The organism is Klebsiella sp. 4_1_44FAA, from assembly GCF_000238715.1.
Taxonomy (GTDB): domain Bacteria; phylum Pseudomonadota; class Gammaproteobacteria; order Enterobacterales; family Enterobacteriaceae; genus Klebsiella; species Klebsiella pneumoniae.
In genome coordinates this window covers 111,750-160,741 of the sequence record NZ_JH414798.1, presented here as the reverse complement: position 1 = coordinate 160,741, position 48,992 = coordinate 111,750, and the positions used below count along the sequence as shown (strand labels likewise).

Here is a 48,992-nt window from a genome sequence, read left to right as displayed (position 1 = left end):
ATAGCTGAAGACCGGCGCCAAACAGCAGCGCGAACAGGGTGAGAAACTTCACCTGCGCCAGCAGGTCGAGGAGCGCCCAGGTCCAGGCATCGCTAAGGGACGCGCTTCCTGACCAGGCGGGATTGAGATAAGCGGCCTTCGGCAAGCCGAAGGCGCTGATATTGAGAAGCAGGATACCGAGGATGGCGACGCCGCGGACAAAGTCCAGCGTGACATTTCTCTCCATGCACCCTGCTCCGTTTTAGTTGTGGTGACGTACTGCGCGCAGGAATTCCTGGCGGGTATTCTGGCTGGATTTAAACAGGCCGCCGAGAGAGGTGGTGGTGGTGGCGCTGGTCGCGTCGCGAATGCCGCGCGCCTTCACGCAATAATGCACCGCGTCAATGGATACCGCCACGTTGTTGGTGCCGAGCAGCGTCTGCAGCGCGATCAGGATCTGCTGCGTCAGACGCTCCTGGACCTGCGGACGTTGGGCGAAAAACTGCACGATGCGGTTGATTTTCGACAGGCCGATCACCGAATCTTTCGGGATATAGGCTACCGTCGCTTTACCATCGATGGTAACGAAATGGTGTTCGCAGGTGCTGGTCAGGGTGATATCGCGCACGGTGACCATTTCATCGACCTTCATTTTGTTTTCAATGACGGTGATTTTCGGGAAGCGAGAATAATCCAGCCCGGAGAAGATCTCATCGACATACATTTTGGCGATGCGATGCGGGGTCTCCATCAGACTGTCATCACTCAGATCCAGATTCAGCAGTTGCATAATCTCGGTCATATGACCGGTAATCAAACGCTTGCGTGTTTCGTTATCAATTTCTTGTACTGGCGCACGCATCGGCGTCTCCAGCCCACGAGCGACCAGCGCTTCATGAACGAGGACGGCTTCTTTACTCAGTGATGACATTTATGTTTCTCCTGCAGGTGTGGCGCTCTTTGCTTTTTCTGGGGGCAAAGTTTGTATTCATTGTGCGTGAGGTGGCGCACAGAATCCAGTAGCCGTAACGATAATTATTGAAATTGGCGCTGCCTTTTATTAGGGAGCGAAGCCATGCCTCAGGCGCAACGCCAAATCCTTATCGCCGTATCCGGAATGTTCCAACCGCTGTACGCATTCATAAGCGCCGTCGCTACACCGGCATGTTGGCTATAAGTTGCATTAATGATGCAGTAAGTTCTCAAAAGGAGAAAGTGAAAGTTGCTCACCGGCTAATGAAATATCTGTATTATGAACGTTTACGCGCACATCCCTTCCGAGGAGCCTTGCATGGAACTGCTTGAAGAGCATCGCTGTTTTGACGGCCAGCAACAACGCTGGCGTCATCACTCCCCTGTCCTGAACTGCGCCATGACGTTCAGCATTTTTTTACCGCCTGAGCGCGAAACGCCGCCGCCGGTGCTGTACTGGCTGTCGGGGCTGACCTGTAACGATGAGAACTTTACCACCAAGGCGGGCGCCCAGCGCATTGCCGCCGAGCTGGGCATCGCGCTGGTGATGCCGGATACCAGCCCGCGCGGTGACGAGGCGGCCAACGTCGACGGTTACGATCTCGGACAAGGCGCCGGCTTCTACCTGAACGCCACCGAGGCGCCCTGGGCGGCGCACTACCGAATGTACGATTACCTGCGTGACGAACTGCCCGCGCTTATTCGTAGCGAGTTTAGCGTCGGCGAACGCTGCGCCGTCAGCGGCCACTCGATGGGCGGCCACGGCGCGCTCATCATGGCGCTCAAAAATCCCGGCCGCTACGCCAGCGTCTCCGCCTTCGCGCCGATAGTCAATCCCTCCCAGGTCCCGTGGGGCAAGAAAGCGTTTACCGCCTATCTCGGCGCGGATGAATCGGCATGGCACTCCTGGGACAGCTGCGCGCTGATGCAGGCCAGCCGGCCGGAGGACGCCGTGCCGACGCTTATCGATCAGGGCGACAACGATCCATTCCTTGCCGGACAGTTGCAGCCGGCGGTACTGGCGGAGGTCGCGCGGCAGAAGGCCTGGCCGTTAACGCTGCGCATCCAGCCCGGTTACGACCACAGCTATTACTTTATTGCCTCGTTTATTGAAGACCATCTGCGCTTCCATGCGCAGCATCTCTTTGGCTAAACGCCAATGCGCCGCGAAGCTGCTTCGCGGCGCATGTTCAGGCCTACAGGACGCGTTTTAGCGCCGGCAATCAGAAGCGATAATCCACCGCCATAAAGTAGCGACGGCCTTCTTCGGTATAGCTGTAGTCGTCCCGGCTCAGATCTTTATCACCCACGTTCTGCACCCCGGAGCGCAGTTTCACGTTTTTGGTCACCTGCCATGCCGCGCCAACGTCAAACAGGGTGTAGCCGCCCGGCGTTTTGCCGGTGGCGCTCACCGCGCGCTGCTGGCCGGTATAGTTGGCCGTCACGTAGAAGGACCAGTCGTCCAGCGGTTTCCAGTCGAGCGTGCCGTTGGCGGTATGGAACGGCAGCGTCTGCAGCGGTTTGTCGCCGCCATTGCTCAGATCGCGACCATCGTTGTAGGTGTCGTTCACCGTCAGCTTCCACTCATCGCCAAACGGGATCTTCACCTCCGTCTCCACCCCTTTGATGCGGGCTTTGTTGACGTTGAAATAGCGGAAGATCGGCACGCGCTTGCCGTTGACGGTTTTCCAGCCGACAAAGTTCGGGTAGCCCGGCGCTTCGCTGGCGCTGGAAGTGCGCAGAACGTCGATCATGTCGTCGACATTATTCTGGAAGGTGGTGATGCTGCCTTCGACATTTTCAAGCCAGCCCTCTTCCCCGCGGTAGTAGAGACCGAGCTCGAAGCTTTCGCTGGTTTCCGGTTTCAGATCCGGGTTACCGACGATGCTGCACGAGCCGCGGCAGGAGTTGGTGGTCCAGTCGGGGTTAAGCTGCAGCAGCGACGGGGCTTTAAACGCCGTCGCCCAGCCGCCTTTGACGGTGACGGTATCGGTGGCGTTATACACCAGATAGGCGCGCGGGCTCCAGTGATCGCCATAGGTCTGATGGTCGTCCATACGAATGCCGGTGGTCAGCGCCAGCGGCTCGATGATGCGCCATTCGTCTTCGATAAACAGGGCGTACTGGCTAGCCGACGTTGACTGGCCGCCGCTGCTCAGGTTGACCGGATCTTTCAGTTTGTCGTGGCGCCATTCGCCGCCGAAGGTCACCAGCTGGTTAATCATGCCCAGCGGCAGGACATACTTGCCGTCGATGGCATTGCTTTCCGAGGTAATAGTCCCGCTCTGCCCTGGATTTTTGTTATCCACCTTTTCGCCGTAGAACTTGAGCTCGCTGTTGCCGATATCCCAGCGGCCGTTATGGCTCAGAGAGTAGTTCTCCCGCTCAAGGCGGTTGCGGTCAAGGGAATCGGAATCGCGATCCTGACGGTCAAAGCCGTAGCCTGCGGTAAAATCGTGGTTTTCGTTCGGCGTCCAGGCGAATTCAACATTGCCATCGCGGCTGGTGAAGCCCTCGATGCGCGGCGTCTCGCCGGTGGCATTACTGGATGACTGCGGATCGTCCTTGGCGCGTTTTGCCAGGCTGCCGTAGGCCTTCATTCCAAGTACGCCGTCGATCAGCGGGCCGCTGGTGAAGAACTGGCCGTTATAGGTATCCCCGCGATCGCGGTGCTCCTGAATAGTGGTATCAGCACTCAGCGTCCCGGTCCATTTCTGGCCGATTTTTTTGGTAATAATGTTGACCACCCCACCGAGCGCATCGGAGCCGTAAAGGGAGGACATCGGGCCGCGCACCACTTCGATACGCTCAATAGCATCCACCGGGATCCAGTTAAGGTCGAAGTCATTGTGGCGGAAGACGGCGTTCCGCGAGTTAACGCGCTTGCCGTCGACCAGGATCAGGGTATAGCTGCTGCTCAGACCGCGGATGCTAACGCCCTTGCGGTTATCCCCTTCGTTGGTGAGCTGGACCCCAGGCACATCGCGCAGCACGTCTTTCAGGTTCTGAACAGGCTTGCGTTGTAAATCCTGTTGGGTGATGACGCTGATGCTCGCCGGCGCGTCTTTGACATTCTGTTCAGTGGCCGAGGCGGTCACCACCAGCGTTTCTTCATTCACATCGGCCAGAGCCGGAAACGCCAACGATACGACGGACGCAGACAATCCCGCCCGGATAAAAGGGTTTAACCTGAACATTCCAAATCTCCATGAGGTGTACAACCAAACAAACAACAAGGTGCTGCTCACACGCGCTGGCGGCTTGCCGCTCTGTCGGCGGCATGCTCGCGCTGTTTTCTCGTCGATGTGGCTGGTCGCCCGGTGTCAGTCTGTACAAGCGGCAGAGACGGGGAGTGGCTTCATCCGTAATGGGCGAAAATGATAAAGATAATGATTACGATTATCAATATAATTATGAAGAATTGTGACAAGCTGTAACCGCACAAACATAAAAAAAGCCCTCTGTTCAGAGGGCTTCCGGGTGATGACAAATCTGTCTTCGTTATTGTGCTCACATGTCTGCCGGGTGGCGGCTTCCGCCTTACCAGGCCTACGAAACATCGCAATATCAATCAGTTACGCGGTTATCTGTAGGCCCGCGCAAGCGCAGCGCAGCCGGGCAATCCCTGAAGATTGCACTTTGCCAGCAATATAAAGCCCTCTTCACAGAGGGCTTTTATCGCACAATCGCGAAGATTAACGCTTAAAGCGGTCCGGGAAGGTCATTTCGCTGTAGCGAACAAAGCGGGTGCCTTTCGCCAGCTTGTAACCAAACCAGATGACGAGGAACAGCGGAATACCGATGTAGGTCGCCGCCACGCCGCCCCAGTCAATGGTGTCCTTGAGGAACGCTTCGTAGTTCTGTCCGAGGGTGATGATCAGGCACAGCACGAAGGCGAAGATCGGCCCCAGCGGGAAGAACCCGGAACGATACGGCAGATTATTAATATCGTTACCCTGCAGGACGTAGCCGCGACGGAAACGATAGTGGCTGATCGCAATACCCAGCCAGGCGATAAAGCCCGTCATCCCGGAGGTGTTCAGCAGCCACAGGTACACCGTCTGGTTGCCAAACATGGAAGTCAGGAAGCACAGCGCCGCGATCACGGTGGTCGCGTACAGCGCGTTACGCGGCACGCCGCCACGCGACAGCTTCGAGAAAATACGCGGCGCTTTACCGTCGCAGGCCAGGGTGTACAGCATACGCGTGGAGGCGTACATCCCGGAGTTACCCGCCGACAGCACGGCAGTCAGGATAACGGCGTTCATGATTGCCGCCGCCGACAGCAAACCAGCATGCTGGAACACCAGGGTGAACGGGCTGACGGAGATATCCTTCACATCGTTGCGCAGCAGACTCGGATCGGTATACGGAATGATCAGGCTGATAATCAGGATCGCGAAGACGTAAAACAGCAGGATACGCCAGAAGACCTGGCGCACCGCGCGCGGAATGTTCTTCTCCGGATTTTCAGATTCACCGGCAGCGATGCCGATAAGCTCGGTGCCCTGGAACGAGAAGCCGACAATCATCGCCACGCCAATCATCGCCGAGAAACCGCCGGCGAACGGCGCATCCGCGATCCCCCAGTTGCTCCAGCCGGCTGGCTGCGCCCCTTTGAAGATGCCGACAATCATCATCACGCCGACGATGATAAAGATAATGACGGTGGCTACCTTTATCAGCGAGAACCAGTATTCCGCCTCGCCAAAGCCGCGCACCGAGATCCAGTTCAGCAGGAACATGATGCCGAGGAACAAGGCGCTCCAGATCCAGCCCGGAGTGTCGGGGAACCAGTAGCTCATCACCAGCTGTGAGGCCACGAGGTCAACGGCGATCGTCACCGCCCAGTTGTACCAGTAGTTCCAGCCCAGCGCGAAGCCGAAGCCTTCTTCAACATAATTCTGCCCGTAGGTGGCGAAGGAACCGGATACCGGCATAAACGCCGCCAGCTCGCCGAGGCTGGTCATCAGGAAATAGACCATCAAACCGATCAGAATATAAGACAGCAGCGCCCCGCCGGGACCTGCTTGCGAAATGGTTGCGCCAGAGGCAACAAAAAGACCCGTACCGATGGAACCGCCGATGGCGATCATGGTCAAGTGGCGCGCCTTCAGTTCACGACGTAGCGTGGGCGCTTCTGTGGTTTTAGTTTCCGAAACCATGTGATAATGCTATCCATCCAAAAAATGAGGCGCGATTGTAGCAGACGATCGGGGTTCCATCCGGTACAAATGCAAAGTTATAAGAGAGCTTCATGATCGCCCGCAAATTATTAGTAAAGCACTAACCTGCGGAATTGCCAGCGAATTCCCCCCGTAATCAGGCGATAAAACCGGGCTGCTACACCTGGCAATAGTGCAGAAAACGTTGTAATGCTTTAGAAATATGCTTCTGCCGGTGATGGATCCGCCACAGCGTGCGCGTCAGCCGGGGCAATGGCACTTTCAGCTCCGCCAGCGTGCCCGAGGCAAGCTGTTCGGCAATCACCCGCCGCGATAGACAGCTGATGCCCAGGCCATGCCTGACCGCGTGCTTGATCGCCTCTGAATTACCCAGCTCCATGCCCAGATGAAACGCCGGCAGATGCGACAGCAGAACGTAATCGACAATCTCCCGGGTGCCGGAGCCATGCTCGCGCAGGATCCACGGCGCCTCAGCCAGTTGCTGCAGGGTCACCTCCCCCGCCAGCAGCGGTGAGTTGGGCGCGGCAAACACCACCAGTTCATCCTCCAGCCACGGCTCGGCAATAATATCGGCGGCATGGCACGGCCCCTCAATCAGGCCGAAATCCACCCGCAGGTCGGCGACGGCGTTGATGACGTCCAGGCTGTTGCCGACGCTCAGCTCGACCGGCAGATCCGGGAAGTCATGACGATAGCGGGCAATAATCTCCGGCATAATATAGTTGCCGATGGTGCTGCTGGCGTAGACTCGGATCGCCCCGTTATCGCCGCGAAACAGCTGCTCGATCTCCAGGGCCCGCTCCAGCAGCGCCAGCGCACGCGGGTACAGCAGCCGTCCATGCTCATTCACCACCAGTCGTTTACCGACGCGGTCAAACAGCTGCACGCCGAGCTGCCCTTCCAGATCGGTCAGCGCGGCGCTGACCGCGGATTGCGAAAGCGCCAGCATCTGTGACGCCTGAGTGGTCGACCCACTCTTGTGGACTTCGGCGAACACTTCCAGCTGCCGCAGCGTAATATGCATAACCCACCCGTTTAGTAATCCAACCTGAATAACCTTCCTTACTATGGTGACACAAATCGAGGCGGCTGACGGAAGGAAAATCCGCTTATATCACAAAATCATCGTCTTGCCGGCGAGACCGCCCCGCTTCTGCCTAACCCGCTCTCGCCCCGTTGTAACCGGCGAAGCGGCCATTAACCACTTATTACGATTGATTATAAACATATAATCAATTTTATATTTAATCCCGCGCGTCGTAACCTTTAGGCAGACAAAGGAGAAGGTTATGACAGCACTCACTTTACCCACCAAACATCGTTCCCTGTGGCATTTTGTCCCAGGCCTGGCGCTGACCGCCGCTCTGACCGGCGCCGCCCTGTGGGCCGGTAGTTTCCCGGCCATCGCCGGCGCGGGCTTTAGCGCCCTGACCCTCGCTATCCTGTTCGGGATGGTCGTCGGCAACACGGTCTACCCGAAAATCTGGCAGCCCTGCGACGGCGGGGTGATCTTCGCCAAGCAGCATCTGCTGCGCCTGGGGATCATCCTCTACGGCTTTCGCCTGACGTTCGCCCAGATTGCCGACGTCGGCGTGAGCGGTATTTTGATTGACGTTCTGACGCTCTCCAGTACCTTTTTCATCGCCTGCTTCCTTGGCCAGAAAGTGTTTGGTCTCGATAAACACACCAGCTGGCTGATCGGCGCCGGCAGCAGCATCTGCGGCGCGGCGGCCGTGCTCGCCACCGAGCCGGTGGTCAAAGCCGAAGCCAGTAAAGTGACGGTTGCCGTCGCTACAGTGGTTATCTTCGGTACCATCGCCATCTTCCTCTACCCGGCGATGTACCCGCTGCTGGCGCACTGGTTTACCCCGGAGACCTACGGGATCTATATGGGCTCCACCATGCATGAAGTGGCGCAGGTTGTTGCCGCCGGCCATGCGGTCAGCCCGGACGCGGAGAACGCGGCGGTTATCGCCAAAATGCTGCGCGTCATGATGCTGGCTCCGTTCCTGCTGTTCCTGGCGGCGCGTGTTAAACAGCTGACCCCGGCAGGCAACGGCGAGAAAAGTAAAATTACCATTCCGTGGTTCGCCATTATGTTCATCCTGGTGGCGGTGTTTAACTCCTTCCATCTGCTGCCGAAAGCCGTGGTGGATATGCTGGTGACGCTGGATACCGTCCTGCTGGCGATGGCAATGGCCGCCCTCGGGGTCACCACCCACGTCAGCGCGCTGAAAAAAGCCGGGGCGAAACCGCTGCTGATGGCGCTGATGCTGTTCGTCTGGTTGATTGTCGGCGGCGGGGTCATTAACGTCGCTATCCACAGCCTGATGGCATAAAGCACTACATCTTTCTCCAGTTAAGCCGCTATCATTACCCACCCCCCAGCGGCTTTAACTGGAGTTTTTTTATGAAATACGTAGGAGCGCACGTGAGCGCCTCAGGTGGACTGGCCAATGCCGCCATTCGCGCCGCCGAAATCGAAGCAACCGCCTTCGCCCTCTTCACCAAGAACCAGCGCCAGTGGCGCGCCGCGCCGCTCAGCGACGAGACCATCGCCGAATTCAAAGCCGCCTGTGAAAAGTATCACTTTGGCCCGGGGCAGATCCTGCCGCACGACAGCTACCTGATTAACCTTGGCCACCCGGTGGAAGAAGCGCTGGAAAAATCCCGTGATGCTTTCATTGATGAAATGACCCGCTGCCAGCAGCTGGGACTGACGCTGCTCAACTTCCACCCCGGCAGCCATCTGCAGCAGATCCCGGAGGAGGAGTGCCTGGCGCGCATCGCCGAATCGATCAATATCGCGCTGGCGAAGACCGAAGGCGTTACTGCGGTGATCGAAAACACCGCTGGCCAGGGCAGCAACCTCGGCTTTAAGTTCGAGCACCTCGCGGCCATCATCGACGGCGTGGAAGATAAATCCCGCGTCGGCGTCTGCATCGATACCTGCCATGCTTTCGCCGCCGGCTACGACCTGCGCAGCGCCGAAGCCTGCGAAAAAACCTTCGCCGCCTTCGAACGCATCGTCGGTTTTCAGTATCTGCGCGGCATGCATCTCAACGATGCCAAGAGCGCCTTCGGCAGCCGGGTCGACCGTCACCACAGCCTGGGGGAAGGCAACATCGGCCACGATTGCTTCAGCTGGATCATGCAGGACAGCCGCTTCGACGGTATTCCGCTGATTCTGGAAACCATCAACCCGGATATCTGGGCGGAAGAGATTGCCTGGCTGCGGGCGCAGCAGATTGCCGAAGTGGCGTAAATAGAGACAAAAAAAGGGCCGAACAGTCGGCCCTTTTTTATTGCGGTAGGATTATGCCGCTTTTTCAACTTCCGCTGTTTGCGCCTCAGGGCGTTTCAGCACGGCGTAGGCAAGGCCCGCCACCAGCGTTCCGGCAACAATCGCCAGCAGGTAGCCCAGCACCGGCGTAATCGCCCCCGGGATCAGCAGAACAAACAGCCCGCCGTGCGGCGCCATCAGTTTCGCGCCGACCGCCATGGAGATAGCGCCGGTTACCGCGCCGCCGACGATACAGCACGGCAGAACGCGCATCGGGTCACGGGCGGCAAAAGGAATCGCCCCTTCCGAGATAAAGCACAGGCCAAGAACCAGCGCGGCTTTGCCCCCTTCCCGCTGCCCTTTGTCGAACTTATTGCGCGCTACCAGCGTCGCGATACCCATCGCCAGCGGTGGCACCATACCGGCCGCCATGATCGCCGCCATCGGCGCATAGGTCTGGGTACTCAGCAGGCCAACGCCAAAGGCATAGGCCGCTTTGTTTACCGGCCCGCCCATGTCGGTACACATCATCGCGCCGAGGATCGCGCCCAGCAGAACCGCGTTGGCGGTGCCCATGGTTTGCAGCCAGTGGGTCAGCCAGGCGAGGATACCGGCTACCGGTTTACCGATCAGATAGATCATTGCCAAACCCACGATCAGGCTGGAGACCAGCGGAATGATCAGGATTGGCTTCAGGGCTTCCATACTCTGCGGCAGTTTCAGCTTCGTGCTGATGGCTTTCGCCACATAACCGGCAAGGAAACCAGCGATGATCCCGCCGATAAAGCCGGAGCCGCCGCTAACCGCCAGCATACCGCCGATAAGGCCCGGGGTCAGACCCGGACGGTCGGCAATGGAGAAGGCGATAAAGCCTGCCAGTACCGGCACCATCAGCGCGAAGGCCGAGCCGCCGCCGATCTGCATCAGCGCCGCCGCCAGGGTGTCTTTCACTTCAAACGCTTTGATCCCGAAGGCAAAGGAGAGCGCGATACACAGGCCCCCGGCCACTACCATCGGCAGCATATAGGAGACGCCGGTCAGCAGGTGGCGATAGGCGCCCGCCGACTCTTTTTTCCCTTCAGCAGCCGCCTGAGGTTTGCCGGATGGCTGGTACGGTTTGGCTTCCGCCACCGCTTTATCCAGCTCCTGGGCGGTTTTCTTCAGCGCCAGACCGGTGGTGGTGCGGTACATCGGCTTGCCGGCGAATTTCGCCAGGTCCACCTCGATATCGGCAGCGACGATCACCAGATCCGCCTCGGACACCTCTTCCGGGGTGATGGCATTGCCCGCCCCAACGGAGCCGCGGGTCTCCACCTTCACCCACCAGCCGCGTTTTTTGGCTTCGGTTTCGATGGCTTCTGCCGCCATAAAGGTGTGGGCGACGCCGGTCGGACAGGCGGTGACAGCGACAATGCGTTTCTGCCCCTGAGCGGCGGCCGGAACGGCTACCGCCGCAGGCGCAACGTAGGGCTTAGCGTGGTCTTTCGCTTCTCCCAGGAACAGCTCCGGATGGGCGACAGCACGGTTAATATCGCCCAGGTAAACGTTTTTACCATTCAGCGCGCTATCGGCCGGCAGCGCGGTTCCCAGCACGATGGCCAGTTCGGCGTCATTCGGGTTATCAATCAGCTCAAGGTGCGCTTTCGGCGCCGCGGCACCCAGCAGGGTTTTCGCCATGTAGGCGCGCGCCTGTCCGAGTCCGGCATCAATAATCAGCAGCGTTTTCATTATGCCTCTCCTGCTGTCAATTAAAGGGTTGTAAGTCGACGCGCGCCATCATCGCGGCCAACTGGGTACGGTCGGTAATTCCTACATTGCTCTGGCTGACGGCCAGGGCAGCGACGGCGGTCGCCAGGCGCAGGGTATGCTCGCTGGATTCACGCATCAGCAGGCCGTAAATCAGGCCGCCGACCATCGAATCGCCGGCGCCAACGGTGCTGACCACTTCCACTGAAGGTGGTTTAGCAATCCACTCCCCAGAGGCGTTGACCCACAGCGCGCCCTCTTCGCCCAGGGAGATCACCACGTGGGCGATACCCTGCTCGCGCAGCGCATGGGCGGCGTCGATAACATCTTTCATCTCCGGCAGCTTGCGGCCAGCCCAGATTTCCAGTTCGCGACGGTTCGGTTTCACCAGCCACGGCGCCGCTTTTAGTCCGGCAACCAACGCTTCGCGGCTGCTGTCGAAAATGATGCATGGGCACTGACTGCGCAGACGGGTCATCCAGTCGGTGAAGGCTTCCGGGCTAACGCCGGACGGCAGGCTGCCGCTGACGCAGACCATATCGAACTGCCCGAGCCAGCTCAGGGAGTCGTTGACAAAGCGTTCCCAGTCGCCCGGGGTGACTTCAAAGCCGGAGAAGTTGAAATCGGTCACTTCGCCATCTTTTTCCGTCAGCTTAACGTTGATACGGGTCCGGCCCTGCACCACCTGGAAACGGTTGGCGATCCCCAGCTCGCTGAACAGCTGCTGAAAGCCGTCCTGGTTGTCTTTACCCAGGAAGCCGCCGACGGTGACGTCAATGCCGAGATCTTTCAGCACTTTCGCCACATTAATGCCTTTCCCGGCGGCGTGCAGGCCGGTGGTGCGCACCAGGTTCACTTCGCCGCGTTCAATCTCCGGGGTGAATCCCACCAGGTCGTATGCCGGATTTAACGTAATCGTTGCTACACGTCTGCTCATTTATGCGCCCTCCCCAAGGCCTGCGGCGATCGCTTCGCCAATCGCATCCAGCGCTTGTTGCGCATCCTCACCCTGCGCGGTAAAACGCAGACGGTGACCTTTTTTCACACCCAGCGCCACAACCTTCATCAGGCTGCGACCGTTAGCCGGCTTGCCGGAACCGTCGAGATTGGTGACGGTGATGTCGCTGGAAAATTGTTTAATGGTGTTGACCAGCATGGTGCCCGGACGGGCATGCAGGCCGTGTTCATTGCGCACCACGAATTCGGCGCTCAGCACATCTTCGGCAATGGCGTCGTCGCTGGTCAGCAGCGCCAGCACGGTGGCGGCATCGGCTTTCAGCAAATGTTCAGCTTTCTTGTCCAGCAGCAGCTTGCTCAGACGGTTCAGCACTGCGGTCGGCTGCTCGTCGGCCATCGCCACCGTGACCAGCAGGGAAACCGGCTGCTCGTCGCGGGTAAAGGCGTTAGCCGCGCGGCTGACCGCCACGGCGCTGCGCAAATTGCCTTCCGCACTGTCGTTCAGCCAGACGCCCTGACCGAGGTTCAGCGGCGTATCGTTAATGACGTGGCTAACGAAGGCGGCATCGACAGCGCCAACTTCTTTCAGACGCGCCGCGTTCAGCGCCTGCAGGGTCAGCAGATCGCTGGCCGCGACGTCGAGACTGAGGGTCTCGTTATCCAGCTTCAGCGCTTCGCTCTGCTTCTCTCCCATCAGCAGCGCACGCAGCTCTTCCGCGGTGGTGGCGGACTGCAGCTGCGCGGCGACCGCGTCATCGCTCAGCACGTGGGTCAGCTGACGCAGCAGGCCGAGGTGTTCATCTGAGCTGGCGGCAATCCCGATCGCCACATAGGCGGTCTGCCCTTCACCCCAGGTGACGCCCTGCGGGAACTGAAACACCTGAACGCCGGTCTTCAGCACCTGGTCACGCGTATCCGTCGTGCCGTGCGGGATCGCGATCCCGTTGCCGAGGAAGGTCGAGGTCTGCTGCTCGCGAGCCAGCATGCCGTTCACGTAGCCATCGGCCACGTTGCCGGCGCTGACCAGCGCGGCGGCGACCTGCCGGATGGCCTCTTCTTTATTACCGGCCTGCTGGCCGGGATGAATATCCTGCACAGATAACTGGAACATGGTTCTCCTCTCCTGCTGAATTGAATCGTTTCAGCTAACTTGAGAAAAAAGGCGCCATCTGACGGGGAACGGATTGCCGAATGACGCTGAAACGTTTCAAGAATTTTGTACCTTTCTTGCTCAACGCGCAAGGTACGTCAGCGACTTGATTGCAGAACTTAGAGGTACTGCACACTTTTGCTGAAGCCTTAGCTGTCGACCGCCTCGAACGTCAGCTTTTTGCTGAACCCTATATTTTGAAACGCCTTTTTAATTATTCGTGCCATACTACTGTTTATTTTTAGCCAGCAGGCGTAAACTCCGCGCCGTCTCCTGAAACTACAGAAAACCAAACCCATGGAAAACCGTAGCGCCGCTCTCCCCCGACGCGGGTTCGATGTCACCTCTTCCGCCTTCTTAATCGTCGCCTTTCTGACGGGTATTGCCGGGGCGCTGCAAACCCCGACCCTGAGCCTGTTTCTGACCAACGAAGTGCACGTCCGCCCGGCGATGGTCGGTTTCTTTTTTACCGGCAGCGCGGTTATTGGCATTCTGGTCAGTCAGTTCCTCGCCGGCCGCTCCGACCGTCAGGGCGATCGCAAGCAGCTGATTGTCGTCTGCTGTCTGCTGGGGGTGCTGGCCTGCGTACTCTTTGCCTGGAACCGCAACTATTTCATTTTGCTGTTCATCGGCGTTTTTCTCAGCAGCTTTGGATCGACCGCCAACCCGCAGATGTTTGCCCTCGCGCGGGAGCATGCCGACAGGACCGGCCGCGAAGCGGTGATGTTCAGCTCCATTTTACGTGCCCAGGTCTCCCTGGCATGGGTGATTGGTCCCCCGCTGGCCTACGCCCTGGCGATGGGATTTGGTTTTACCGCGATGTATCTCAGCGCCGCGGCGGCGTTTATCGTCTGCGGGATCATGGTCTGGCTATTCTTGCCCAGCATGCGTAAAGCAAAGCCGGTAGCGACCGGCCGGCTGGAAGCTCCGCGCACGCATCGCCGCGATGCGCTGCTGCTGTTCAGCATCTGCACTCTGATGTGGGGTACTAACAGCCTGTACATCATTAACATGCCGCTGTTTATCATTAACGAGCTGCATCTGCCGGAGAAGCTGGCGGGGCTGATGATGGGCACCGCCGCCGGACTGGAAATTCCGACCATGCTGATTGCCGGTTACTACGCCCGGCGTTTCGGCAAACGCTTTCTGATGCGTCTTTCTGCAGTGGCCGGGGTGCTGTTTTACGTCGGCATGCTGACGGTGCATACGCCAGCGCTGCTGCTGGCGATGCAGGTGCTGAACGCCATCTATATCGGGATCCTCGCCGGGATCGGCATGCTCTATTTCCAGGACCTGATGCCGGGGCAGGCGGGCGCGGCCACCACCCTCTATACCAATACTACCCGCGTCGGCTGGATCATCGCCGGTTCACTGGCGGGGGTAGTGGCGGAGATCTGGAGCTATCACGCGGTGTTCTGGATTGCGCTGGCGATGGGCGTTGTCACTCAGGCCTGCCTGTGGCGGATAAGAGACGTGTAAGCACATTGGTTTCCATCCCTCTCATCTGCTGCGTTGAGCTCAGGGCGCGGTGGCCAGCTCAAGCTCCAGCAGCCAGGTGATCGCTTCATCGCGGTGGGTGAGGCACATCTCCGGCGAGGGCTGCAGGCTGGCGCACACCTTCGGGCGCAGAGGGGAGCCGAAAATAAGGCATAAATTGCGCTCGGAAAGCTGGATACAACGTGTGTTAGCCGGCTTGCCCTGCGGCATGCCGGGGATCGGCGATGATATAGAGGGGGCGATGCAACATGCGCCACAATCAGTACGACATTCCACAACCCGACTCCCAAACGCTCATTTTGCGCCACAGCCTAAACGTTTTGCCAGAAGATAGCAAAACTCGCGAAATCCGCTTGCCTGAACGCCCGGGCGCGAGTAGTTTTACGCGATATTTTTGACTCGTTAAGTGACAGGATTACTGCAATGCCAAGAGCGAATGAAATTAAAAAAGGTATGGTGCTGAATTACAACGGCAAGCTGCTGATTGTGAAAAATATTGATATTCAGTCACCCAGCGCCCGCGGTGCTGCGACACTGTATAAAATGCGTTTCTCCGATGTGCGCACCGGCCTGAAAGTAGAAGAGCGCTTCAAAGGCGACGATATCGTCGATACCGTCACCCTGACCCGCCGTTTCGTCGACTTCTCCTACGTCGATGGCAACGAATACGTGTTCATGGATAAAGAAGACTATACCCCTTACACCTTTACCAAAGAGCAGATTGAAGAAGAGCTGCAGTTTATTCCGGAAGGTGGGATGCCAGACATGCAGGTGCTGACCTGGGACGGCCAGCTGCTGGCGCTGGAGCTGCCGCAGACCGTTGACCTGGAAATTATCGAAACCGCGCCGGGTATTAAAGGCGCGTCCGCCAGCTCCCGCACCAAGCCAGCCACCATGAGCACCGGCCTGGTGATTCAGGTGCCGGAATACCTGACCACCGGTGAGAAAATCCGCATTCATATCGAAGAGTGCCGCTATATGGGCCGCGCGGATTAATCATCGGTAACGCCCCGACAGTAAAAAAGGACAGCGCTGGCTGTCCTTTTTATTATCCCCATTGCCGCGATTACAGCAGTTCAGGGTATTTGGTCATTTTCAGCGCCAGCTCGACGCCGCGCACTTCCGCCATCCCCTTGAGACGGCCAATCGCCGAATAGCCTGGGTTGGTTTTCTTGCGCAGATCGTCGAGCATCTGATGACCATGATCCGGACGAAATGGGATCGGGCGCAGATCGCCGGCCTGTTTACGCCGCTGCTCTTCACGCAGGATAGCATCCACCACCGCCACCATATTGACGTCGCCGCTAAGGTGCGCCGCCTCGTGGAAGGTTTTCGGGTTTGCTTCACGGCAGGTAGAGCGCAGATGGGTAAAATGGATGCGATCGCCAAAGGTCTCCACCATCTTCACCAGATCGTTATCGGCGCGAACGCCATACGATCCGGTACACATGGTGAAGCCATTATTAATGCTGTCCACCGTCTCCTTCAGCCACTGCATATCTTCGATAGTCGACACGATACGCGGCAGGCCAAGGATCGGCCGCGGCGGATCGTCCGGATGCACAGCCAGACGGATCCCTACCTCTTCGCACACCGGCACGATGGCGCGCAGGAAATAGGCCATATTTTCACGCAGCTGCGCTTTATCAATGTGGTCGTACTCCGCCAGACGTGCGCGGAACTGGTCAAGGGTGTAGCCCTCTTCCGCTCCCGGCAGGCCGGCGATGATATTGCGAGTCAGTTTATCGATATCTGCTTCGCTCATCGCCTTGAAATAGACCTCAGCCTGACGCTGCTCTTCTTCACTGTAATCCGCTTCCGCTCCCGGGCGTTTAAGGATATGCAGCTCAAAGGCGGCGAAAGCGATCTGATCGAAACGCAGCGCCCGGGAGCCGTCCGGCAGCTCATATTCCAGATCGGTGCGCGTCCAGTCGAGGATCGGCATAAAGTTGTAGCACACGGTATCGATGCCGCAGGCCGCGAGGTTGCGGATGCTCTGCTGATAGTTGGCAATCCAGGTCGCATACTGCCCGCTGTGGGTTTTAATATCCTCGTGGACGGGAATGCTTTCGACGACCGACCAGGTCAACCCTTTTGCCGCTAACAGCGCCTGACGCGCTTTAATTTCGTCGACCGGCCATACCTGACCGTTTGCAATATGGTGCAGCGCAGTGACGACGCCGGTCGCCCCCGCCTGCCGTACATCATCAAGCGATACCGGATCGTTCGGCCCATACCACCGCCAGGTTTGCTCCATCGCTATGCCCTCACAAAAGTTGTTATACCAATAATGGCGACACTCATGACGACTACCATACATGTTTCTCACCTGGCTGCAAACAGTGCTGGCCTATTGATTGATCCAGCTCACAGTCAGCGGATAATTTCGGCTTACCAATTTAACTTCCTGTCATATAACTTTAGACTGGCATTGTTAATAAGCAGTTAAACAGGTGTGGGAAGAATGACAACAATTGCAACCGCTACGCTACCGAAGAACGTGCAATACCCTCAATACGATCGCAGCCAACTCCGCTCGCGTATTGTCCATTTCGGCTTTGGCGCGTTTCACCGCGCGCACCAGGCGCTGCTCACCGATCGCGTGCTGAATAACGTCGGCGGCGACTGGGGGATCTGTGAAATCAGTCTGTTCAGCGGCGACACGCTGATGAGCCAACTTCGCGAACAGGACCATCTGTTTACCGTGCTGGAAAAAGGCGCCGACGGCAACCAGCCCATTGTGATCGGCGCGGTGCACGAATGTCTGAACGCCAGGCTCGATTCGCTGGCGGCGATTATCGAAAAATTTTGCGAGCCGCAGGTAGCGATTGTCTCGCTGACCATTACGGAAAAAGGCTACTGCATCGATCCGGCGACCGGGAAACTGGATCCGACGCATCCGCGCATTATTCACGATCTGGAGAATCCGACGCTGCCGCAGTCAGCTCCCGGTATTTTAGTTGAAGCGCTGGCCCGCCGCCGGGAACGAGGCCTTCCGCCCTTTACCGTGCTCTCCTGCGATAATATCCCCGACAACGGTCACGTGGTAAAAAATGCCATCCTCGGCATGGCGGAAAAACGCAGCCCGGCGCTGGCGGACTGGATCGCCGACAACGTCAGCTTCCCGGGCACCATGGTGGATCGCATTGTTCCCGCGGCCACACCGGAGTCGCTGGCGGAAATCGCCGCCGTGCTGGGGGTCGACGATCCCTGCGCCATCAGTTGCGAACCCTTCATTCAGTGGGTGGTCGAAGATCACTTTGTCGCCGGGCGACCCGCCTGGGAGACGGCGGGCGTGCAGATGACCGATGACGTGTTGCCCTGGGAGCAAATGAAGCTGCGGATGCTCAACGGCAGCCACTCTTTCCTCGCCTGGCTTGGCTATCTGGCAGGGCATGCGCACATTAGCGACTGCATGCGGGATGACGTCTTCCGCCGCGCCGCCCGCCAGCTGATGCTTGACGAACAGGCTCCGACGCTGACCATTACCGGCGTTGATCTGCTGGCCTATGCCGACAGTCTCATCGCCCGCTTCAGCAATCCGGCGCTCAAACACCGCACCTGGCAAATCGCCATGGACGGTAGCCAGAAGCTGCCCCAGCGCATGCTCGATGGCATCCGCGTACATCTGGCGCGCGACAGCCGTTGGCCACTGCTGGCTCTCGGCGTGGCCGGCTGGATGCGCTACGTCAGCGGCACGGACGACGCCGGTCAGACGATCGACGTGCGCGATCCGCTGGTCGACAAGATCCGGCTGCGGGTGGCGCAGAGCGATGAGCAGCAGCGCGTCGACGCCCTGCTGGGGCTGGAGGAAATATTTGGCCGCGACCTGCCGCACAACGCCCAGTTTGTCGCCGGGATCCGCGCCGCCTGGCAACAGCTGGCGACGCACGGCGCCCGCGAGGCCGTCGCCCACGCGCTGAATTCTTAACAATATTTGCGCTTATGCGGACAGAATTCTCTTCTGTCCGCCTCAGGACTTCTCTTTTCCCCCTTTTTTCGTCAGGATAGGCGTAACTGTTACAACATTACATTTATCCTGGAGAAAAAGAGTGACCAGAACCAATTTGATCACCGGCTTTCTCGGCAGCGGTAAGACGACCTCGATTCTTCATCTGCTGGCGCAGAAGCCTGCGGATGAAAAATGGGCCGTACTGGTTAACGAGTTTGGCGAAGTCGGGATAGACGGCGCGCTGCTGGCCGATAGCGGCGCCCTGCTCAAAGAGATCCCCGGCGGCTGCATGTGCTGCGTCAATGGCCTGCCGATGCAGGTTGGGCTGAACACCCTGCTGCGCCAGGGCAAACCCGATCGCCTGCTGATCGAACCCACCGGTTTGGGCCACCCAAAGCAGATCCTCGATATCCTCACCGCGGCGGTGTATGAGCCCTGGATCGATCTGCGCGCCACGCTGTGCATCCTCGATCCCCGCCAGCTGCTGGATGAAAGAGCCGTCAGCAACGACAACTTCCGCGATCAGCTGGCCGCGGCGGACATCATTGTGGCGAATAAAAGTGATCGGGAAACCCCCGAAAGCGCCCGGGCGCTGGCCGACTGGTGGCAGCGCTGGGGCGGCGAGCGTCGCAAGGTGTCGGCAATCCAGGGCAATATCGATCTGACCCTGCTCGATGAGCCACGACGGAACACCGCCCCGCTGCCGGCGAGCGCGGAGCACGCCCACCGCCATTCCCCCACTTCCGGCCTCGCCGCGCTCAGCCTGGCGGAACACCAGCGCTGGCGCCGACATCTCAACAATGGCCAGGGCTATCAGGGCTGCGGCTGGATCTTCGACGCGGAGACGGTTTTTGACACCATCGGCCTGCTCGAATGGGCCAGGCTGGCGCCAGTGGGGCGCGTTAAAGGCGTGATGCGCATTGCCGAGGGGGCGGTGCGAATCAACCGTCAGGGGGAGGATCTCCATATCGAGACCCTCAGCGTCGCTCCGCCCGATAGCCGGATCGAGCTTATTTCCGCGAATGAAGCCGACTGGAACGCACTCCAGACCTCGTTGTTGAGGCTTCGTTTAAGTTAAGGCGGCTAAGGTTGCCGCCGACTGTCACAAAATCGCAATGGCTATGATGAAAAACCGAATTCCTTTAATCCTGCTGCTTAACATCGCGGGTGTAGCGCTATTTTGCTCCTGGTATCTGCCAGCCAACCATGGCGCGTGGTTGCCGGTCGACTCCGCGATCTTCCATTTCTTTAACCATGGCGTCAGTGTCAGCCATGCTTATGCCTGGCTGCTGGCGATCATCAACAATCGCGCCTTCGACGCCTGTTCGCTGCTGGCGATGGGCTGCCTGATGCTGAGCTATTGGCTAAAGGCGCCGACTGCAGGCCGTCGTCAGATCGCCATCATGGGCCTGGTGATGCTGCTGGCGGCGGTGATCATCAACCAGCTCGCACAACACCTGATGCCGGTACAGCGCGCCAGCCCGTCGCTGTTTTTTAGCGATATTACCCGCGTCAGCGACGTCGTTAACTTCCCCACTAAGGATGCGTCGAAGGACAGCTTCCCTGGCGATCATGGGATGATGCTGCTGATCTTCGCCAGCTTTATGTGGCGCTATTTTGGCCGTCGCGCGCTGGGCGTCGCGCTGATTATCTTTGTGGTCTTTGCTTTCCCGCGGGTAATGATTGGCGCCCACTGGTTTAGCGATATTGCCGTCGGCTCCCTGACCGCCGTGCTGATCGGCGCGCCCTGGGTATTGATGACCCCGCTGAGCGATAAATTGATCGCCTTTTTCGATCGCTACTTACCCAGCAGAATATCGGCCAAATAATGTCTCCGGCAGCCGCCAGAGTCATTAACTATAAGGGGACCTTTTGGGTCCCTTTTTACATTTTCCCTTTTTTTCAACATGACGTTCATCTTCTTGTCACATTAATCCCGTGACAAATGAAGGAATTGTCTGTTTTTTGCCCGATATTGCCGTAATTTTGGCCTTTCCCGATGATTCACTTTTTGTCACCAAAATACTTATAAGAAATCGCGCAAAACCGCTCGCCATGCGGCGTTTGATAGGGTAATCTCGTTCTCGTTTTGCCTTTTCCGCAGCATTAATTCAGGGCATGAATAAAATTGTGCGTGACTGCACAAATTTAAGCTTAAGGAATTGTCTCATTGCGGATGGGTATTTAGGCTCTAACACGTTTGGCATTTTTTATAACGACATTGTCGTTAAGGACAACAAGGGAAAATAAACAGCATGGTCAAATCTCAGCCGATTTTGAGATATATCTTGCGGGTAGCCCCCGCGATTGCAGTAGCGGTTCTGCTTTCCGCGTGTAGTTCAACAAGTACCGCCAGGAATATGCATTCTGAGACGCATGCTGTGGGTAGTGGCGATTTATCATCACTGCAAGCCTCTCAGGATGAATTTGAAACGATGGTCCGTAACCTGGACGTAAAGTCCCGTTTAATGGATCAGTATGCCAGCTGGAAAGGCGTGCGTTACCGCCTCGGCGGCAGCACCCGCAAGGGTATCGACTGCTCAGCGTTTGTGCAGCGCACCTTCCGCGAACAATTTGGTCTGGAACTGCCGCGTTCAACTTCTGAACAGCAGGAAACCGGAAAATCGATTTCCCGTGCCCAACTGCGGACAGGCGATCTGGTTCTGTTTCGCGCCGGCTCTACCGGCCGCCATGTCGGGATCTACCTCGGCAACAACCAGTTTGTTCACGCCTCCACCAGCAGCGGGGTGACTATCTCCAGCATGGATGAGCCATACTGGAAAAAGCGCTACAATGAAGCGCGTCGAGTCCTGAGCCGCTCGTAAACTGTCCTCCACCGCCGCCGGTTATCCCTTGGCTGGCTGCGGGATAAAAAACACTGCCCCAGGCAGTGTTTTTTTTTGCCACCTGGTTCTCAACGTCGCAAAATAAGCTATGTCTTTTAAGTGGGAATGAGAAAAACGACGACCGACACTCCGTTGATGCGCTTCAATAACACGGAAAGAATCTGGCTATGCTTACTCGCTACTTTTCGCCCCAGCGTAAAACCTGGTTAACCAGCCTGAGCGTGGGGATCATCGTCGCGCTGTTGGCCGGGAGCATTCAGTTTATGGTGATCTACCATAACCGGGCCGAGCGTTTCGACGCCATTATCAACAATGTTAATACCTATCTGAAAAGCTATTTTCACGACCTGCGCCAGACCATTGACGGCCTGCAGCCGCTGGTGGACCAGCCCTGTGAGAATATTGACTCCGGGCTTACCTCCCACGCCGCGTTCAGCCCCAACGTCCGCGCTTTCCTGCTGGTCAAAAACGGCATCGCCTTTTGCTCATCGGCTACGGGAGCCATGAATACGCCCCTCAGCCAGCTGATCCCGGCCATCGATATCAGCAAACCCGTTGCTATGGCGATTTTACCAGGCACGCCGATGATGCCGAAGAGCGCGGCGCTGGCGCTGTGGGTAGGTAAACCCGGCGATCAAAACAGCGGCATTTTCGTGTCGATTAACGCTAATCTCACGCCGTATATCCTCTATTCCGCGCGGCAAAACGATTTCAGCGGCATTGCGCTGGCCATCGATCACACCGCTATCTCCACCTTCAGTAATCGGCTGGTGGATCCGCAAACGCTGCATAACGCGCCGATCCGCCAGGCACAGATCGAGGGCTTACCGCTGAAGGTCTACCTGTATGCCAACAGCTGGCTGGCGGAAAATACGCAGTTTGCTCTGCTGCTCGGGGTCGTCTGCGGCCTGCTGGCGGGGCTGCTCTGCTATTACGTGCTGACGATCAAATCGGATCCGCGAAAATCCATTCTGCTGGGGATCAAAAATAACCAGTTCTACATCGTTTATCAGCCGGTGGTTAATGCTCAGACTCTACGTATCAGCGGCGTGGAGGTCCTAATGCGCTGGCGCCATCCGGTGGTTGGTGAAATTCCGCCCGACGTTTTTATTAACCTGGCCGAAACCCAGCAGATGATCGTGCCGCTAACCCATCACCTGCTCGCGCTGATCGCCAGCGACGCTGCGGTGTTGAAGCGTATTCTGCCGCGCGGCGTGAAGCTGGGGCTGAATATTTCCCCTGCCCATCTGCAGGCCGACAGCTTCCGCGACGATATGCTGCGCTTCGCCGCCGCGCTGCCAGCCGACCACTTTCACGTGGTGCTGGAGGTAACCGAGCGGGCGATGATTGATAAAGAAAAATCGATGGCTAACTTCGCCTGGCTCCACCGCCAGGGATTCGAAATCGCGATTGATGATTTCGGCACCGGGCATAGCGCGCTGATCTATCTCGAACGCTATAACTTCGATTATCTGAAGATCGATCGCGGTTTTGTGCAGGCGATTGGTACTGAAACAGTAACCTCGCCGGTGCTGGATGCGGTACTGACCCTCAGCCGCCGGCTGAAATTAATGACCGTCGCCGAAGGGGTGGAGACCCAGGAACAGGCGGAGTGGCTTCGCGGCCAGGGCGTTCATTTCCTGCAGGGGTACTGGATCAGCCGACCGCTGTCGCTGGCCGGGCTGGTGGCTGCGCACGATGAACCCGCGAACTATTTCACAACGCGCTAAGTCTCACTTATGATGCGGGAACGGATGTCGGCCATGGGGGCCGGCCATGACAGGGTATTCTGCCGCCTATGTATGCGCGCCTCTTTCTGATTCTGCTGGCTCTGTTTAGCCTGGACGCTAAGGCGCAAACCATTCAGGAAAGCGTAGCCTTCGCGATTATCGGCGAACCGAAATACGCCGCCGGTTTCAGTCATTTTGATTACGTCAATCCCAGGGCGCCGAAAGGCGGCACCCTCACCCTGGCGGCGATCGGCACCTTTGATAACTTCAACCGTTATGCGCTGCGCGGCAACCCCGCGGTACGCACGGAGGCGCTCTACGATACCCTGTTCACCACCTCGGATGATGAGCCCGGCAGCTACTACCCGCTGATTGCCGAGCGGGCGCGCTATGCCGAGGACTATTCCTGGATGGAGATCGCGCTCAACCCGCGCGCCCGCTTCCATGACGGCACGCCGATCACCGCCCGCGATGTGGCGTTTACCTTCAACAAGTTTATGACCGAAGGGGTGCCGCAGTTTCGCCTGTTTTATAAAGGCACCACCGTGAAGGCCATCGCGCCGTTGACCGTGCGTATTGACCTCGGCCAGCCCGGCAAAGAGAACATGCTGAGTCTGCTGAGCCTGCCGGTGATGCCCGAGGCGTTCTGGCGCCAGCACAAACTCAGCGACCCGCTGTCGAAGCCGCCGCTGGCCAGCGGGCCATACCGCATCAGCGCCTGGCGAATGGGGCAATATATTACCTATTCCCGCGTCGCCGACTACTGGGCGGCCGACCTGCCGGTCAACCGCGGTCGCTGGAATTTCGATACGCTGCGCTATGACTATTATCTCGACGACAATGTCGCTTTCGAAGCCTTTAAAGCGGGAGCCGTCGATCGCCGGGAAGAGACCGTCGCCAAAAACTGGGCTACCCGCTACGTCGGTCGCAACTTCAGCCGCGGCTACATCATTAAAGATGAGCATACCAATACCTCGGCGCAGGATACCCAGTGGCTGGCGTTCAATATTCAGCGCCCGATTTTTGCCGATCGCCGGGTGCGGCAGGCCATTACCCTGGCGTTCGATTTCGAATGGATGAACAAGGCGCTGTTTTACAGCGCCTATCAGCGCGCCAACAGCTATTTCCAGAACACCGAATATGCCGCCCGCAGCCTGCCCGACGCAGCCGAGCTGGCCCTGCTGACGCCGATGAAAAAAGAACTGCCCCCGGAGCTCTTCAGCCAGGTTTACCAGCCGCCGGTCTCCCGCGGCGATGGCTTCGACCGCGCAAACTTACTCAAAGCCGACGCCCTGCTCAATGCGGCGGGCTGGACGGTGAAGAACCAGCGCCGGGTCAACGCCGCCACCGGCAAGCCGCTGCGCTTTGAGCTACTGCTGCCGGCCGGAGGCAATGACCGCTGGGTGCTGCCGTTTCAGCACAACCTGCAGCGTCTGGGGATCGTCATGGATATTCGTCAGGTTGATAATTCGCAGTACAGCAACCGCCGCCGCAGCCGGGATTACGACATGATGCCAAGCCTGTGGCGCGCCATGCCCTGGCCGGGGACCGACCTGCAAATCTCCTGGGCGTCCGACTATATTCACTCCAGCTACAACGCGCCGGGGGTGCAAAGCCCGGTAGTGGATAAGCTGATTGCGCAGATCCTGCAGTGGCAGGGCAATAAGCAGAAACTGATCCCTCTCGGTCGGGCGCTGGATCGTGTGCTGACCTGGAATAACTACATGTTGCCGATGTGGTATATGGCGCAGGACCGCACCGCGTGGTGGAATAAGTTCTCTTTCCCCGCGACCCGCCCCATCTATTCGTCCGGCCTCGATACCTGGTGGTACGACGTGAACAAAGCGGCCACCCTCCCCGCGGACAGACGCTAAGGACATCCCATGGGCAGCTACCTGATCCGCCGTTTGCTGTTAGTCATCCCCACCCTGTGGGCCATCATCACCATTAACTTTTTTATTGTCCAGATCGCGCCTGGCGGCCCGGTCGATCAGGCCATCGCCGCCATCGAGTTTAATCAGCGCGGCGGGATGCCGGGGGCTGGCGACGGCGGGATGGGCGCCAGCCATGCCCGCACCGGCGCAGGCAATATCAGCGAGGGTCACTATCGCGGCGGGCGCGGCCTCGACCCGGAAGTCATCGCCGAGATCACCCACCGCTACGGCTTCGATAAACCGCTGCACGAACGCTATCTGAAGATGCTGGGCGATTATCTGCGCTTTGATTTCGGCGACAGCCTGTTTCGCAGCGCCTCCGTGCTGCAGCTGATTAAAGACAGCCTGCCGGTCTCGGTGAGCCTCGGGCTGTGGAGCACGCTGATTATCTATCTGGTCTCCATTCCGCTGGGCATCCGCAAAGCGGTCAGCAACGGCAGCCGCTTTGATATCTGGAGCAGTACGCTGATTATCATTGGCTATGCGATCCCTGCCTTTCTGTTCGCCATCCTGCTGATCGTGATTTTTGCCGGCGGCAGCTATTTCGACCTCTTCCCGCTGCGCGGTCTGGTCTCGCCAAATTTCGACACCCTCCCCTGGTATCAGAAGATCCTCGACTACCTGTGGCACATCACCCTGCCGGTGCTGGCGACGGTAATTGGCGGCTTTGCCGCGCTGACTATGCTGACCAAAAACAGCTTCCTCGACGAGATCCGCAAACAGTATGTGGTCACCGCCCGCGCCAAAGGCGTTGGTGAGAAACAGATCCTCTGGGGACACGTGTTCCGTAACGCCATGCTGCTGGTAATCGCCGGCTTCCCGGCCACCTTTATCAGTATGTTCTTTACCGGCTCGTTGCTGATCGAAGTGATGTTCTCGCTAAACGGCCTGGGTCTGCTGGGCTATGAAGCGACGGTCTCCCGCGACTATCCGGTGATGTTTGGCACGCTCTATATTTTCACTCTGATTGGCCTGCTGCTGAATATCGTCAGCGATATCAGCTATACGCTGGTCGACCCGCGCATTGATTTTGAGGGCCGCTAATGTCTTTCTTCAGTCCCGTTAATCAGGCCCGCTGGGCGCGCTTTCGCCACAACCGTCGCGGCTACTGGTCGCTGTGGCTGTTTTTAATTCTCTTTCTTTGCAGCCTGGGCGCCGAGCTGCTGGCCAACGATCGCCCGCTGCTGGTGCAGTACCGGGGCCAGCTGTACGTCCCGGTGTTAAAAAACTACACCGAGCAAACCTTCGGCGGCGCGTTCGCCACCGCCGCCGACTATCAGGATCCCTGGCTGCAGCAGCAGCTGGCGACTCACGGCTGGGCGCTATGGCCGCCAGTGCGCTTCGGCGCGACGACAATTAATTTTGCCAGCACGGTTCCCTTTCCATCGCCGCCCTCGGCCAGCAACTGGCTCGGCACCGACGCCAACGGCGGCGATGTGCTGGCGCGGATCCTCTATGGGACACGCATCTCGGTGCTCTTCGGTCTGCTGCTGACGCTGTTCTCCAGCGTGCTGGGGGTGCTGGCCGGAGCGATACAGGGTTACTACGGCGGTAAAATCGACCTGTGGGGGCAGCGCTTTATCGAAGTCTGGTCCGGCATGCCAACGCTGTTCCTGATTATCCTGCTCTCCAGCGTCGTGCAGCCGGGTTTCTGGTGGCTGTTGGCAATCACCGTTCTCTTTGGCTGGATGACGCTGGTGGGCGTGGTGCGCGCGGAATTTCTCCGCACCCGCAACTACGACTATGTTCGGGCGGCGCAGGCGTTAGGGGTTAGCGACCGGCAGATCATCCTGCGGCATATGTTGCCCAACGCGATGGTGGCGACCCTCACCTTCCTGCCCTTTATCCTGTGCAGCTCCATTACCACCCTGACGTCGCTGGATTTTCTCGGCTTCGGCCTGCCGCTCGGCTCGCCCTCCCTCGGCGAGCTGCTGCTGCAGGGCAAAAACAACCTGCAGGCGCCCTGGCTGGGCATTGCCGCATTTCTCTCCGTCGCCGTGCTGCTGACGCTACTGATTTTTATCGGTGAAGCGGTTCGCGACGCCTTTGACCCGAGTAAGGCGGTGTAATATGACCCACCCGCTATTAGCTATCGACAATCTCTCTATTGCCTTTCGCCAGCAGGGCGAGACGCAGACCGTGGTGCATAATCTGTCGCTCGAGGTGGCGGTCGGCGAAACGCTGGCGCTGGTGGGCGAATCCGGCTCAGGTAAGAGCATCTCCGCCCTGTCGGTGCTGCGGCTGCTCCCTACCCCGCCGGCCAGCTACCCCAGCGGTGACATCCGTTTTCATGGCCAGTCGCTGCTGCATGCGGATGAGGCGACCCTGCGCGGCGTGCGCGGCAACCGGATCGCGATGATCTTTCAGGAGCCGATGGTATCGCTCAATCCCCTGCACACCCTGGAAAAACAGCTCTACGAGGTGCTGTCGTTACACCGGGGAATGCGCAAACAGGCGGCGCGCGGGGAGATCCTCGACTGCCTGGAGCGCGTCGGGATCCGTCAGGCGCCGCGGCGGCTGGCGGACTATCCGCATCAGCTCTCCGGTGGCGAGCGCCAGCGGGTGATGATCGCCATGGCGCTGCTGACTCGCCCGGAGCTGCTGATCGCCGACGAGCCGACTACCGCCCTGGACGTATCGGTGCAGGCGCAAATTCTGCAACTGCTGCGCGAGCTGAAGCAGGAGCTGAACATGGGGCTGCTGTTTATCACTCATAACCTGAGCATCGTCCGCCAGCTGGCTGACCGGGTGGCGGTTATGCAGAACGGCCGCTGCGTGGAACACAATGACTGTCGGGCGCTGTTCAGCGCGCCAGCGCATCCCTACACCCAACGCCTGCTGGATAGCGAGCCGGACGGGGAGCCGGTGCCGCTGGCCGCCGATGCCCCGGTGCTGCTGCAGGCGGACGATTTAAAGGTGGCGTTTCCCGTTCGCAAAGGGATCCTGCGTCGGGTGGTCGATCATCATCGGGTGGTCAACAGCCTTAGCTTTCAGCTGCGCGCCGGCGAGACGCTGGGCCTGGTGGGGGAATCGGGTTCCGGTAAAAGTACCACCGGCCTGGCCCTGCTGCGCCTGATCCCGTCCGGGGGCAAGATAACCTTCGCCGGCCAGCCGATTCAGGGCCGTAACCGCCGACAGCTGCTACCGCTGCGCCGACAGATGCAGGTGGTTTTTCAGGATCCGAACTCGTCGCTCAATCCGCGCCTCACGGCGCAGCAGATCATTGAGGAAGGCTTGCGCGTCCACCAGCCGACGCTGACGGCGGCCGAACGCGAACAGGCGGTGATCCTTGCCATGCAGGAGGTCGGCCTCGACCCGGCCAGCCGCCAGCGCTATCCGGCGGCGTTCTCCGGTGGCCAGCGACAGCGTATCGCCATCGCCAGAGCGTTGATCGTCAAACCGCAGCTGATCGTCCTCGATGAACCGACCTCATCGCTGGACAAAACCGTTCAGGCGCAGATCCTGAACCTGCTGAAAGCCTTACAGCGAAAGCATCAGCTGGCCTATATTTTTATCAGCCATGATTTAGGCGTGGTGCGGGCGCTGTGTCACCAGGTGATGGTGCTGCGTCAGGGAGAGGTGGTCGAACAGGGCGAGTGCAAGTCCGTCTTCAGCGCACCCCGGCATGAGTATACCCGCCAGCTGCTGGCGCTAAGCTGACGGTCAGAAAGGGTTATTGCCGGAGAAGGGCTCGGCGATGGCCACGCCAAAGTTTTTCAGACGACAGGTGGCGGCAAACTCATCCTGCAGGTTAACGAACAGGCAGGGTTCACCTTCGCACTCCAGCACGGAACAGTCGACTTCGATGTCGCTTAACGCCTGACTGAGCTTATGCATCACCGGCCAGGCTTTCTCACCGTCCGGGCTCAGCAATTTAAGGGCAACGAGACTGTTCTCGTTCTGCGCGCCGTTTTGCGGAATCGGTTCAACTCTGGAACCCGCAAAACCGGCCAGCCAGCGATAGCTCTGCGGCAGACGGTGTACGATAGAGAGTTGTTGTGTATTCACTTGGTTTCCCCGGAAGCAAAAGGCTTCACAATAAATTTACATCAATATTAACACACTGTTGACAAATAGTCCTGCCTTGAGGCAGAAAACGTTTACAGCGGCGGCGGACCAGGGTTAAGCGCTTATAATCCAGCGCTTTATTTTTTATACCCGGCGAGCCGATTGGCGCTATATGTACCCGTTTCTGTGATCCAAAACAACTTTTTTATCGCAACAATGCGACTTTTTACACTAATTGATTTTACATAAAGGAAACAAATGGCAGAACCCTGAAGCCCATTGCGGTTGACATGCATCAAGAAAGGGGCGATTTCGCCCCTGAAAATGTGACCTAGCGTGCGATTTTTCGCCGCCGGGATGCGTAAAGCGAAAAGAAAATAGAGCAGGTTGCGCAGAAGGCAATAGAGATCAGCATCGGCCAGGCGGTGGTAAACGTCGCCATCGACAGCAGCGCGCCGATAATCGCCCCGATACCGAAACGGAAAGTCCCCGCCAGCGACGAAGCAGTGGCCGCCATATGCGGAAACTCATCGAGGATCACCGCCATGGCGTTAGACGACACCATGGATACGCAGCCGACAAAGGCCGCTACGCCGATCACCAGTGACCAGAAGCCGACATCCAGCAGCGCGCAGACCACCATCCACACCGCCATGGCAAACTGGATCCACAGCCCGGCGCGGAACATACGCAACGCCCCTACCCGCCGCACAAACCGGCTGTTGAACATGGTCATCAGAAACAGAAAAACGATGTTCAGCGCAAAATAGTAGCCAAAGTGCTGAGGCGCGACGTGGTTTATATTGATGTAGACAAAGGGACCGGCGCTAAGGAAAGAGAACATGCCCGCGAAGCTAAAGCCGCTCGCCAGCATATAGCTCAGTACCCGCTTGTGGCGGAACAGCGTGGCAAAGTTACCCAGCGTGGTGCGCAGATGGAACGGCTGACGCCTTTCAGCCGGCAGCGTTTCGCGGATAAACAGGCCGATCATCAGCGAGGCCAGCAGGGCCACCAGGGCGAGGATCCAAAAGATGGCATGCCAGCTGAACCAGACCAACACCGCCCCGCCGACCATCGGCGCCACCAGCGGCGCAATGGTCGTGACCAGCATGACAAACGACATCATGCGCGAAAACTCATCTTTCGGATAGATGTCGCGCATCAGGGCGTTAATCACCACGCTGGCCGCCGCGGCTGCCAGACCGTGGAAGAAACGCATGACAATCAGCATATCGACGGTTTGCGACAGGGCGCAGGCTACCGCCGCCGCCGCGAAGACCAGCGTCCCGCCGAGGATCACCGGCTTGCGGCCAAGGCTGTCCGCCATCGGGCCGTACAGCAGCTGACCCAGCGCAAAGCCGAGGATATAGGTGCTGAGCGTCATCTGCGCGCTGCCGTCCGGGACGTTATACTGGGCGGCGATCACCGGCAGGGCCGGAAGATACATATCAATAGACAGCGGCATCAGCATGGCCAGCAGGCCAAGGATAAACACAATCCCCAGTGAAGAATTTTGCTTCAGCGTCACGTTTTACTCCGTGGCTGCGGGGCGCCCACGCTGGCGATTTCCGCTTCCGTCAGCGGACGATATTCACCCGGCGCCAGCGATTCATCCAGCAGGATGTCGCCGATGCGTTCCCGATGCAGGCCAACCACGTGGTTGCCCACGGCGGCGAACATGCGTTTCACCTGATGGTAGCGGCCTTCGCTGATGGTGAGGCGCACTTCGGTCGGAGTGATAACTTCCAGCAACGCCGGTTTGGTGAGATCTTTTTCGTTATGCAGCTGGACGCCTTTGGCGAACAGCTCCGCGGTCCCTTCCGCCAGCGGGCTTTCCAGCGCCACCAGATAGGTTTTTTCACAGTGGTGGCGCGGCGAGGTAATGCGATGCGACCACTGGCCGTCATCGGTCATCAGCACCAGCCCGGTGGTGTCGATATCCAGCCGTCCGGCGGCGTGCAGCTTATGCGCCACCGGCTCGTCGAGGAAATAAAGGATAGTCGGATGATCGGGATCGTCGGTGGAACAGACGTACCCTTGCGGCTTGTTGAGCATAAAGTAACGCGGGCCATTCTGCTGGGTCAGCGTATTTCCGTCATACTCCACCTCGTGCTCCGGCTGGAGCTTAAAAGAGGCATCTTTCACAATGTCGCCGTCCACGGTAACGCGGCTGCCGCGAATTTCACGCCCGGCAATAGCCCGGCTGACGCCCAGCTGCTGAGCGATAAACTTATCAAGTCGCATGAGATTTTTTTAGCCTGTCATAGTGCTGGAGCGGGCAAATCGCCCGAAAAAGAAGAATTTCACCGGCTAGTATAACGGGCTCTTAACACCACTCAAGGGAAAAGATTCATGGCATACTATTCGCCAGTTAATTAGCCCCGTGAATTCATGACTTTTACATTACGTCCTTACCAACAAGAAGCCGTCGATGCCACCCTCGCCTGGTTCCGTCGCCATACCGAGCCGGCGGCGATTGTCCTGCCCACCGGCGCGGGCAAAAGTCTGGTGATCGCCGAGCTTGCCAGGCTGGCGCGCGGCCGCGTGCTGGTGCTGGCCCATGTCAAAGAGCTGGTGGCGCAGAACCATGCCAAATACTGCGCCCTTGGCCTCGAGGCGGATATCTTCGCCGCCGGTCTGCAGCGAAAAGAGAGCCACGGCAAAGTGGTGTTCGCCAGCGTGCAGTCGGTGGCGCGCAATCTCGACCAGTTTCGCAGCGAATTTTCGCTACTCATCGTCGATGAATGCCACCGCATCAGCGATGATGACGACAGCCAGTATCAGCAGATCATCGGTCACCTGCGGCAGGTCAATCCGCAGATCCGGCTGCTCGGCCTGACGGCCACGCCGTTCCGCCTTGGCAAGGGCTGGATCTATCAGTTCCATTATCATGGGATGGTGCGCGGCGATGAAAAGGCCCTGTTCCGCGACTGCATCTATGAGCTACCGCTGCGCTATATGATTAAACACGGCTATCTGACGCCGCCGGAGCGCCTCGATATGCCGGTGGTGCAGTACGATTTCAGTCGCCTGCAGGCGCAAAGCAACGGCCTGTTCAGCGAAGCCGATCTTAACCATGAGCTGAAAAAACAACAGCGTATCACGCCGCATATTGTCAGCCAGATCGTGGAGTTCGCCGAAAACCGCAAAGGGGTGATGATCTTTGCCGCCACCGTGGAACACGCCCGGGAAGTGACCGGCCTGCTGCCGGTAGGCCAGGCGGCGCTGATCACCGGCGAAACGCCTGGGCCGGAGCGGGATCGCATCATCGAGGCCTTTAAAGCGCAGGCGTATCGCTATCTGGTGAACGTCGCGGTGCTGACCACCGGCTTCGACGCCCCGCACGTCGACCTGATCGCCATCCTCCGCCCCACCGAGTCGGTGAGTCTTTACCAACAGATCGTTGGCCGCGGTCTGCGCCTGGCGCCGGGGAAAACCGACTGTCTGATCCTCGACTACGCCGGCAATCCGCATGACCTGTATGCCCCGGAAGTGGGGACGCCGAAGGGCAAAAGCGACAACGTGCCGGTGCAGGTCTTCTGCCCGGCCTGCGGCTTCGCCAATACCTTCTGGGGCAAAACCACCGCCGACGGCACCTTGATTGAACACTTTGGCCGCCGCTGCCAGGGGTGGTTCGAAGATGACGACGGCCACCGCGAACAGTGCGACTTCCGCTTTCGCTTTAAAAACTGCCCGCAGTGTAATGCGGAAAACGACATCGCCGCCCGCCGCTGCCGGGAGTGCGACACTATACTGGTTGACCCGGACGATATGCTGAAGGCGGCGCTGAAACTGAAGGACGCGCTGGTGCTGCGCTGCAGCGGCATGGCCCTGCAGCACGGCGGCGACGAGAAGGGCCCGTGGCTGAAAATCACCTACTACGATGAAGACGGGGCGGATGTCAGTGAGCGCTTCCGTCTGCAGACCCCCGCCCAGCGCACCGCCTTCGAACAACTGTTTATTCGCCCGCATACCCGCACCCCCGGGGTGCCGCTGCGCTGGATAACGCCGGCGGATATCGTGACCCAGCAGGCGCTGCTGCGCCATCCGGACTTTGTCGTCGCCCGCATGAAGGGGCAGTACTGGCAGGTGCGGGAAAAAGTGTTCGATTATCAGGGGCGTTTTCGTCGCGCCAACGAGCTGCGTTAATTACCGGAAAGCTGAGGTTTTGATTGCCCGGGTGTCGTTTGGCGGCTATAATGCCGCCCGCTTTTGCATTCGCAAAGCAGATAATCCGCCTGTTGCTGGGTCGCCTGTAGCAGGCTTTATATATAGAGAGACATCAATGTTTACTATCAACGCAGAAGTACGTAAAGAGCAGGGTAAGGGTGCGAGCCGCCGCCTGCGCGCAGCTAACAAGTTCCCGGCAATCATCTACGGTGGCGCAGCTGCTCCGGTTGCTATCGAACTGGACCACGACAAAGTATGGAACATGCAGGACAAAGCTGAGTTTTACAGCGAAGTTCTGACCGTCGTTGTTGATGGCAAAGAAGAAAAAGTCAAAGTTCAGGCTGTTCAGCGCCACGCGTTCAAGCCGAAACTGACTCACATCGACTTCGTTCGCGCGTAATCGCCGATAGCAAGTTGTATGGCAAGCGCCCCGGGGTCTCAGGCTCCGGGGCGTTTTGTTATCTGCGCTGCCAAAGCTCCGGCGCCTCGTGCACGATGTCGCTAAGCATCCGATGCTTATTCATTCCGGGCAGCCAGAGCATCACCATAGTGACGTTCAGCCCCTGACTGCCGACCTCCGTCGCGATTTCACTGACTCCCTGCCACTCGCCTGGCCGCAAATGGTCCGGTAAAAACCCCCAGCCCCTCCCCTGCTCCAGCGCATGGCGCAACAGGGTAATTTCATTCATATACAGCGTATGGCCGGAAATCTGCAGCCGGCGGGCGATTTGATCGTCACTGCGCCGGTGCATCACTAACTGCGGCGTCAACGAAAGATTCAATAGCGTCAGCGGCCGCGGAGCGTCGTGGAACAGGCTGTCCGCCGCGTAGAAACGCAGATCCACGGTGCCGAGCGCCCGCCACTCCATTTCGCTCCCCAGCGTGCGGTTGTTAGCCTGACATATCGCCATCTCCGCCACGCCATCGCTCAGCGCCTGCTCGGCTTCGCGACGCGAGGCGCTCCAGCAGCTCAGGCGGATCTGCCGTCGGGCCAGGTTATCGGCCAGCGCACAGAGAAATTCACGCGGCACGAAGGGATCGTACACCAGACGCAGCGCCTGCCCGGCGGTTTGCGGCAGCGTTTGCGCAAAAGACTCGAAAGCCTGCGCCTGACGCAACAGCAGATGCGCCTGGCGAAACAGCTGCTCACCCTCGGCAGTTAGCGTCAGGCTACGTCCTTCACGGCTGAACAGCCGGTAGCCCAGAGCATCTTCCAGATAGTCCAGCAGATCGCGCAGCGTGGTCCGGTCTTTAGCTAAACGAATGGCCGCCTGCGACAGGCTGCCGGTCTCAGCAATCGTCGCGAAGGCTTCAATCTGTGCGAATGAGTACTGTAGGGTTTTCATCCTTTTCTCCCTTAAGGGGGAAAATCCCCCATGTGCTGATTTTAGCCGGCGCGCGCCGATTTATATACTGCGCAGCGAATCTATGGCAAACGAGGAAATGACAATGATAAGAAAACCACTGGCCCTGGCGTTAATATTGGCGGCGCTGCCGGCGGCGGCAATGGCGCAACACTGCGGCAGCCTGACGCTGGATGTCTGCCCAACGCCTTACGATCAAACGCTACCCGCGGCCAAAGACATGCTCAGCTGGGATCAGACTTCACGCGTGATTGGCTTTCGCAATGACTATCGCAACTATGCCGGCGATGTCTTCCGCCACGGCGCCTCGACGCCGCTGGAGCGCGCTGAAAAACAACTGACCGATGCCCGCTATACGCTCAACGGCCACACCTGGAATTTGCAGGATTACCTGAAGCGCGAGAACGTCAGCGGTATGCTGGTGCTGAAAGATGGTAAAGTCGCCTGGAAATATCTCGCCGAAGGTAATACCGACACCACCCTGTGGACCTCGCGCTCGGTAGGCAAATCGGTGGTCTCGACGCTGGTCGGTATCGCCATTCAACAGGGTAAAATCCACTCCCTTGATGACCTGATTACCGTTTATGAACCCGAACTGAAAGGCACCGCCTGGGACGGCGTAACGCTGAAGCAGTTGATTCAACACACCAGCGGGGTGGAATGGAATGAAGACTACACCGACCCGCAGTCGCATTTCGCCCGCCTGACCCAGTGTGAAGCGCAGCCCGGCGCCTATGCCTGCGTGCGTAAGATCGTCACCGGCCTGGCGCGTCAACACCCGGCGGGCGAGCAGTGGTCCTACTCTTCCGGCGGCGCCTGGCTGCTTGGGGATATCCTGGAGCGCGCCACCGGCATGTCGCTGGCCGCCTGGCTTGAACAGGCTCTATGGCAGCCGGCCGGGATGGCCCACGACGGCGTGTGGCATGCTTATCAGCAAGGGAAGCACGACGTCGGCGCCCACGGCTTTAACGCCACCCTTGAAGACTGGGGCCGCTTTGGTGAATTCGTCGCCCGTGACGGTCGGTTAAGCAATGGCAAACAGCTGGTGCCGACTGGCTGGTTCGATCAAGCCGCCAGCTGGACCAAGGCGCTAAACTCGGTCTCGGCAGCGCATCCGGAGGGTATTTACGGCTATCAGTGGTGGAATAACGCGATTCCGGCGAATGCGCAAAACGTCCAGCCGACGCCGCAGGAAGGGCTTAAAGGGTCGCTGTGGGCGCTGGGGATCTACGGCCAGGTGATCATGGTGAACCGCGCGGAACACCTGGTGATCGTCCAGTGGTCGACCTGGCCGCAGGCGGAACCTTCCTTCAACGCTCAGCCGTTGGAAGCGGCGCTGATGTACAGCGCCATTGCCCGCGAGCTGCGTTAACTCCCCGCTCCTTGCCGCTCAGCCGGCGAGGAGCGTGTCGGCATTCAGCGCCAGGTGTTGCAGCAGGATAATGGTTTTAGCATCCATGATCTCGCCATCGCGAATGGCCTGCAGCGCCCGCGTCAGCGGCCACTCCAGTACTTCAATGTCCTCACCTTCCGCCGCCAGTCCGCCGCCGTCGCCCCGACGGTCATCGGCCTGATATTCGGCGATAAAAAAGTAGAGTTTTTCGGTGACGGAGCCGGGGCTCATAAAGACGGTGAAGACGGGTTCGACACGGGTCACGCGAAAGCCGGTCTCCTCTTCCGCTTCGGCAACGATCCGCGCCTCCGGCGAGGCGTTATCCAACAGCCCGGCGGCCGCCTCAATGAGATATCCGTCGTGGCCATGAGTAAATACCGGAAAACGGAACTGACGGGTCAGGACCACCGTCCGCTTTTCCCGGTTGTAGAGTAAAATGACTGCGCCGTTGCCCCGGTCATAAGCCTCGCGGCTCTGCTCCTGCCAGCGACCGTCCCGACGCAGCAGTTCGAAAGTATATTTTTTCAACGTGTACCAGTTATCCGAGAGCAGCGTCTCGCGAACGTGGCGGACGTGCGGTGCATGTGTTTGCATGTTATTTCCCCTTTGAGGTGACAGCAGGCACCATAACATGCATAATCGTGCACAAACAAGATCATTCGATGAAGGAAAACCGATGCTCGCCAGTCAGAGAAAACAGCAGATCCTCCAGATCCTCACCGAGGAAAAACAGGTGATGTCCGGGGAGCTAAGCCAGCGGTTTAACGTCTCCGAGGACTCCATTCGCCGCGATCTGCGCGAGCTGGCGGCGGAGGGAAAACTGCAGCGGGTCCATGGCGGGGCATTGCCGGTATCCGCCGCCATTGCGCCAATTGAAACGCGCAAAAGCGTGCAGATCGCCTCCAAGCAGGCGGTCGCCCGCGCCGCCGCCGCCCTGATCCAGCCGGGACAGGTGGTGATTGTCGATGGCGGCACCACCACCGCGGCGATGATCGGCTTTTTACCCGCCGACCTCAGCTGCACGGTGGTCACCCACAGCCCGGGCATCGCCGTGGCGCTGGTGGACCACTCGCGAATCGAGGTGATCCTGCTCGGCGGCAGAGTATTTAAACATTCGGTTGTCGCCGTCGGCGCCGAGACGCTGGCGGGAATGGCGCGGATCAACGCCGATCTGTTCTTTATGGGGGTGACCGGCGTCCACCCGCGGGCGGGTTTCACCACCGGTGATTACGAAGAGGCAGGCATCAAGCGCGCGCTGACGGCCAGGGCGGCAGAAACCGTGGTAATGGCCTCCCGGGAAAAGCTCAACGCCGCGTCGGCCTTTGCCATCGGCGAGCTGAGCCTCGCCAGTACGCTGATTGTCGATGGAGAACCCGACGCCGCGCTACGCCAACAGTTGGTGCAGAGCGGCGTGGAGATCGTCCCCGTTCAGCGGTAGCGCCGCCGGGGCGCAGGGCTTAATTGCCGCCTGACGTCCGGCGCTGCAGCTGGTCGCGCAGGTTCGGCGGGGTACCCTTAATGGTCAGGGTATCAGTGGCGGGATCCCAGAATACGCGTTCGCCCAGCAGCATGGCGTCGAAGTTAATGGTCAATCCGCCGCCGCTGCCGGCAAACTTGGTCAGCTGACGTAAGGTGCTGCGATCCGCCGGGAAGCTCTCTTCCAGCTCATAGCCCTGCTCAGCGGTGAATTCCTGGAAGCTCTTTTCGCTGACGCCGGCGAGCTCTTTGGACAGCGACTCCAGCTCAATCTCTTCCCCCGCCTGCAGCTGTTCGTTGCAGTAGGCGTAGACCTGCTGGCGCACGTTCTGTCGCTCGGATTTATCAAGCTGGGCATCGGCGGCGAAGTCATCCACCGCCTGCAGCAGGCCGCGGTTCTGCGCTTTGGCGTTAAGCCCTTCGCTGGCGCCGAGGAAATCCATAAAGAAATCGGCCACTTTGCGCCCTACCCGCCCTTTCAGGAAGGTCAGATAGCGGGTCGACTCCGGGTTGGTTTCCCACTCGGTGAGATCGATGCGCGCAACGATATCGGCATGGTTAATATCCAGATAATGGGTCGAGCGGATATCCAGCTCTTCGTTGACGCGCATACTGCTCAGGTTATTGAGTACCGCCACCAGCAGATACTCGACCGCAAGGTAACGATACTGGCAGAAGAGGACAATGCCTCCTTCGGCGAACGGGTATTTCGCCAGCTCATCGCGCAGGCGACCGGTCGCCGCGCGGCTAAACGCCAGAAACTCTTCTTCCCCCTGACGCTGCAGGCGCAGCGCCTGGGCCAGTTCGCTCTCTTCATTGAACAAGCCATAGGCTTTGCTTTTGGCGCTATAGACCCGGTGCAGTTCAGCCATCATCTCGACGACCGTCGCGTTCGGCTCCAGCAGTGACTCGCGCAGCACCAGCTCCAGATTTTGTTCATCACGTTTGATTAACTGATGCAGGGCAATCTGGTCGATATCCAGACTCATGTTAAACTCTCCTTTTAGACCGGGCGGTATTCAACCACCGCCGGGTGGCCGACGCAACTGGCGCCACACATTTCGACGTCGTTACCGTCGATTGATGCGCTTTTGCGCCGCGGCGAAAAAATGCGGAAAAAAAGCTGCTGCTACGGTAATATGTTGCCCTTTCACGAACAAACAGATTTTGAGTTTATGCCGCAAATTTCCCGCTATAGCGATCAACAGGTCGAACAGTTGCTCAGCGAGCTGACGAACGTCCTGGAATCACACAAAGCCCCGGTGGACCTTTCACTGATGGTGTTAGGCAATATGGTGACCAACCTGATCAACAGTAGCGTCGCGCCGGCGCAGCGTCAGGCCATCGCCCGTTCTTTCGCGCAGGCTTTGCAATCTTCGATTAACGACGATCCAGCGCATTAAGGATAACAGCAACAGTATATGGTGACTCTACGTCAGCCCTACCGAGAAAAAGTCTCCCAGATGGTTAGCTGGGGGCACTGGTTCGCCCTGTTCAACATGTTGTTGGCCATGGTGCTCGGCAGCCGCTACCTTTTTGTCGCCGACTGGCCGACGACGCTTGCCGGACGACTGTTTTCGTACGTCAGTCTCGTCGGGCATTTCAGCTTTCTGGTGTTTACCAGCTATGTGCTGATCCTCTTTCCGTTGACCTTTATCGTGGTCTCGCAGCGCCTGATGCGCTTCCTGTCGGTGATCCTTGCCACCGCCGGGATGACGCTGCTGCTGATAGACAGCGAGGTTTTTACCCGCTTCCATCTGCACTTAAACCCGGTCGTCTGGGAGCTGGTCATCAACCCTGACCAGAATGAGATGGCGCGCGACTGGCAGCTGATGTTTATCAGCGTCCCGGTCATCTTTTTGATTGAAATGCTCTTCGCCACCTGGAGCTGGCAAAAGCTGCGCAGCCTGACGCGCCGCCGACATTACGCCCGCCCGGTCGCCTGGTTCTTCTTTTTGTCGTTCGTCAGCAGCCACCTGGTCTATATCTGGGCGGACGCCAATTTCTATCGCCCGATCACTATGCAGCGGGCGAATCTGCCGCTCTCCTATCCGATGACCGCCCGTCGTTTCCTTGAGAAACATGGCCTGCTCGACGCCCAGGATTATCAGCGTCGTCTGGTGGAGCAAGGGGCGCCGGAGGCGGTATCGGTCCAGTATCCGCTTAGCAACCTGCGCTACCGTGACCTCGGCGCGGGCTACAACGTGCTGCTGATCACCGTCGACAACCTGAACTACTCGCGGTTTGAAAAGACCATGCCGGCGCTGGCGGCATTTGCCAAAGAAAACGTTAACTTTACCCAGCATATGAGCTCGGGCAATACCGCCGACAGCGGCCTGTTTGGCTTGTTCTACGGTATTTCGCCTGGCTATATGGACGGTGTCCTCTCGGCGCGTATTCCCGCCGCGCTGATTACCGCCCTCAACCAGCAGGGCTACCAGCTGGGCCTCTTCTCCTCCGATGGGTTTAGCAGCCCGCTGTATCGCCAGGCGCTGCTCTCCGATTTCTCGCTGCCGAGCGCGAAGACCCAGAGCGACGAGCAGACGGCCAATCAGTGGATCGGCTGGCTGGACCGTTACGCGCAGGATGAGAATCGCTGGTTCTCGTGGATCTCGCTCAATGGCACCACCCTCGACGACACGCAGCAGCAGGGCTTTGTCCGCCGCTACAGCAAGGCGGCTGGCGACGTTGATGCCCAGATCGATCGGGTGCTGACTGCGCTGCGCGAAGCCGGCAAACTCGATAATACGGTGGTAATTATTACCGGCGGCCACGGCAAGCCGCTGAATGCGAAACACGACGCGTTCGACTGGTCGCGCGAGCAGCTGCAGGTGCCGCTGGTTATTCACTGGCCGGGCACGCCGGCGCAGGAGATTGCCACCCTGACCGATAACAAAGATGTGATGACTACGCTGATGCAGCGCCTGCTTCACGTTTCGACGCCGGCCAATGAGTACTCGCAGGGAGAAGATCTGTTCAGCGCCGCGCGGCGTCGTAACTGGGTCACCGCGGCCAACGGCGATACGCTGGCCATCACCACCCCGACCATCACCGTGGTCCTCAACCATAACGGCACCTATACCACCTGGAGCCGCGACGGCGAGAAAATTAAAGATCAGAAACCGCAGCTCAGTCTGTTGCTGCAGGTCCTGACTGACGAAAAACGCTTTATCGCTAACTGATTGATTAATTATGAATCAATCGCGCGTGACCCGCTTGCATTCGCCTGGGGAACGGGTAATATTGTTCCCCACGCGTCGGCACGTAGCGCAGCCTGGTAGCGCACCGTCATGGGGTGTCGGGGGTCGGAGGTTCAAATCCTCTCGTGCCGACCAAAAACTCCACAGAAACCAGCCTTTTAAGGCTGGTTTTTTTATGCCTGTTTCCCCTGTTGCCGCCCGCTCGCTTAATTTGTGCCCTTTCTTCAATGTATCGTGAAGATGTACGACTATCCTGATGGTAAATTACGTCGTAGCATCTATTATTCGACCGTATGACTCATAAGCAGGAGCGGATAACATGAGAGTTAATGGACTTACCAAAGGATTTTTCATCCTTATCGTCTTCATTGTAACCCTGGCCTTTTTTGATGTTCTCTCACCCTATTATTCCGCCATCCTTTGGGCTGCGATCCTCGCGGTGATTTTTAATCCGGTCAAAAACAAGATCCGTACCCGCCTCGGCGAGCGCAATGGCCTCGCGGCGCTGATGACCATCGTCATTATCTGTCTTATCGTTTTTACGCCGCTGGCTATCATTCTCTCCTCGCTGGCCTACGAGCTCAACCTGGTGTACAGCAAACTGCAGCATAACGACACCCAGTTTCCGACGGTGGTCGCCAGCCTGTTCGCCCATCTTCCCGGCTGGGCCAGAAGCTTCCTCGCCGATCATAACCTTGATAGCGCGCAGCAGATCCAGCAGCAGCTCTCTGATGCCGCTCTGAAAGGCGGTCAGTATCTGGCCGGCAGCGCGTTTCTGATTGGCAAAGGGACTTTTGGCTTCACCGTCAGCTTCGGCATCATGCTGTATCTGCTGTTTTTCCTGCTGAAGGATGGACCTTATCTGGTGCTGTTGATCCTCGAGTCTCTACCGTTATCAAGCTATGTGAAGCAGCATTTGTTCGCTAAATTCGCCGCTGTGGCCCGCGCCACGGTAAAAGGTACCGTCGCCGTGGCGCTGGCGCAGGGGGCGCTGGGTGGCTTTGCCTTCTGGATCGCCGGTCTGGACGGCAGCATTCTCTGGGGAGCGCTGATGGCGTTTCTGTCGCTTATCCCGGCGGTGGGCTCGGCCATTATCTGGGTGCCAGCGGCCATCTACCTCTTCGCCACCGGCCAGCTGTGGCAGGGCGCCTTTATCGTCGGCTTCTTTGTGATTGTGATTGGCCTGGTGGATAACATTCTGCGTCCACTGCTGGTGGGCAAGGATACCAGGATGCCGGACTATCTGATCCTTATCGCCACTCTGGGCGGCATGGAGATCTACGGTATCAACGGCTTCGTGATCGGGCCGCTGATCGCCGCCCTGTTTATCGCCTGCTGGAACCTGCTGTCGGGACGAGAACATGCCGGCAATACCGATGAAATCGATGAAGAGTTTATTGAGGAAGCGAAAAATAGCCGTAATGAATAGCTTTCCCGGCAGGGGGCTGGCGGCCCGCCAGCGCCTCTGTTGCGCTCTGCGCGGCCGATGTCTTACCAGTAGATAACACTATTCATTTTGCAAAAATTGGTAAATAAATCTTAACATTCAGCTGAGTGATGATAGGCTATCTCTGTCAGGAACGAAAATAAAGGATGATCAACCGTGAAAAAAATCACTACGCTAGCCGTTTCTCTGCTGACCGCCGCCTGCATGTCCGCTGGCGCATTGGCCGCAGACCAGCCGCTGGAAAAAGTCGCGCCGTTCCCGAAAGCGGAAAAAGGCATGAAGCGTCAGGTTATTCAGCTGCCGCAGCAGCAGGATGAGTCGGCGCTCAAGGTTGAGCTGATGATCGGCCAGACGCTGGAAGTCGACTGCAACCATCATCGTCTCGGCGGGGAACTGGAAAGTAAAACCCTGGAAGGCTGGGGCTATGATTACTATGTCTTTGAGAAGCTGAGCGGCCCGGTATCCACCATGATGGCCTGCCCGGACGGCAAAAAAGAGAAGAAATTTGTCACTGCCGGCCTCGGGGATGACGCCATGCTGCGCTACAACAGCAAACTGCCGATCGTGGTATACACGCCGAGCAATGTCGATGTGAAATATCGCATCTGGCGCGCCGACGAGACTATCGGCAACGCTGTCGTCCGCTAAGGCGAACAGCGCAAACGGCAATAAAAAACGGCAGCCCGCAGGCTGCCGTTTTTGTCAGAGCGTTTATCAGAGCGCGATATCCGCCATCGGCTTGCCGCCGCTCAGCGGCTTCAGCTCCGCCTGCGGTACCTCATCCACCGCCCCGGCTGGCTCATATTTCAGCTCCAGCACTTCACTGGTCCACGCCAGCGCTTTCTCGATCTCCGCCGGGTTGCCGTCAAGACGAATACCGTAGGTTGGGATGATCGCCTTCAGCTTGGCCTGCCATTCCGGCGAATTGACTTTATCTTTAAACACTTTTTCCATTAGCTGCAGCATGATAGGCGCCGCGGTGGAGGCCCCTGGCGACGCGCCGAGAAGCGCCGCGACGGTGCCTTCATCATCGCTGACCACTTCGGTGCCCAGGCGCAGTACCCCGCCCTTCTTCGCGTCGCGCTTAATGATCTGCACGCGCTGACCGGCCTGCCACAACCGCCAGTCCTCTTTCCGCGCTTCCGGATAATATTCGCACAGCGCGGCCAGACGATCTTTATCTTTCTGCATCACCTGGCTAATCAGATATTTTACCAGATCGAAGTTGTCCAGGCCGACGTTGAGCATTGGCAAAATATTTGAGGTATTCGTCGAGGCCAGCAGATCCCACAGCGAACCGTTCTTCAGGAAACGGGTCGAGAAGGTGGCGAATGGTCCGAACAGCACCACGCGTTTACCGTCGATAATACGGGTATCGATGTGCGGCACCGACATCGGCGGCGCGCCCACTTCGGCCTGACCGTAGACCTTCGCCAGATGGTGGTTCACCACCTCCGGATTTTCGCAGACCAGGAACTGGCCGCCGACCGGGAAGCCCGCATACTCTTTGGCCTGCGGAATGCCGGTCTCCTGCAGCAGGGTCAGCGCTGCGCCGCCGGCGCCGATAAAGATAAATTTAGCTTTAATGACCCGCTTCTGACGACGATTGTCGGCATCCGCCAGGGTGACCGTCCAGCTCTTGTCGGCATTGCGCTTGAAGCGACGCACCACGGTGCCCAGCTGTAGGGAGAAATTATCATGCTTTTGCAGACCGGCGATCAGCTGGCGGGTAATTTCACCATAGTTGACGTCGGTTCCCACTTCTGAGCGAGTGGCGGCGACCTTTTGCAACGGGTCGCGGCCTTCCATCACCAGCGGCGCCCAGGCTTTGATCTGCTGATGGTCTTCAGAATAGCGAATACCGCGAAACAGTTCACTTTGCTGCAGCGCCGCGTAGCGCGCACGGAGGAAGTTGACGTTATCTTCGCCCCACACAAAGCTCATGTGCGGCACGCTGTTAATGAAAGATTTTGGTTTGTTCAGGACGCCGCGCGTCACCTGATGCGCCCAGAACTGACGCGAGATATGGAAGGCTTCGTTGATGTCGACCGCTTTGTCGATATTGATGCCGTTGGCGGTCTGCGGCGTGTAGTTCAGCTCCATCAGCGCCGCGTGGCCGGTACCCGCATTATTCCACCCGTTTGAGCTCTCTTCCGCCACGCTGGACATCTGCTCAACCATGGTAATAGACCAGTCTGGCTCAAGCTCCTGCAGCCAGGTTCCCAGTGTGGCGCTCATAATGCCGCCGCCAATCAACAATACATCCGTCTCTTGCTCATGGCGGGTGTTGGTCCGAGTGCTGTTGGGACCAACCGCCTGTGAGCGTGGTACGGCCATCTTTTTATTCATCGGATTTGAGCCTTACTTTACTCGCTGTTTTTATTTAGCGCAGGTGATACGATTCTCACCCCTCACGTTACCACCGAAGCTCAAAAATTTAAATATTGTTTAAATTTTAAGTTCTGTTTTGAGATCCGTTATAAAAATGTTTAATAAATGTATACACCAAATCACTTTTTGTACTGGTGCGCTGACAGATTCCGCGCTATCATCCCTGGTTTTGTGACAGACCGCACGGAAGCAGGGCCTGACACCGCTCCCTCTTTTTTTATAAGCTGCGAACTTTTTTTATGCCCCCAGTTTCTGACCCCGCCGCTTCCGGCAACCTGCGTCCCATCCTCCGCTCCCCGTCTTTACTGACGCGCGAAGTGCTGGCCGGCGTGCTCACCGCCCTGGCGCTCATCCCTGAAGTGATTTCGTTTTCAGTCATTGCCGGCGTTGACCCGCAGGTAAGCCTGATTGCTTCGGTGGTGCTCTGCCTGGCGATGTCAGTCTTCGGCGGACGCCCGGCGATGGTCACCGCCGCCGCGGGCTCGGTGGCGCTGGTGATTGGCCCGATGGTGCATCAGCACGGCGTGGGGTACATTTTACCGGCTGTCATTCTGGCGGGTATTATTCAAATTTTGTTTGGTCTGTGCGGCATGGCGCGCCTGATGCGCTTTATTCCCCCGGCGGTGATGACCGGGTTCGTCAACGCCCTTGGGATCCTGATTTTCTTTGCTCAGGTGCCGCATTTCTGGAGTCGACAACCGCTAATCGTTGGCCTGTTCGTCCTGACGCTGCTTATCGTCCTGTGGGCGCCGCGCGTTATTAAGGCTATCCCGGCGCCGCTGATCGCCATCGTCGCGCTCACCCTCTATACCGCGACCACCGGCCAGCAGCTGCCGACCGTCGGCGATGAAGGGTCAATGAGCGGCGGCCTGCCGGGGTTCACCGCCCTGACCGTTCCCCTGAACCTGACCACCCTGCAGATAATCTGGCCGTGCGCCCTCAGCATCGCCTTTGTCGGCCTGATGGAGTCCTTGCTGACGGCTAAGCTGGTGGATGATCTCACTCATACCTCGTCGAACAAATCGCGGGAAAGCGCCGGGCTGGGTATCGCCAATATCCTTGCCGGCTGCTATGGCGGCATCGCCGGCTGCGCGATGATCGGCCAGACTATCGTGAACGTGGAAATGGGCCGGGCCCGCAGCCGCCTCTCAACGGTAATCGCCGGCCTGGTGCTGCTCCTGCTGGTGACAGCGCTCAGCCAGGTGATGGCGAAGATCCCGATGGCGGTTCTGGCCGGGGTGATGGTGATCGTGGCGGTGAAGACCTTTAGCTGGCACAGCATTCGCCCGGGCGAGCTGGCGCGTAATCCGTGGCCGGAAACGCTGGTGATGCTGGTGACCGTCGCCGCGACGGTGGGAACCAGCAATCTGGCGATCGGTGTACTGGCGGGGATTGTCGCGATGGCGATCATCCCCCGCCGCCTGCGGGCAAAAGCGCAGGCTACATTAGAAACAGCGTCGCCAGACCCAGAAAAATAAAGAAGCCGCCGGTGTCGGTGATGGCGGTGATCATTACGCTGGAGCCGACCGCCGGGTCGCGCCCCAGCTTCACCATGACCATCGGGATTATCACGCCCATCATCGCCGCCATCAGCAGGTTGAGCATCATGGCCAGCGTCATCACCCCGCCGAGCTGCGGATCGTCATACAGCCACCAGGTGATGGCCCCCATAATCCCGCCCCACACCAGACCGTTAATCAGGGCGACCCCCATTTCACGCAGGATCAGGAAGGTAAAGCTGCCGGGCTGGATCTGCTGCAGCGCCATCGCCCGGACGATCATGGTGATCGTCTGGTTGCCGGTGTTGCCGCCGATCCCGGCGACGATCGGCATCAGCGAGGCCAGCGCCACCAGCTGTGAAATGGTGTGTTCGAAGCCGTCGATGACCCGGGAAGCAATAAACGCCGTACACAGATTGACCGCCAGCCATGCCCAGCGGGTTTTCACCGCTTTGCTGACCGGGGCGAAGACATCCTCTTCATCGCTCAGGCCGCCCATCCGCCGCAGATCGTTATCGGTTTCTTCATAAACCACATCGACGATCTCATCGATGGTCAGGCGCCCGATCAGCTTGCCGTCGGCATCAATGACGGCGGCGCTGAGCAAGTCATCACGTTCGAAGGTGCGCGCCACCTTCTCCGCCTCTTCGTGCGGCTGAAAGGTGACCGGATCGCCCTCCATCACCTCCCCCACCCGCTTCTGCGCATCATTGAGCAGAATGGTCTGCAGCTCCAGCTCGCCGAGCAGCAGCTTGTTACGGGTGGTAACGAACAGCTTATCGGTGTTTTCCGGCATTTTACCGAGACGCCGCAGATAGCGCTGCACCGCCGCCAGGGTGGCCTCCGGTCGCACCGTAATGACCTCAAACTCCATGATCGACCCGACGCTGTTGTCGGCGTAGCGCATAATCTGGCGAATACGGGCGCGCTTCTCGGCCGGCAGGGTCGCCAGCAGCCGTCCGGTCAGGTTGCGCGGCAGATGCTGCAGCAGGTAAACCTGTTCATCGATATCCAGCGGCTGCATGGCCTGCAGCAGCTCGGGGTCGCTCATCTTGTCGATCAGGTCGCCCCAGACGTTCTCTGAGGCCTCCAGCAGCACTTCGCCGCGTTTATCGTCGGGCACCAGGCACCATAGCGCGGTGCGGGCGTCATAGGGAAGCGCTTCCAGCGCATCGGCGAGATCCGGCGGCGGCAGATGCGAGACCAGCATTTCCACTTCGGCCAGGTCATCGGCCAGCGTCCCTTCATCATAGCGCTCAGCCAGCGTCAGTTTGCCCAGCAGCGCGGAAGTCACCGCTTTATCGGTGCTCAAGAGCCAAATCAGACGGGCGCGCTCTTCGTCACGCAAGCGGGCGCTTTTTTTATGCAAAACGGACATCGATCGGGCAATCCTTTTGAGAATGGTGAGCCGGCCTGCGGGCCGGAAGCCTTAAGCATAGCGCGAGGAGGGGGAAATAATAACCGTCAGCGATGTAGACGCTGAAAATTTCAGCGGCGCCCGGGCTTTTCCGGGCGCGCGTTGTGAATCAGGCCGTACGGGCCACCGCATCGCGGGAAGCCTGTTCCCGCTCTTCGCCGGTAAGTTCGGCGAGCTGGCCAGCGCGCATCTCCAGCAGACGATCGGCGTGCTGGAAGTAGTGATCGTCATGGCTGATGGCGAACACGGTTTTGCCCATCTGCTGCATCAGCGGCAGCAGAACCTGGTAGAACTCGCGGCGGAAATGCGGATCCTGATCCGCCGCCCATTCATCCAGCAGAATGATGTCCCGGGACTCGGCCAGCGCCAGCAGGAGCGCCACGCGCTTCTTCTGCCCTTTCGACAGCCGCAGGTCGGCGATCTTTCCGTTCTCCAGCTGCAGCTTGTGGGCCATTTGCAGACGCTCCAGCCATGTCGCCACCAGCGCCGGATCGGCCTCCTCGCCCTGCGGCCCAAGCAGGCGGTCAAACAGCCAGACGTCGGTAAACACTGCGGAAAACAGTTTGCGGTACTCCTCTGGCCTCTCCGCCGCCAGCGGCTGGCCGTCGACGAGGATCTGACCGGATATTGGCTGGTACAGGCCGGTCAGGAGCATCGCCAGCGTTGACTTGCCGCTGCCGTTGCCGCCTATCAGAAACACCAGCTCGCCGCGCTTCAGCGTCAGATTAAGCGGCCCTACCGCAAAGCGCTGGTCCGGATAATGAAAGGTGACATCGCGCAGCTCCAGCGTCTGCCAGTCAGGATGCGCCTGCGGCCGGGGAAAGTCGGCCCGGTACGGGGCGAGGGAGAACTGACGCAGCTTGTTAAACGCCACCTGGGCGCTGAGCAGCGTGGGCAGCGCGCCGACGGCGGAGAGCAGCGGCGTGCGCAGAAACAGCAGCGTCAGGGAATAGGTCGCCGCCACGGCGGTATCGGCCCAGCCGAGGCTGTTGGCCATCCAGAACACCAGCCCGATGGCGCCAAGCATCATAATATTCGACCAGTTGACCGCGCTGAGGTGGAAGGTATCGGCGCGAACGATATGGTGCCGGTACTCCCGGGCGTCCGGGAGGTAGAGCTGGTTAAACACATACTCCGCGCGCTCGCGGTTGAGGGTCAGCTCTTTACGCCCCTCCAGCACCGTCTGATAGTCGTGATACAGTTTATCTTCCGTTTCGCGCAGGCTGGCCATATGTTTGTACACCCGCGAGACCAGCACAAAGCCGCCCCAGATGGTGAGCGCCATCCACAGCGCCGTCACCAGCATCATTTTTCCTGACAGCCAGGCGAGGTAGGCCGCGGAGCCGAAGGTGAGAATGATCCCCTGCACCAGCTCCGGCAGTCGCACAAAGGCGA

Annotated in this window: 41 protein-coding genes, 1 tRNA gene and 1 pseudogene (1 of these 43 only partly in view); 24 read left to right on the top strand and 19 right to left on the bottom strand. The window is 58.7% G+C overall.

Going from position 1 to position 48,992, the window contains the following annotated elements; genetic code table 11:
- Nucleotides 1–226: pseudogene (locus HMPREF1024_RS24635) on the bottom strand (hypothetical protein); the annotation flags it as partial.
- Between the two features lie 15 nt (nucleotides 227–241).
- Complete coding sequence (folE, locus tag HMPREF1024_RS24640; RefSeq protein ID WP_002912924.1) at nucleotides 242–910, bottom strand: GTP cyclohydrolase I FolE; 669 nt, start codon at nucleotides 908–910, stop codon at nucleotides 242–244.
- Nucleotides 911–1,270: 360 nt separating this feature from the next.
- On the opposite strand from folE, the gene fghA reads away from it, so the two are divergent.
- On the top strand, nucleotides 1,271–2,104 hold the full coding sequence (fghA, locus tag HMPREF1024_RS24645) for an S-formylglutathione hydrolase (protein ID WP_009307410.1): 834 nt from the start codon (nucleotides 1,271–1,273) through the stop codon (nucleotides 2,102–2,104).
- Nucleotides 2,105–2,174: 70 nt separating this feature from the next.
- On the opposite strand, the gene cirA is transcribed toward fghA, so the two are convergent.
- The 3 genes from cirA to yieE form a co-directional block, all read right to left on the bottom strand.
- A complete protein-coding gene (gene cirA / locus HMPREF1024_RS24650) occupies nucleotides 2,175–4,148 on the bottom strand; it encodes a catecholate siderophore receptor CirA (RefSeq protein WP_009307409.1) in 1,974 nt (657 codons plus the stop codon).
- Between the two features lie 498 nt (nucleotides 4,149–4,646).
- Nucleotides 4,647–6,116 (bottom strand): amino acid permease, encoded by a 1,470-nt coding sequence (locus HMPREF1024_RS24655; RefSeq protein ID WP_002912929.1) that lies wholly within the window; start codon nucleotides 6,114–6,116, stop codon nucleotides 4,647–4,649.
- Between the two features lie 178 nt (nucleotides 6,117–6,294).
- On the bottom strand, nucleotides 6,295–7,161 hold the full coding sequence (gene yieE, locus HMPREF1024_RS24660) for a DNA-binding transcriptional regulator YeiE (protein WP_002912932.1): 867 nt from the start codon (nucleotides 7,159–7,161) through the stop codon (nucleotides 6,295–6,297).
- A gap of 265 nt (nucleotides 7,162–7,426) precedes the next feature.
- On the opposite strand from yieE, the gene HMPREF1024_RS24665 reads away from it, so the two are divergent.
- Together HMPREF1024_RS24665 and nfo are read left to right on the top strand one after the other, a co-directional pair.
- Nucleotides 7,427–8,476, top strand: coding sequence for a YeiH family protein (locus tag HMPREF1024_RS24665; RefSeq protein WP_002912935.1), 1,050 nt, complete (start codon nucleotides 7,427–7,429; stop codon nucleotides 8,474–8,476).
- Nucleotides 8,477–8,547: 71 nt separating this feature from the next.
- Nucleotides 8,548–9,402 carry a deoxyribonuclease IV gene (gene nfo / locus HMPREF1024_RS24670; RefSeq protein WP_002912937.1) on the top strand — a complete coding sequence of 285 codons (855 nt, stop codon included), beginning with the start codon at nucleotides 8,548–8,550 and terminating at the stop codon, nucleotides 9,400–9,402.
- Between the two features lie 51 nt (nucleotides 9,403–9,453).
- Here nfo and fruA read toward each other — a convergent pair whose 3' ends face one another.
- The 3 genes from fruA to fruB are packed head-to-tail and all read right to left on the bottom strand — an operon-like array spanning nucleotide 9,454 to nucleotide 13,234.
- Entirely contained in the window at nucleotides 9,454–11,148 is a 1,695-nt protein-coding gene (gene fruA / locus HMPREF1024_RS24675; RefSeq protein WP_009307408.1) for a PTS fructose transporter subunit IIBC, read from the bottom strand.
- A gap of 16 nt (nucleotides 11,149–11,164) precedes the next feature.
- Entirely contained in the window at nucleotides 11,165–12,103 is a 939-nt protein-coding gene (fruK, locus tag HMPREF1024_RS24680) for a 1-phosphofructokinase (protein WP_002912941.1), read from the bottom strand.
- The gene (gene fruB / locus HMPREF1024_RS24685) at nucleotides 12,104–13,234 is read right to left on the bottom strand and encodes a fused PTS fructose transporter subunit IIA/HPr protein (protein ID WP_002912947.1); all 1,131 of its coding nucleotides are present in this window, start codon (nucleotides 13,232–13,234) and stop codon (nucleotides 12,104–12,106) included.
- A gap of 336 nt (nucleotides 13,235–13,570) precedes the next feature.
- On the opposite strand from fruB, the gene setB reads away from it, so the two are divergent.
- Nucleotides 13,571–14,752, top strand: coding sequence for a sugar efflux transporter SetB (gene setB, locus HMPREF1024_RS24690; protein ID WP_004151122.1), 1,182 nt, complete (start codon nucleotides 13,571–13,573; stop codon nucleotides 14,750–14,752).
- Nucleotides 14,753–14,791: 39 nt separating this feature from the next.
- On the opposite strand, the gene HMPREF1024_RS24695 is transcribed toward setB, so the two are convergent.
- Nucleotides 14,792–15,046 (bottom strand): YkgJ family cysteine cluster protein, encoded by a 255-nt coding sequence (locus HMPREF1024_RS24695; RefSeq protein ID WP_004175066.1) that lies wholly within the window; start codon nucleotides 15,044–15,046, stop codon nucleotides 14,792–14,794.
- A gap of 147 nt (nucleotides 15,047–15,193) precedes the next feature.
- On the opposite strand from HMPREF1024_RS24695, the gene yeiP reads away from it, so the two are divergent.
- On the top strand, nucleotides 15,194–15,766 hold the full coding sequence (yeiP, locus tag HMPREF1024_RS24700) for an elongation factor P-like protein YeiP (protein WP_002912951.1): 573 nt from the start codon (nucleotides 15,194–15,196) through the stop codon (nucleotides 15,764–15,766).
- A gap of 70 nt (nucleotides 15,767–15,836) precedes the next feature.
- On the opposite strand, the gene uxuA is transcribed toward yeiP, so the two are convergent.
- Complete coding sequence (gene uxuA, locus HMPREF1024_RS24705) at nucleotides 15,837–17,027, bottom strand: mannonate dehydratase (RefSeq protein WP_002912952.1); 1,191 nt, start codon at nucleotides 17,025–17,027, stop codon at nucleotides 15,837–15,839.
- A 207-nt stretch (nucleotides 17,028–17,234) separates the two neighbouring features.
- Here uxuA and HMPREF1024_RS24710 point away from each other — a divergent pair, with 207 nt between their 5' ends.
- From HMPREF1024_RS24710 to yejF, 9 genes are all read left to right on the top strand, one after another.
- Complete coding sequence (locus HMPREF1024_RS24710; protein ID WP_009307407.1) at nucleotides 17,235–18,701, top strand: mannitol dehydrogenase family protein; 1,467 nt, start codon at nucleotides 17,235–17,237, stop codon at nucleotides 18,699–18,701.
- A 121-nt stretch (nucleotides 18,702–18,822) separates the two neighbouring features.
- Nucleotides 18,823–19,800 (top strand): GTP-binding protein, encoded by a 978-nt coding sequence (locus HMPREF1024_RS24715; RefSeq protein ID WP_004144255.1) that lies wholly within the window; start codon nucleotides 18,823–18,825, stop codon nucleotides 19,798–19,800.
- A 37-nt stretch (nucleotides 19,801–19,837) separates the two neighbouring features.
- Nucleotides 19,838–20,551 carry a phosphatase PAP2 family protein gene (locus tag HMPREF1024_RS24720; RefSeq protein ID WP_002912965.1) on the top strand — a complete coding sequence of 238 codons (714 nt, stop codon included), beginning with the start codon at nucleotides 19,838–19,840 and terminating at the stop codon, nucleotides 20,549–20,551.
- Between the two features lie 426 nt (nucleotides 20,552–20,977).
- Nucleotides 20,978–21,547, top strand: coding sequence for a bifunctional murein DD-endopeptidase/murein LD-carboxypeptidase (gene mepS, locus HMPREF1024_RS24725; protein ID WP_002912967.1), 570 nt, complete (start codon nucleotides 20,978–20,980; stop codon nucleotides 21,545–21,547).
- Nucleotides 21,548–21,735: 188 nt separating this feature from the next.
- Nucleotides 21,736–23,298 (top strand): cyclic di-GMP phosphodiesterase, encoded by a 1,563-nt coding sequence (locus tag HMPREF1024_RS24730; RefSeq protein ID WP_002912968.1) that lies wholly within the window; start codon nucleotides 21,736–21,738, stop codon nucleotides 23,296–23,298.
- 68 nt (nucleotides 23,299–23,366) lie between these two features.
- The gene (locus HMPREF1024_RS24735; RefSeq protein ID WP_009307406.1) at nucleotides 23,367–25,172 is read left to right on the top strand and encodes an extracellular solute-binding protein; all 1,806 of its coding nucleotides are present in this window, start codon (nucleotides 23,367–23,369) and stop codon (nucleotides 25,170–25,172) included.
- A gap of 9 nt (nucleotides 25,173–25,181) precedes the next feature.
- The gene (locus HMPREF1024_RS24740; protein ID WP_004200501.1) at nucleotides 25,182–26,276 is read left to right on the top strand and encodes a microcin C ABC transporter permease YejB; all 1,095 of its coding nucleotides are present in this window, start codon (nucleotides 25,182–25,184) and stop codon (nucleotides 26,274–26,276) included.
- On the top strand, nucleotides 26,276–27,301 hold the full coding sequence (locus HMPREF1024_RS24745) for a microcin C ABC transporter permease (RefSeq protein WP_002912972.1): 1,026 nt from the start codon (nucleotides 26,276–26,278) through the stop codon (nucleotides 27,299–27,301). The genes HMPREF1024_RS24740 and HMPREF1024_RS24745 overlap by 1 nt, the downstream gene beginning before the upstream one ends.
- A 1-nt stretch (nucleotide 27,302) precedes the next feature.
- Nucleotides 27,303–28,892, top strand: coding sequence for a microcin C ABC transporter ATP-binding protein YejF (gene yejF, locus HMPREF1024_RS24750; protein ID WP_004151118.1), 1,590 nt, complete (start codon nucleotides 27,303–27,305; stop codon nucleotides 28,890–28,892).
- A gap of 3 nt (nucleotides 28,893–28,895) precedes the next feature.
- Here the strand turns inward: yejF and HMPREF1024_RS24755 are convergent, their stop codons facing one another.
- The 3 genes from HMPREF1024_RS24755 to rsuA form a co-directional block, all read right to left on the bottom strand.
- On the bottom strand, nucleotides 28,896–29,240 hold the full coding sequence (locus HMPREF1024_RS24755) for a YejG family protein (protein ID WP_002912974.1): 345 nt from the start codon (nucleotides 29,238–29,240) through the stop codon (nucleotides 28,896–28,898).
- Nucleotides 29,241–29,571: 331 nt separating this feature from the next.
- Nucleotides 29,572–30,768, bottom strand: a complete 1,197-nt coding sequence (locus HMPREF1024_RS24760; protein WP_009307405.1) for a Bcr/CflA family multidrug efflux MFS transporter — start codon at nucleotides 30,766–30,768, stop codon at nucleotides 29,572–29,574.
- Entirely contained in the window at nucleotides 30,765–31,484 is a 720-nt protein-coding gene (gene rsuA / locus HMPREF1024_RS24765) for a 16S rRNA pseudouridine(516) synthase RsuA (RefSeq protein WP_002912977.1), read from the bottom strand. The genes HMPREF1024_RS24760 and rsuA overlap by 4 nt, the downstream gene beginning before the upstream one ends.
- A 147-nt stretch (nucleotides 31,485–31,631) precedes the next feature.
- Between rsuA and HMPREF1024_RS24770 the strand changes: the two genes are divergently transcribed.
- Entirely contained in the window at nucleotides 31,632–33,389 is a 1,758-nt protein-coding gene (locus HMPREF1024_RS24770) for a DEAD/DEAH box helicase (RefSeq protein WP_009307404.1), read from the top strand.
- Nucleotides 33,390–33,525: 136 nt separating this feature from the next.
- Nucleotides 33,526–33,810 (top strand): 50S ribosomal protein L25, encoded by a 285-nt coding sequence (gene rplY, locus HMPREF1024_RS24775; RefSeq protein WP_004189006.1) that lies wholly within the window; start codon nucleotides 33,526–33,528, stop codon nucleotides 33,808–33,810.
- Between the two features lie 58 nt (nucleotides 33,811–33,868).
- On the opposite strand, the gene HMPREF1024_RS24780 is transcribed toward rplY, so the two are convergent.
- Nucleotides 33,869–34,756 carry a LysR family transcriptional regulator gene (locus HMPREF1024_RS24780; RefSeq protein WP_002912983.1) on the bottom strand — a complete coding sequence of 296 codons (888 nt, stop codon included), beginning with the start codon at nucleotides 34,754–34,756 and terminating at the stop codon, nucleotides 33,869–33,871.
- 103 nt (nucleotides 34,757–34,859) lie between these two features.
- On the opposite strand from HMPREF1024_RS24780, the gene HMPREF1024_RS24785 reads away from it, so the two are divergent.
- Complete coding sequence (locus HMPREF1024_RS24785; RefSeq protein ID WP_004175054.1) at nucleotides 34,860–36,146, top strand: serine hydrolase; 1,287 nt, start codon at nucleotides 34,860–34,862, stop codon at nucleotides 36,144–36,146.
- A gap of 18 nt (nucleotides 36,147–36,164) precedes the next feature.
- On the opposite strand, the gene HMPREF1024_RS24790 is transcribed toward HMPREF1024_RS24785, so the two are convergent.
- A complete protein-coding gene (locus HMPREF1024_RS24790) occupies nucleotides 36,165–36,761 on the bottom strand; it encodes an NUDIX domain-containing protein (RefSeq protein WP_004144265.1) in 597 nt (198 codons plus the stop codon).
- A gap of 82 nt (nucleotides 36,762–36,843) precedes the next feature.
- On the opposite strand from HMPREF1024_RS24790, the gene HMPREF1024_RS24795 reads away from it, so the two are divergent.
- Nucleotides 36,844–37,605: a DeoR/GlpR family DNA-binding transcription regulator gene (locus HMPREF1024_RS24795; RefSeq protein WP_009307400.1), complete on the top strand. Its 762-nt coding sequence runs from the start codon at nucleotides 36,844–36,846 to the stop codon at nucleotides 37,603–37,605.
- 19 nt (nucleotides 37,606–37,624) lie between these two features.
- On the opposite strand, the gene yejK is transcribed toward HMPREF1024_RS24795, so the two are convergent.
- Entirely contained in the window at nucleotides 37,625–38,632 is a 1,008-nt protein-coding gene (yejK, locus tag HMPREF1024_RS24800; protein ID WP_004144267.1) for a nucleoid-associated protein YejK, read from the bottom strand.
- 186 nt (nucleotides 38,633–38,818) lie between these two features.
- Here yejK and HMPREF1024_RS24805 point away from each other — a divergent pair, with 186 nt between their 5' ends.
- The 5 genes from HMPREF1024_RS24805 (at nucleotide 38,819) to eco (ending at nucleotide 42,938) form a co-directional block, all read left to right on the top strand.
- Entirely contained in the window at nucleotides 38,819–39,046 is a 228-nt protein-coding gene (locus HMPREF1024_RS24805) for a YejL family protein (RefSeq protein WP_004195346.1), read from the top strand.
- An 18-nt stretch (nucleotides 39,047–39,064) separates the two neighbouring features.
- The gene (yejM, locus tag HMPREF1024_RS24810; protein WP_002912990.1) at nucleotides 39,065–40,825 is read left to right on the top strand and encodes an LPS biosynthesis-modulating metalloenzyme YejM; all 1,761 of its coding nucleotides are present in this window, start codon (nucleotides 39,065–39,067) and stop codon (nucleotides 40,823–40,825) included.
- A 76-nt stretch (nucleotides 40,826–40,901) separates the two neighbouring features.
- Nucleotides 40,902–40,978: transfer RNA gene (locus tag HMPREF1024_RS24815), tRNA-Pro, on the top strand.
- A 184-nt stretch (nucleotides 40,979–41,162) separates the two neighbouring features.
- Nucleotides 41,163–42,272: an AI-2E family transporter gene (locus HMPREF1024_RS24820; protein ID WP_002912992.1), complete on the top strand. Its 1,110-nt coding sequence runs from the start codon at nucleotides 41,163–41,165 to the stop codon at nucleotides 42,270–42,272.
- Between the two features lie 174 nt (nucleotides 42,273–42,446).
- The gene (eco, locus tag HMPREF1024_RS24825; RefSeq protein ID WP_004175048.1) at nucleotides 42,447–42,938 is read left to right on the top strand and encodes a serine protease inhibitor ecotin; all 492 of its coding nucleotides are present in this window, start codon (nucleotides 42,447–42,449) and stop codon (nucleotides 42,936–42,938) included.
- A gap of 66 nt (nucleotides 42,939–43,004) precedes the next feature.
- On the opposite strand, the gene mqo is transcribed toward eco, so the two are convergent.
- On the bottom strand, nucleotides 43,005–44,639 hold the full coding sequence (gene mqo, locus HMPREF1024_RS24830) for a malate dehydrogenase (quinone) (protein WP_002912994.1): 1,635 nt from the start codon (nucleotides 44,637–44,639) through the stop codon (nucleotides 43,005–43,007).
- A gap of 359 nt (nucleotides 44,640–44,998) precedes the next feature.
- Between mqo and HMPREF1024_RS24835 the strand changes: the two genes are divergently transcribed.
- Complete coding sequence (locus HMPREF1024_RS24835) at nucleotides 44,999–46,159, top strand: SulP family inorganic anion transporter (RefSeq protein ID WP_072159425.1); 1,161 nt, start codon at nucleotides 44,999–45,001, stop codon at nucleotides 46,157–46,159.
- On the opposite strand, the gene mgtE is transcribed toward HMPREF1024_RS24835, so the two are convergent.
- The gene (mgtE, locus tag HMPREF1024_RS24840) at nucleotides 46,122–47,558 is read right to left on the bottom strand and encodes a magnesium transporter (protein WP_002912996.1); all 1,437 of its coding nucleotides are present in this window, start codon (nucleotides 47,556–47,558) and stop codon (nucleotides 46,122–46,124) included. The genes HMPREF1024_RS24835 and mgtE overlap by 38 nt on opposite strands.
- Nucleotides 47,559–47,706: 148 nt before the next feature.
- A protein-coding gene (locus tag HMPREF1024_RS24845) for a multidrug ABC transporter permease/ATP-binding protein (protein WP_004184919.1) crosses the window boundary here: on the bottom strand, nucleotides 47,707–48,992 show its 3' portion. The gene runs 358 nt beyond the window's last position; only the last 1,286 of its 1,644 coding nucleotides appear in the window; the start codon falls outside the window, past its right edge; its stop codon occupies nucleotides 47,707–47,709.

What these genes read in the sequence shown, in the direction of transcription:
- folE (WP_002912924.1), bottom strand. Translation starts at nt 910, where the DNA reads ATGTCATCACTGAGTAAAGAAGCCGTCCTCGTTCATGAAGCGCTGGTC.
- fghA (WP_009307410.1), top strand. Translation starts at nt 1,271, where the DNA reads ATGGAACTGCTTGAAGAGCATCGCTGTTTTGACGGCCAGCAACAACGC.
- cirA (WP_009307409.1), bottom strand. Translation starts at nt 4,148, where the DNA reads ATGTTCAGGTTAAACCCTTTTATCCGGGCGGGATTGTCTGCGTCCGTC.
- HMPREF1024_RS24655 (WP_002912929.1), bottom strand. Translation starts at nt 6,116, where the DNA reads ATGGTTTCGGAAACTAAAACCACAGAAGCGCCCACGCTACGTCGTGAA.
- yieE (WP_002912932.1), bottom strand. Translation starts at nt 7,161, where the DNA reads ATGCATATTACGCTGCGGCAGCTGGAAGTGTTCGCCGAAGTCCACAAG.
- HMPREF1024_RS24665 (WP_002912935.1), top strand. Translation starts at nt 7,427, where the DNA reads ATGACAGCACTCACTTTACCCACCAAACATCGTTCCCTGTGGCATTTT.
- nfo (WP_002912937.1), top strand. Translation starts at nt 8,548, where the DNA reads ATGAAATACGTAGGAGCGCACGTGAGCGCCTCAGGTGGACTGGCCAAT.
- fruA (WP_009307408.1), bottom strand. Translation starts at nt 11,148, where the DNA reads ATGAAAACGCTGCTGATTATTGATGCCGGACTCGGACAGGCGCGCGCC.
- fruK (WP_002912941.1), bottom strand. Translation starts at nt 12,103, where the DNA reads ATGAGCAGACGTGTAGCAACGATTACGTTAAATCCGGCATACGACCTG.
- fruB (WP_002912947.1), bottom strand. Translation starts at nt 13,234, where the DNA reads ATGTTCCAGTTATCTGTGCAGGATATTCATCCCGGCCAGCAGGCCGGT.
- setB (WP_004151122.1), top strand. Translation starts at nt 13,571, where the DNA reads ATGGAAAACCGTAGCGCCGCTCTCCCCCGACGCGGGTTCGATGTCACC.
- yeiP (WP_002912951.1), top strand. Translation starts at nt 15,194, where the DNA reads ATGCCAAGAGCGAATGAAATTAAAAAAGGTATGGTGCTGAATTACAAC.
- uxuA (WP_002912952.1), bottom strand. Translation starts at nt 17,027, where the DNA reads ATGGAGCAAACCTGGCGGTGGTATGGGCCGAACGATCCGGTATCGCTT.
- HMPREF1024_RS24710 (WP_009307407.1), top strand. Translation starts at nt 17,235, where the DNA reads ATGACAACAATTGCAACCGCTACGCTACCGAAGAACGTGCAATACCCT.
- HMPREF1024_RS24720 (WP_002912965.1), top strand. Translation starts at nt 19,838, where the DNA reads ATGGCTATGATGAAAAACCGAATTCCTTTAATCCTGCTGCTTAACATC.
- mepS (WP_002912967.1), top strand. Translation starts at nt 20,978, where the DNA reads ATGGTCAAATCTCAGCCGATTTTGAGATATATCTTGCGGGTAGCCCCC.
- HMPREF1024_RS24730 (WP_002912968.1), top strand. Translation starts at nt 21,736, where the DNA reads ATGCTTACTCGCTACTTTTCGCCCCAGCGTAAAACCTGGTTAACCAGC.
- HMPREF1024_RS24735 (WP_009307406.1), top strand. Translation starts at nt 23,367, where the DNA reads ATGTATGCGCGCCTCTTTCTGATTCTGCTGGCTCTGTTTAGCCTGGAC.
- HMPREF1024_RS24740 (WP_004200501.1), top strand. Translation starts at nt 25,182, where the DNA reads ATGGGCAGCTACCTGATCCGCCGTTTGCTGTTAGTCATCCCCACCCTG.
- HMPREF1024_RS24745 (WP_002912972.1), top strand. Translation starts at nt 26,276, where the DNA reads ATGTCTTTCTTCAGTCCCGTTAATCAGGCCCGCTGGGCGCGCTTTCGC.
- yejF (WP_004151118.1), top strand. Translation starts at nt 27,303, where the DNA reads ATGACCCACCCGCTATTAGCTATCGACAATCTCTCTATTGCCTTTCGC.
- rsuA (WP_002912977.1), bottom strand. Translation starts at nt 31,484, where the DNA reads ATGCGACTTGATAAGTTTATCGCTCAGCAGCTGGGCGTCAGCCGGGCT.
- HMPREF1024_RS24770 (WP_009307404.1), top strand. Translation starts at nt 31,632, where the DNA reads ATGACTTTTACATTACGTCCTTACCAACAAGAAGCCGTCGATGCCACC.
- rplY (WP_004189006.1), top strand. Translation starts at nt 33,526, where the DNA reads ATGTTTACTATCAACGCAGAAGTACGTAAAGAGCAGGGTAAGGGTGCG.
- HMPREF1024_RS24780 (WP_002912983.1), bottom strand. Translation starts at nt 34,756, where the DNA reads ATGAAAACCCTACAGTACTCATTCGCACAGATTGAAGCCTTCGCGACG.
- HMPREF1024_RS24785 (WP_004175054.1), top strand. Translation starts at nt 34,860, where the DNA reads ATGATAAGAAAACCACTGGCCCTGGCGTTAATATTGGCGGCGCTGCCG.
- HMPREF1024_RS24790 (WP_004144265.1), bottom strand. Translation starts at nt 36,761, where the DNA reads ATGCAAACACATGCACCGCACGTCCGCCACGTTCGCGAGACGCTGCTC.
- HMPREF1024_RS24795 (WP_009307400.1), top strand. Translation starts at nt 36,844, where the DNA reads ATGCTCGCCAGTCAGAGAAAACAGCAGATCCTCCAGATCCTCACCGAG.
- yejK (WP_004144267.1), bottom strand. Translation starts at nt 38,632, where the DNA reads ATGAGTCTGGATATCGACCAGATTGCCCTGCATCAGTTAATCAAACGT.
- HMPREF1024_RS24805 (WP_004195346.1), top strand. Translation starts at nt 38,819, where the DNA reads ATGCCGCAAATTTCCCGCTATAGCGATCAACAGGTCGAACAGTTGCTC.
- yejM (WP_002912990.1), top strand. Translation starts at nt 39,065, where the DNA reads ATGGTGACTCTACGTCAGCCCTACCGAGAAAAAGTCTCCCAGATGGTT.
- HMPREF1024_RS24820 (WP_002912992.1), top strand. Translation starts at nt 41,163, where the DNA reads ATGAGAGTTAATGGACTTACCAAAGGATTTTTCATCCTTATCGTCTTC.
- mqo (WP_002912994.1), bottom strand. Translation starts at nt 44,639, where the DNA reads ATGAATAAAAAGATGGCCGTACCACGCTCACAGGCGGTTGGTCCCAAC.
- mgtE (WP_002912996.1), bottom strand. Translation starts at nt 47,558, where the DNA reads ATGTCCGTTTTGCATAAAAAAAGCGCCCGCTTGCGTGACGAAGAGCGC.